We start from the raw sequence: 41,232 nt of genomic DNA on the forward strand, positions 1-41,232 counted from the left end.
TGCTCGGCAATCGAGTCCAGGCCCCGGCGGCCGTCGATCGCCTCGAGGACCAGGTAGAGCAGCCGGGTGAGCTGGATCGTCTGGCCGTCGGCGCGGCGCACCAGGGACGGGGCCTCTTTGTAGCCCGAGCCCTTCGTCTCGCCGAGGAGCTGGACGCCGTCCGCCCGGACAGGAACGGGTTCTTGGGCGAGGGCCACCGCCGACGCCGGATCGGCAGCCGGCGCCGGATGGGCCGTCGACGCCGGACCGGGAGCGTGCGCCGGATCGGCAGCCGGCGCCGCAGCTGCAGTAGGTGCGCCGGCAAAGATGTCGCCCGGTACTTCGCCGCCGGGCGCGGGAGAACCCGGAGGGCCGTCCTGCCGGGACGGCCCTCCGTGCAGAGTGCTCATCTAGGTGCTACTGCTTCAGGGTGGACTGCTGGTCCGCCGAGGACGTGGCGTTGCCGTGGATGTCCTGGTTGATGATGGCGTCCTGGTGGGCAACAGCGTATGCGTTGCTGTCAATCGATCCGATGTTCGCTCCGACGGCGGCGTCGATGGGTGCGGCGACGTTGGCGTTGGCAGCAACGGCCCCATTGATGGGTGCGGCGATGCCCGCGTTGGCGTCCAGGTTCACATTGACGTTGAGGAGGTTGCCGTTGAGGGCGCCAGCGGCACCCGCGCCCGCCACACCCAGATCCGGGGTGGTGCCCTGCGGCAGAACGCCGCCGGGGACGAGACCGCCGTCGGTGGTGCCGGCCGGAACAGTACCGGCCGGAACAGTGGCAGCCGGAGCCGCTGCCGCAGTGGTGGGATCCGTCGTTGCCGGGTCCGTCGTGGCGGGAGCGGCCGAGGCGTGGGTGCCCGTGCCCTGGTCGATGCCGCTGTCCTGCACGGAATGCGCCGTGGCGTCGCCCGTGATGCCCTGGTTGATGAGGGTTCCCTGATCGGCCAGCGCCTGGGATTCGGATCCGAACGAGAGGACGTTCGCGGACGCGCCGGCGTCAATCGGGGCGGCGACGTTTGCGTTGGCCGCGATGCCGAGGTCGATCGGTGCCGCAGCGCTGATGCCCAGGTTCAGGTCTGCGTTCAGGTCCAGTACGGACGCCACTTCCTTGTCCGGAAGGGCGGTTCCGCCCTGGGACATGAGTTCTTCGTCGGACAATGCGGCCATTTCCCGCTCAACGCTCATAAGAAACTCCATCTCCGGCACCTTGGTGCCCGGTCACAGTTCTACGACGCCCCGCCCTCAGCGGACGGGTACTACGTCGAAATGCCTATCATGCCAGTAAATAGTAAGCATGATGACCATTTATGCGATAGGGGGCTCCCGGACATCGGATGTCCCCGGTCCGGCCGGGTCCAGGCAAGAGTGGCGCCGAGCCGCCGGGCGTGCAGCCCCATCGATTGCTCCGCAACGGCCCTTATGGGCGTCCAAAAGGGCGCCTACGGAGCAATCGATGGGGTAACGGGTCTTACCGAAGTCCGGCGCCGGGCAGCAGCGAGGTGGCGCCGAGTGAATCCGCGACAAACGCGTAATCCCAGGCCCGTTCGCGCCACTGCACGTAACGGCCGGAGCCTCCGCCATGGCCGCCTTCCATCTCGATCTTCAAAACGATCGGCTCGCTGCCGGTGTTGACCTCGCGCAGCCGCTGCACCCATTTGGCGGGCTCCACGTAGAGCACCCGCGTGTCATTAAACGAGGTGACCGCGGCGATTTTGGGGTAGGCCACCGAGCGGACGTTTTCGTACGGCGTGTACGACTTCATGTAGGCGTACACGGAAGGGTCCGTGATGGGGTTTCCCCATTCCTCCCATTCGAGGGCGGAGAGCGGCAGTTCGGGGTCCAGGATGGTGGTCAGCGCGTCCACGAACGGAACGGCAGCAACAACCGCCGCATACTTTTCCGGGGCCAGGTTGGCGACGGCGCCCATCAGCAGGCCGCCGGCGGAGCCACCCATGGCCGCGATCCGGGCAGGATCCACCCAGCCCGAGGCCGCCAGCCAGTCCGTGGCGGCGATGAAGTCGGTGAACGTGTTCTTCTTGCGCAGCTTCTTGCCGTCGTCGTACCAGTGCCGGCCCAGTTCGCCGCCGCCGCGGATGTGCGCGATGACGAACACGATGCCCCGGTCCAGCAGGGAGAGCCGGGGGATCCCGAACCCCGGGTCCATGCTCATTTCGTAGGAGCCGTAGCCGTATACGAGGCCGGCCGCCGTCGAATCCTGTTTCACGGAGGCGTGGCGCAGGACGGAGAGCGGGATCCGGGTCCCGTCCTCGGCAGTGGCCCATTCGCGCGTGGCGACATAGTCGGAGGCGCGGTAGCCGCCGTGCACCGGGCTTTCCTTGCGCAGCAGGAGTTCGCCCGCCGGCTGCTCCGGGGTGGGCAGCACGAAGTCGTAGACCCTGGAAGGGGTGAAGTACGAGGTGTAGCCCATGCGGATCACGGGGGCTTCGTAGTCGGAGCCCGCGACTCCGGCCGTGTACAGCTCCTCCTCGAAGGACGGCTCCACCGGTGCGCCCTGCTCAGCGCTGCCCAGCCCTGCCAAAGCGATGACCTGCACGCGCTCGATCGTGTCCTTGCGGACGGAGACGATGAGGTGCGTCGAGGTTACCCCGGCCCCGTTGACGCGCACCTGGTCGGAATGCGCGACGACGGTGGTCCAGTGCTGCTCGACGAGCGGCTTGGCGAGTTCGGCCGGGTCCACGAGGGAGACCATGGAGTTGATGGCGTCTTTGTTGTGGGTCAGCAGGATCTGCTCTGTTTTCCCGCCCTGCGGGCCGGCCAGGAGGAACGGTTCGGCCTCGTACAGGATGCGCTCGTCCCGGGAGATCACGGTGCGGAGCCCGGCGTCGGGCGCGTCGAAGCGCAGCAGCCGCGTTTCGCTGAATTCAGAACAGCCGATGCTCAGCACGAGGTGGCGCCGGTCGGCGGAGAGTTCGAAGCCCAGCCACATGGCGACGTCGTCCTCCTGGTACACCACCTCGTCCTCGGCGACCGGCGTGCCAAGCACGTGCGACTTCACCTGGTAGGGCCGCCACGAGTCGTCCACGACTGTGTAGAAGATGCGCGTGCCGTCGGGGGAGAAGGAGATGCCGTAGAAGACGTTCTCGATGACGTCCGGGAGGAGCTCGCCGCTCCGCAGATCCTTGATGCGCAGCGTGAAGCGTTCATCGCCGGCGTTGTCCACCGCGTAGGCGTAGAGGTTCCCGTCGATGGTGGTGGCAGCGCCGCCGACGGCGAAGAACGGCTTGCCCTCCGCCTCGACGTTGCCGTCCAGCAGGATTTCTTCCCCGGGGATATCGACGCCGACCTCGACGGCGGGCGGAGTCCAGTCCGCGACGCGGTCCCCGGTGTCCTGGCCGCGCACACGGCAATGGATGCCGTACTCCTTGCCCTCGACCGAGCGGGTGTAGTACCACCAGCCGTCCTTGCGGTTGGGGACGGAGAGGTCAGTCTCCTGGGTGCGGCTCTTGATCTCCTGGAAGACGGCCTCACGCAGCGGCTCCTGGTGGGCGGTCACCGTCTCCTGGTAGGCGTTTTCTGCCTTGAGCAGTGCCACGACCTCAGCCGATTCCTTGTCCCGCAGCCACTCGTAGTTGTCCTCGAACTCGTCACCGTGGTGGGTGCGCACGGTACGGACCTTCTTGGCGACGGGAGGCTGCGGGGACGGCTGCACGGGAGTCTGGGTCATGGACCCAATATATAAACGTATTCCCGCGCGGGCGGTCCGCGTTCGCTACCGGGTGAGCAAACTATCCGGAACTTGGGTGAGCAATTCCAGCAAGTAACGCCCGTAGCCGCTCTTTGCCAACGGTTCGGCGCGATCCCGGAGCTCGTCGTTGGTGAGGAAGCCCATGCGCCAGGCGATCTCCTCGGGGCAGCCGATGGACAGACCCTGCCGCTTCTGAACTGTCCGCACGAAATTAGACGCGTCGTTGAGATCGTCAAACGTTCCGGTGTCCAACCAGGCGGATCCGCGGGGAAGAATTTCGACCTGGAGTTTTTCGCGTTCCAGATAAACGCGGTTTACGTCCGTGATTTCGAGCTCGCCGCGCGCGGAGGGTTTAAGGTTCCGCGCAATCTCCACCACTTCGTTGTCGTAGAAATAGAGTCCAGGCACTGCATAGTGGCTTTTGGGCTGCTCCGGCTTTTCCTCAAGCGAAATTGCCTTGCCGGAGTCGTCGAACTCGACGACTCCATAGGCCGCAGGGTTCTGGACCCAGTAGCCGAACACGGCTCCGCCATCGATGTCGGAGAACCGGCGCAACTGCGTTCCCATGCCGTGGCCGTAGAAGATGTTGTCGCCTAGCACCAAGGCCACAGGACCGTCCCCAATGTGTTCCGCTCCAAGGACGAAGGCCTGAGCAAGGCCGTCCGGCGAGGGCTGTTGCTTGTAGCTGATTGACACACCGAACTGCGAACCGTCGCCCAGGAGCCGTTCGAACTGCTCGGCGTCATGCGGTGTGGTGATGATCAGGATGTCTTGGATCCCGGCCAGCATCAGTGTGGAGAGCGGATAGTAGATCATCGGCTTGTCGTAAACGGGGACCAGTTGCTTGCTGATGCCCAAGGTAATTGGATGAAGTCGTGAACCGGTCCCCCCGGCGAGGATTATTCCGCGCATGACGCCCATCTTTCCTTGTCATTTCGGGTTGAACCAAATCAGTCGTGCTATGGAAGTATGGAAGTCATGCAAAAGCTTCTCGTCACCGGTGGTGCCGGCTTCATCGGTTCGAATTTTGTCCGCTACATGCTGGAGAGCACGGACGACCATGTCACTGTCCTGGACAAGCTCACGTACGCGGGCAATTTGGAGTCGCTTGGGGGACTTCCTGCAGAGCGTTTCCGGTTCGTTCAAGGGGACATCTGCGACGCCGGACTGGTCGGCGAGCTCGTGGCGGACTGTGACGTCGTGGTCCATTACGCAGCCGAATCGCACAACGACAACTCGCTGCACGATCCGCGCCCGTTCCTGGACACGAATATCATCGGCACGTACACCCTGATCGAGGCCGCCCGGAAGCACAACAGGCGCTTCCACCACATCTCCACGGACGAGGTCTACGGCGACCTCGAACTAGACGAGCCGGAGCGGTTCACGGAAGAGACGCCGTACAACCCGTCCAGCCCGTACTCATCCACTAAGGCCGGCTCCGACCTCCTTGTGCGCGCCTGGGTGCGGTCCTTCGGTCTGCAGGCGACCATCAGCAACTGCTCGAACAACTACGGGCCCTACCAGCACGTGGAAAAGTTCATCCCTCGCCAGATCACCAACGTGATCGACGGGATCCGGCCCAAGCTCTACGGCAAGGGCGAGAACGTCCGCGACTGGATCCACGCCAACGACCACTCGTCCGCCGTTCTGGCGATCATCGACAAGGGCCGGATAGGCGAGACGTACCTGATCGGTGCCGACGGCGAGAAGAACAACAAGGACGTCGTCGAACTGATCCTCAAGCACATGGGCCAGTCACCTGACGCGTACGACCAGGTCGTGGACCGCCCCGGCCACGACCTCCGCTACGCCATCGATTCCACGAAGCTCCGCAAGGAGCTCGGCTGGGAACCGCGGTTCTCCAACTTCGACGCCGGCATCGCGGACACCATTGCGTGGTACCAGGACAACGAGGACTGGTGGCGGCCGCAGAAGGCCCAGACCGAGCAAAAATACATGAAACAGGGGCAGTAGAGCATGTCGATCGAGTTCTCGAAGAAGCTCGCAGCGGACGAAACCCCGATTCCCGGCGTGGTCCTCTACGACCTCCCGGTCCACGGCGACAACCGGGGCTGGTTCAAGGAGAACTGGCAGCGAGAAAAGATGCTTGCGCTCGGCCTGCCAGACTTCCGGCCGGTGCAAAACAACATTTCTTTCAACGAGAAAGCCGGTACCACCCGGGGAATCCACGCGGAGCCCTGGGACAAGTTCATCTCGGTTGCCACGGGCCGGATCTTCGGCGCGTGGGTGGACCTGCGCGAGGGCCCGTCCTTTGGAGCGGTCTTCACTGCGGAGCTGGATCCCAGCCAGGCCATCTTCATCCCGCGAGGCGTCGGCAACGCTTTCCAGACCCTCGAGGACAACACGGCGTACACATACCTCGTCAACGACCACTGGTCCGCCGATGCCCAAGGCCAGTACCTCTTCCTGAACCTCGCGGACGAGACCGCCGCCATCGCCTGGCCCGTGCCGCTGGAGCAGGCCGAACTTTCGGATAAGGATATGGCCCACCCCCGCCTGGCCGAGGTCATCCCCATGCCACCCAAGAAGATCCTCGTCATGGGCGCCAACGGCCAACTAGGAAAGGCCCTTCGTGAGGAGTACACAGGCGATAGCTCGGTCGAGTTTGCCGACCGCGCCGAGTTTGATCTCGGCGACCCGGACGCTTTCGCATCGCGGAACTGGAAGAACTACTCCACGATCATCAACGCGGCTGCCTACACGGCTGTCGACGAAGCGGAGACGCCGGAAGGCCGCAAAACCGCCTGGGCCGTCAACGTCGCGGCGGTGGCGCGGCTGGCGAGGACCGCCGTCGACCACGGCCTGACCCTGGTCCATGTCTCCTCCGACTACGTTTTCGACGGGACCCAGGAAATCCACGCCGAAGACGAGCCGTTCTCCCCGTTGGGGGTGTACGGCCAGACTAAGGCGGCAGCGGACGCAGTGGTCAGTGTAGTACCGCGGCACTACACCCTGCGGACTAGTTGGGTGATCGGCGACGGGAACAACTTCGTGCGCACCATGGCGTCGTTGGCGCGGCGCGGAGTGGAACCCACCGTGGTCAATGACCAGATCGGCCGCCTCAGCTTCACCCACGACATTGCCGCCGGCATCCGGCACCTCCTGGAATCCGGCGCGGAATACGGCACCTACAACCTCAGCAACGGCGGCCCGGCGCAGTCATGGGCAGACATCGCCGCCGAGGCATATGAGTTCGTGGGCGCGTCGCGCGAATCAGTCACCGGGGTCAGCACGGAAGCCTATTTCAAGGACAAGCCGGCGGCTCCCCGGCCGCTGAACAGCGTGCTCGACCTGGGAAAAATCAGGGACTCGGGATTTGCACCCCGGCAAGCCACGGAAGCACTCCAGACGTACCTCCGGTAGCCGAACTCAGGCAGTTCGCCATCGGTTTGCGATTCCCGCGACTCCCTGCGCCCATTTGTCCGCGTAGTGCCGGCCGGAAGTGCCGCAGGGGGTCCGGAAAGACAGGTAATGGCTACTCGCGCGGAGGCTGTTACGGGTCAATAGTCTTGGCTTGTCGGCCGCTGGTCATCCTGTCCCCCGAAGGGGCCAGGCGGCAGGGCAGGGGCCCGGAAATCAGCCGGACCGCATTGAGCGGGGCCGGCGGTGACAAGCCTTCTGAGACCGAGGCTTCCCCAGGCACCGCCGGCCCTCAATGTGGCGCAACCGCCGTTGCGGCAGAGCGGTACAGCAGCGTGTGCCTCCAGGCAAGGTCTGCCGCCGTTCATAACGCGGGGTTTCCCGATATGACGGTAAATGTTGCGTACGTCACATTCGCTCCCTAGGCTGGGAACCGGCCGCAGCGTCGCGGCCGGCACCAAAATGCGTGACAGGGGAAGCATTTGAATGACAAGCTCAGGGTTCTTGTACGGCTCGACCTCGATTGCGGAGAAGCGGAAGTAGCAGCCCAAGGCCATGTGACGGCGAAAAGCCTCCAGGCCCTGTATGTGGTTGTGAAGCGGGCCAACAACCTCAGGGAAGGCCTCCACCTGGTTCTGGATGTAAGCCATGCCCGCGTGGAAGCGGCCGCCCTCGAGCAGCTGCACGCGTGTTCGGAATCCCACCATCTCCCCGCTTCCATCGATCCGCTGCAGTCGGAGTGCAGGCTCAGCATCCTGGCTCCTGCCGAGGACGCCGCCAGTTTCGGGTTTACCTCAGGGACAAGGGCCGCAGCCCTCCGCCTGGCGGCGTAGTCCGCCTCAGTTTCCGTGGCTCAGTTGCCGTGTTCCAAGCCGTTTGCGGCCACGTAGTCTGCCAGCTTTCCGCCAGCAAGTGCGGCGGAAATCGCGGCGATCGCGGCGTTGTACGGGAGCACTATGGACTGGCCGTCCGCTGAAAATCCGGTGCCGGCCGTGGGCAGCGTGAAGAACACGCCGTCCTCCGGCCGCAGGCCGCGGAGGCTTGACCCGAGTCTGACCAGGGTTTCAGCAGTGAAGCCCTGGTCCACGCTCATGAACGGAAGCACCGAGACCACCATGTTGCGGACCGTGTCGGGACTTCCCAGCGTGCCCGCGCTCATGGCCTTGGCAATGACGGAGCGCAGGAACTGCTGCTGGTCGCGCACCCGCTGGTAGTCGCCGTCGGGAAATGCGTAGCGTTCGCGGACGAAATCCAGCGCCGCGGCGCCGTCCAGCCTGTTGACCCCGGCAGGGAACGCGCGGCCGCCCGGGAGTGAGGACGTGAACGTCACTTGGACGTCCACATCGATCCCGCCAAGTGCGTCGGTCAGGCCCTCGAACCCCTCGAAGTCCACCATCACGGTGTGGTCGATGTGCAGCTTAAACATGAATTCCACGGTCCTGACCGCCAGCGGTATGCCGCCAAGCCCCAGTGCGGCGTTGATCTTGGACGGCCCGTGGCCGGGGATGTCCACCCACAAGTCACGCATGATGGAAATGCCGTAAATCTCCTGCCGGCCCGCAGGGACATGGACCAGCATGATGGCGTCAGAACGCTGGTCGGCCGGTGTGCCGGCGGCGGCCTGGGCTTCCTGCTGACGAGCGTCCGCGCGGCTGTCGCTGCCCAACAGCAGGATGTTCAGATCGGCGGCGGGAGGCTCCGGGGTGGGGGAGGGGGTCGGGCTTGCCGAGGGCTCCGCGGACGGGGTGGCCGCCGTCTGGGGTTGCTGCGACTCGTCGGCGCGCGGCCGGGTCAGGATGTATGCCCCGATGGCGAGCGCAATGGCCAGCACCGATGCCAGGGCCACCAGCGTTCGACGGCGGCGCGTCCCGCCGGGCTGCGGCGCGGACCGTGCCCGTGCGGGATCTGGCGGAGTGTCCATGGGCGGACGCTACCACCGCCGGATGGTGCGGCAAAGAGGTACGCTGCCCTGCAGCAGCTGCCCTTTCAGCTGTGGAGCCGGGTCAGCTGTGGAGCCGCGTCAGCTGTGGAGCCGGGCGAACCGCAGGATGGTGCGGATGGCCGGCGCGAGCTCGTCCTCCATCTGCCAGTAGATTTCCTGGCCGCGGCGGTAGGGGTCAACGACGTCGTTGTCCGAGGCGTCCGCGGCTAGCGCCAGATGCCGGACGGAGGCCGCACGGGCCGGAAGCCCGCGCCACACGGCAGGCAGATCGGCCGGGGCGGACGCTGTACCGTCGCGCTGCTCCAGGATTTCCAGCATCCGGGCAAACTCACGGATCGTCAGCGTCCGTTTCAGCAGGGAAGCGTCCATCTGCAACACTTCGCCGCGGTGCTTGGCGGCCATCGTCAGCACCAGATCGGTGTCGCGCAGGATAGCCGGGGTCAGCTGCCTGGCCGCAAAGCCGTCGGGCGTTCCGCCGTAGGTCCGGATCATGTCAGCCGAGAGCGGCTGGACCGGTTCTCCCACCATGGCCCTTGTCCCGGCGCTCCGCACGCGGAAGGCGCCCGGTTGCACCTGGTCCAGACCGGCCTGGAGCAGGCGCTCTGCGACGGGGGAGCGGCAAATGTTTCCGGTACAGACGGTGAGGATCCGGATGGGCAATGACGCTGCATCGCTCTTGGCTTCCGGCTCGGGGATTCGTGGCTGCCACATAGGGTCCGAGTCTATCCCCGCCGCTGCGATCGTGATTTCCTCGATCAGCGAGACATCAAGCTGGGCACCTTCGGCAGTCAGTGCGGGCGTCGCTCGCGACCCCCGCACCCTATTGCCTTCCATTCCGAATACATGATAATGAGTCATCGCCCAGTAGCGGTCTCCAGGAGGAAATCATGGAACCATACACGTCCGGCCAGGCGCTCCCGCGGCACATTGCGGTGTTTGGGGTCATAGCGCTGCTAGTCACAGGGTGTCAGCCACCTGGCACGCCGGGTCAACCACCCTCATCCCCGTCCTCAGCCGGCGCCTCTGCTGGGCCGCCTGCGGACATGCATCACATGGATGGCGGAGTCGCTACGGCTGACCCCCTGCCGTCAGGCGCGCAGAATCCGGCCGACTTAACCCCACAACAGTTGTACGCGATCGGCGAAAAGTCGGTGTTCTCGATCGAGGGACGCCGGCCCGATGACTTCATCGGATCTGGCACCGGCTTTCTCGTGGACAAAGAAGGCTCGATGGGTGTCACCAACGCGCACGTGGTAGCAGGTCTCTCGGCCATCTCGGGTCGCTTTAACACCGGGGAAAAGGCGGCCCTCCATGTGATCGCTTCAGACCCGTGCACGGATCTTGCAGTCGTTCACTTCTCGTCCGAATTGCCGCCGCAGGCTGAGGCTCTCATCTTCGGCAACTCGTCCGAGGTCATGCCGGGCGATTCAGTTGCCGTGCTCGGCTACCCGGCCACTCTTACCCAGAATCCTGCGGAGCAGAAACTGGTGATCACCTCGGGTCTGGTAAACGCGACAAAGGTGCCGGCGAGGCCGGCCGGGTTGCCTGAATACGCAGAAACCATCCAGCACGGGGCAACCGTTAACCCCGGAAACTCCGGTGGCCCCTTGCTGGATCACCATGGCCGTCTCGTCGGGATAAACACCTTGATCAACTTCGGCTCGCGGGATCAACCCGCGCAGGGCCAGTACTACTCCATATCGAGCGATTCGGCCAAGCGGGAGATCGTCGACAAGCTGCTGAAGGGTGATTCCCCGAACAACATGGGATGGGCGGTCGAGGAGTATTACCCCGGATACTTCGCGGGCCTGGACAGCACCCGGGGTCCTGCCCTTGACGCCCAGCTGGCGCAGGAGGGAGTCAAGGGAGGTCTCTACGTCAAGGCTGTTGATCCCGGCTCGGGAGCCAGCAAGGCCGGGATCAAGACGGGCATGCTGCTGACGAGATTGCAGAACACCTCCGTCGCTAGCCTCCAAGAGATGTGCGCCATCGCTGAGTCCATCCTCCCCGGTTCAGCCGCAGAGGTTGATGGACTCAATCTCCTCTCGGACCCGGCTCATTTCGGACAGCAGTTCCATGTGGAGTTCGCTGTGCCTGGGAAGCACTGAAATGCCAGCGTCGTGGCGGAGGGCCGTCCCGGCCAAGGGTCTACTTGTGCCACCAGTCGTAAAGCTTCGGGACATTCGCGTCCTTGGACTCTGCCGATACCATCATGAGTGATTCATCGTCAGTCCAGATCAGGTAGTTCATATCCGCCTCGGAACCACTGAGGACGCGTCCCTTGACCGTCTGCGTCTTGTCATCCGTCAAGTGCCACGTCTCCCATCCGGGAGGTTTCGTCGCGGACCGCGGTGTGGCGTTGAAGCGTTTGATGGCCTCGTCGAACGCCGTAGCCAGTGATTGGGCGGACGGGTAACCGTAGACGTTCACCGCCGGACGTTCGGACGAGCTGAAGTTGCTGTTGGCGTTCGGGTCACAGACGAGACCGTAGCTGGCTCCGGCCAGGTCCTTTTTGGCGACACAGCTATCCGGGGACACCCGGCCCATCCGGGCGACGCTGGTGAGCAGGCTACACTCACCAGCCCGCAAGTCCGGCCGTTCCTTGCCCGCGCACTCCCTTGCCGCGGTCCCGGTGGTTCCCCTGGATGCCGGCGGGGACGGCAGCGGTGTCCCTCCGGAACCCAGCGCGAACGCTGCAACAAGGATTGCCACCGAGGCGGCCACTCCGCCTCCAATGAGCACTTTCTGGGGAATCCTGGAACGGCTCCCTCGGCTGGCGGCTTGCTTTCCGGCCGGCCCGCGGGCGGGTGCCTTAGCCTTCAGCGCGGGCACATCGACCTGTTCGGTGCCGGTGGCGCGGCCTCGGGATCTGGGCGCCTCCAGCGCGCCGATGCTGGTGACTTGCTTCGGATCGCCCATCAACCCGAGCTTCATTGGCAAGATCTCACTGAGCTTGGCTTGGAGGGCCGGAATGTGGCTGGATCCGCCTGTGAGGTAGACCCTGTGCAGTAGTTCCGCCGATGGCAGCGCCTCCTGGATGACGCGTTGAACGAGGTCCGTCGCCCTGGCTAGCTCCTGTTCAATCAGCTGCTCAAACTCGGCGCGCGTGACCGTACAGACCCACTCGTGCTCCCCCGAACGTACGCCGATGGGGGCTGAACCGTGAAAGCTCAGGGCATGTTTGGCCTCTCGGATCTGGTCGCGAAGCACGGCTCGGTCTGCGCCGGAATGCTCCGATGCCAGGCCTTTCAGCAGTTCGTTCTTGCCTTCAGCGGCCAGCTGCGAGTAGACCCAGCGCTCCAGTTGGGCATCGAAGTCGTGGCCGCCCAGGGGGTCGATTCCGCCTGATGCGACGACGTGGAAGCCGGGCCCGTCCGGCGTCTGTGCAAGTTCTAGCACGGCAGCGTCACAGGTGCCGCCCCCGAAATCCAGCACGGTGACGTATGCTCCCGGGCCGACGTCGGAAGTATCTGCGTAATGCCAGCCGGCCGCCACGGGTTCGGGCATCAGGAGGATGCTCTCCTCGGGTATGCCCGCTTTGAGGGCGGCCGCTGCCAGGCGTCCCTTCAGGTATTCGTCCCAAGCTTCCGGATGGGTCAGAACCACCTGGACCGGCGGGCCGCCGCCCACGAACCGGGTGGCCTGGCCAACAATGAACTCCAACACCGCCGCGACAAGGTCCACGGGATCGCAGATGTCGCCCCCCAAGACCACTGCTTCCTCGCCCAGGCGCCGCTTAGGCGTTGGTTCGAAGGCAGCCGGATAGATACCCGAGATTCGGAGGGCTGCTTCTCCAGTGAGGATTTCGCCGTTATAGGCAGCCACGCAGGAAGGGATGGCGTCAGAGCGGGCTCCCAACCGCAGGGCATGCACGCCGCCATTGTCTTGCGCGACGGCGGCAGCCGAGTTTGATGTGCCAAAGTCGATGGCCAGGCGCCAGGGGAGTCTCTCCATAGCAGATCCGCCTTCCTTCGTTGTGGCTGGAGTTTCTGGTCCCTTGATGTTTCATCTGGTCTCATCCTTGTACACCTCAACCTCGGCCGGGCGCAGCACTCCGTCGTCCGAGCGCCAACCTGGCCTGAGGACCCGGGCAATCCGGAAGACCAGGCTTGGCGACGGTGCCGCGACCCCGGCGACCCCGTTATGCAGCCCGACGTCGAAAGGATCGCCCGGATCGGGGGTGATGGGCGTGATGCCAACAGCCCGAAGGGACTTTTGGACGTGGGCCCTCACCACGTCGCTGGAGGACAGGTCGTAGGTTCCCACGAGAGCCTGCAGCAGGATTTTGTAGTGTTGCACATCGGCGGCGTCTGGGGTTGCGTTCGTGAGTTTCTCCTAGGTTCGATGGCGGCTGCTGGGGCCGGGTTGTAGGCGAAGAATTCCGTCAGGGCCGGCGGAGGTTTGCCAGGCTGGCGTCAATGTCGGTCAGTAGTTTGTCGATCATGGCCACGTCGTGTTTCAGCGCGTCGATCCGCTGCATGGACGCTTGGGCAGAAAGTTGCTCCTGGGCCTGGCACTCTTGGATAAGTTGCTGCAGATGCGCCAGGGAATCCTGCAGTTTCGCGCGGTATGTCACGACGATTTCCGGTTTCAGATGACGGAGCCGTGAATCCAAGTAGTCCGAGATGACGGCACGCTCACTCTGTGCCACTCGCGGAATTTCCGTCAGGAGGCGCGTTTTTTCCTGCATGTTCGGGCGGTAGTACCGGTTGACGGCATACCATCCGCCTGCCCCCGCTACCGTAAGCGGGATGCCCACGGCGGCAATCGGGATGCCAAACAGAACGCCGCCCATGCCCAAGGCGGGAAGCAGGGCGGCGACCGACCTTCCCATGCTGGATCCCATGACCAGGGACATGGCAACTGCGGGGTCGAATCCGCCGTGGTGCTTTTCGCTGCCCATATGGGGACTGGCTGCCGGGCGCTCATCCGACGCCAGGAGGTCGTGCAGCACCGCCGGAAACGGAATTTCCTGGAACAACACATGCAACAGCTCGCCGAGCTGTTCCTCGGCATCATCGATGACGTCAGCGCGGAGCACCAGGAGATCGGCGAAGATGTCGTTCGTAAGTTGCTGCGTCAACTTCCCCATCCGAAAACTTGGCATCGACTGGACGCGGCTTCGCCACTGGGCAGCCCAGTCGTCAAGCTTTGCAACTACAGTGCGCATCACGCCGGCACGCAGGTCCCCGAGGTCCCGCTCCAGATCCAAAGTCCAGCGCTGCTGTTGTTCTTTCAGCTCGGACAGCCGCTGCCTTTGGGCCATGATGCCCGCCCGCGCTTCGGCGGGGGCCTCGGTTATGGCCAATTGGGTCAGCAGAGCCTGCCGGTCTACGTCGAGGAGGGTGCGCGCAAGCCGGAGGGCATTGGCTGTTGGGGCAGCGCCGGCGCGGGCGAGCTCCCGCTTCAGGGCCTGGACCAGACGCGAGAGTCCTGAGGCGATCAAGAGGCCCTCGCGCACGCTGGGGTCCGGCGCGGAGTTGGCTGCCTTGGCGATGACGGGCGAAACGCCGAGGACGAACGAGTCGGCCAGCCGTGGAATGCGGGCCCTGAGCAGTGCCGCATTTCCCGCCACGACGTCCTGCCAGGAGCCCGGGTAGAGATCCGTTTTGGTGACGACCACCCCAACTGATTCCACTTGGGCGGAGCATTGCTCCAGATAAGCAATCTCTGCACTCGAGAGCAGCGCACCGGCGTCCGTGACAAAGACCGCCACGGATGCCGCCTCAAGAATCTTCAGGTTCAAGAGCGATTGGGGCGCTGTCAGCCCTCCCGCGCTGGGGGCGTCGAGCAGAATCACTTCACCCAGCAACCCGTTGTGCGTTTCCAGTTCAACGCCAATGGGGTGGTCCGCCGCACGGTCCGCTGAACGGGAGCCATCCGGATAGACCCAGACGGTGCCGGCACCGTTGCCGCCTTCCGTGGCCGGATTGATCACCCGGTAGAGCGCCAGTCCACCTTCTTCGCCGCCGGTATCGTCCAGCTCTGGGACCAGCAGGTTGACCAAGGAGGATTTGCCTCTCCCGCTTTCCCCGAGAAATACGACGACGGGGGTGCTGCTGGTACCGGTGGCTTGCCGGATGATCCGGTCCGCGGCATCCGCGCGTCCCGCGGATCGCAGCACCCGCGTGGACGTACTGAGCACCGCCCTGGCCGAGTTCAAGGCAGACAGCTGCTGCGGTTCAGTATCCGGCGTCATCACCGGTACCCGTAAATCCGTCGCCACTGTCCGTAAGTCCGTGGCCGCTGTCGGGGATTCCGTCCCCGGCATCGTGGCCGCCGTCCGGGCCTCCGTTCCCGTCGTCCCAGGCGGTGCCCGCAGAACTGTCATCGTGCGTCGTCGGGTGGGAGTCGACGGCGTGGTCGTCGTCTGGCAGAAAGTCCACGGCCGGATCCAGCACCATGCCCGGCCCGGCGGATTCCGCGAAAGCGTCATCCGGGACGACGTCCTGGTCAGGATGGGCAAACGCAGCGTCCAGGGCGCGTTCCCAGACGGATTCCGGCGGTCCCTCGGGGACCAGCAGCATGTCCTTGAATGATATTTCAGGCATCTCAGCGCTCATTTCAGATTTCCATCGGGTAGGGGTAGTCGAACATTTCGGTCAGGTCTAGAGTGGCCCCTATATCGGCTAGTGCGGGGGGCACGGCGACCTGAATCCAAGCGGGGGACCTATGGACGCGACCGTGGCCCAGAAGCAACTCTTGGATGCCGCCATCCGGGGAGATGCGAAATCTTTTGAGGCTTTGGCAACTCAGTACCGGACCATGATCTGGTCTGTGTGCCTGCGGATTACCGGGAACACTTACGACGCCGAAGATGCCCTTCAGGACACCCTGCTGGCTGCCTGGCGCGGCATGGCGCGGTTTCGCCGTGAATCCGGTTTCGGGACCTGGGTGTACCGGATTGCGGCCAATGCGGCGTTGGGCATCGTCCGGTCGAGACGGAGCACGGAGATCGAGGTCAACGATGCTTTCGCCCCGGAACGTGACTTCGCGGAAAAGCTCGCGGAGGCTGACCTTGTCCAGCAGACGCTGAAGACCATGCCGGTGGACCTCCGCGTGGCCCTCGTGCTCCGGGAGCTGTGCGATTACACCTATGCGCAGATCGGAGAATACCAGGGCGTGGGTGTCCCTACGGTAAAGAGCAGGATCAGCCGGGCGCGCCAGGCTTTCGAGGCAGCGGTTGCCACGGGTCCCCGCTGATGCCGGGCCGGTCATGGCCGGGTCCCGGCAGTTCCGGAGCGGATGAGCAGGGAACGCGCTATTACCCTGGCAGCCCGCGCCTCTGCACCGGTTGACGCTGTGCCGACCATCGATTGGTAGTGCGCGGCCAGCCCCAGGTAGCCGCTGCCTTCGCGCGCCGTCGGCAGGACTGCCTCCAGGTCGGCATCTGGCTGTGTCAGGTGCTGCAGAACCGCTACGAATTCGTGCCCCGGCGCAGCGGCCCTCAGCAGGTCCAGCGCGGCTTCTTCCTGCAGGCGGTGAAACGCCGGTGCATGCCTTGCCGATTCGATCAGTCGCCGCGCTTCAGGCCGCCAGGACTGGGAGCGCGCCGCGGCGAGGAGGCCGGTGAGCAGTTCTTCCACCCGGGCAATCCCGGCCGGGCCTGTCACTGCGGTCTGCAGGGTCCGCTCCAGCTGGGCCAGCCCCGACCGTTCGTGCAGCCACTCGGTGAGTTGGCCGGCAGAACCGCAGTGTCCCCTCCCGTACCTGATCCCGTACGCTCCGATCAGCCCGGTGAGCCGCCGAAAATCCTCCATGGGCATGCCGGGGGGAGGGCCAAGATGTTCGGCAAACTGGAGGTGGGGATCGTCCGAGCCCTGAAGCAGGCGAAGGTTCCGCACATCCTGCTCCCGTAAGACCCCGGTCCTTACAGTTTCGGCGAGCAGACCGGAGACTGGAAGGACGGCGGTGAGCGCCGGCATCCTGCCGGCGAGTGCAGCCGCTGCCCTCGTTGCCTCGTCCACCGGCTCTGGGCTGTGCCACGGACCTCCGCCATAGTTATCGGCATGCGCCACGAGGCCAATGACAGGCGCTGGTCCGTGGCCCGGCCGGCTGGCGTGCCGGTCCCTGAAGCGGGCAATGAACTCCACATCGTCCGGGCGGAAAGAATCCCGGATGAGGTACAGCAGCGCGTCCGGGCCCCCCTGGGGATCCCGGCCCCCGAGGATCCGGGACTCGGTCCTTGCGGAGTTGTCCGTCACCGCGGAGCCCAGCCCGGGGGTATCCACGATCGTGACGGGCCGCAGGGCCGCAGCCTGCACGTAGACCCGCAGGTAATGGATGGTCTCGGGCCGGATGGTCCCGATCACGGGCCCGGAGTCGCCGAGCGGAATCGGCGTCAATTGCCCTGAGTCCAGCACGGCTTCCGCGCGGGCCGGTGCGCCGTACACATAGCAGCAAAGCAGGGCGGTAGTTTCCTGGGCCGAGGTGGGCGCCAGTTTGGCGCCGACCAGGCTGTTTACCAGCGTCGACTTGCCCGTGTTCACCCGGCCCGCCACAGCGATGACGGCCGGCCTTCGCAGGGCGCTTCGGAGGTCGTCAAGCACCGGCGCCCCGGACAGCCCGAGCATTGATTCGACGTCGTCCAACAACTGCTCTGCACTGGTGCGCAGATCCGTATTGGCGTTAAAAGCATCCATTGCAAACCTCCTTCCGGACGAATCTCCTTGTCAGTTTGATGCGCCAGCGGCCGGGAATGTTCCCGGAAAATTCAAGTCTTTTTCAGGGAACTTTCCGGGGGGCCAGGACCTCTAATCATCATCAGCAAATAAGGAAGACCCACTTCCGCTTCCGAAGGAGATCATCATGTCACTGGAAAACTACTCCTGGACCGACAACAACGGCGACGGTCAGGGCGACGTCGGCACGGCAGACCTCAATGGCGACGGCCGGATCGACTCGGTTGCCGTCGACTCGAATTACGACGGCCGGATTGACGGTTTCGCCGACGACTCAAACTACGACGGCGTTTTCGACACGTACCGCCTCGACGGCAACGGGGACGGGTACACGGAAACCATGGTCCAGGACGGTAACCAGGACGGAGTCGTCGACAGCCTCAGCGTTGATTCGAACGGCGACGGCGTCTTCGACGCCACGGTCCTCGACCACGACCAAAACGGAGTTGGCGAAACCGTGCTGATTGACCGGAACGGTGACGGCATCGCGGACGTAACCTTCACGGACGAAAACCAGGACGGACAGCTGGACTACTACACGACGCCGGAGTCCGGTGACGTCATGTTCATGCTGGATGGGCCTACTGCGGTGGTGGGAGGTTCCACGACCGGAGGGCCTTGGGACCAGTTGCTCAATAGCCCTGCCGTGAAGAACGACCCTGCGGGTTTTACCAAGTTCTCTGACCTCGTGAAAGCCCAAAGCGACATCGGCACGCTCTGGGCGCTGCCGGACAACTTCGAACTCGTGAAGCGCCTGCCATAGAGCCGGCATTATGGCCCGGGCGCTGCCCGGCCGAAGGGAGGGGTGCGCACAAGGTGCGCATCCCTCCCTTCGTGTGCGCCTTGTGCGCGGGGCGGCTTCCGACGCCGCCATCTGAACGCCGCTGCCAAGCAGTGAGGCCGGCATGACCCGGTGCTTGACGCATCTCCCGCCTTCCGCATATCCTGAACGAACGGTCGGTAATTATTTATCGGAAACGCATAGGAGCAACCATGGCATCGCAGACCCTGCAGTCAGTGCCCGCCGAGCCATCTCCGGCCCGGCACGAAACCCGGCATGAACAGAGCCTCGAGGACGTGGCCCGGCGGGACGCCGAGGGCCAGGCCTACTTCGACAAGGTCATGGCGGAGGATTCGCGGATCGAGCCGCGCGACTGGATGCCCGCGGCCTACCGCAAGACCCTGCTGCGCCAGATCTCGCAGCACGCGCACTCGGAGATCATCGGCATGCAGCCGGAGGCCAACTGGATCTCCCGCGCCCCGAGCCTGAAGCGCAAGGCCATCCTCATGGCCAAGGTCCAGGACGAGGCCGGCCACGGCCTCTATCTCTACTCCGCCGCCGAAACCCTCGGCCAGCCGCGGGACCAGATGATGCAGGACCTGATCGACGGCAAGGCCAAGTACTCCTCCATCTTCAACTACCCGGCCCGGACGTGGGCGGACATGGGCGCGATCGGCTGGATGGTCGACGGCGCCGCGATCGCCAACCAGGTGCCGCTGTGCCGTGCCTCCTTCGGTCCCTACGGGCGGGCCATGGTCCGTGTGTGCAAGGAAGAATCCTTCCACCAGCGCCAAGGCTTCGAGATCCTGCTGGAACTTTCCCACGGCACGCCTGAGCAGAAGCAGATGGCCCAGGAGGCCGTGAACCGCTGGTACGCCCCGGCGCTGATGATGTTCGGCCCGCCGGATGATGATTCACCCAACTCCAAGCAGTCGATGGCCTGGAACATCAAGCGTTTCAGCAACGACGAACTCCGGAACCGCTTCGTCGGCATGATGGTGGAGCAGGTCAGGGTCCTCGGGCTGACGCTGCCGGACAAGGACATCCGCTTCAACGAGGAAACGAAGAAATGGGAACACGGCCCGCTGGACTGGGATGAATTCCACGAAGTCCTCGCCGGCCGTGGACCCTGCAACGCCCAGCGCCTGGAACGGCGCCGCGAAGCACACCAGACCGGCGCCTGGGTGCGCGAAGCCGCAGCGGCCTACGCGGACAAGCAGGCAAAGAAGCAAGCAGAGAAGGTATCCGCATGATCCCCAACGACTCCCCAACCTCGCAAGCTCGGCCGGGGACCCCGGTCGCCGGGGCCCCAACTCCCGAACCCCACGCAGACAACGTCTGGCCGATCTGGGAAGTCTTCGTCCGCTCCAGCCGCGGCCTGTCGCACGTCCACGCCGGATCCCTCCACGCCCCTGACGCGGCGATGGCCCTGCGCAACGCCCGCGACCTCTACACCCGCCGCAACGAGGGCGTGTCCATCTGGGTTGTCCCGGCAGACGCGATCGCCTCGAGTGATCCGGACTCGAAGGGCGCGTTCTTTGAGTCACCCCAGGGCAAGGACTACCGCCACGCGACGTACTACACCAAGAGCGAGGGCGTGAAGCACCTGTGAGCACCCCCGAAGCAGCCACCCAGACAAACGACGCGCACGACGGCGGCCACGGGGACATCTCCGTCGGCGTCAAGGGAGCCAGCGGCGGCGAGGCCACGGCCAGCGCCACCCGCATCACGCCGGGCAACGCGCTGCGCCCGGAAGACATCGCCCTGGCCGTCAGCCGCGGCACCGCCAAGCCGAGCGGGGACGTCGCCGAGCTCGCCCTGCGCCTGGGCGACGACGCCCTGATCCTCGCCCAGCGCCTCGGCCACTGGATCTCCCGCGCACCCGAGCTTGAAGAAGACATCGCGCTGGGCAACATCGCGCTGGACCAGTTGGGCCACGCCCGGTCCTTCCTCAGCTACGCCGGCGGACTGGACGGCCGGAGCGAGGACGATCTCGCCTACTTCCGCCGCGAGCCGGAGTTCCGCTCGGTCCAGATCTTCGAACAGCCCAACGGCGACTTCGCACACACGATCGCTCGGCAGTTCGTCGTGAGCTACTACCAGTTCGAGCTCTACCGCCGGCTGGCCCAGTCCACGGACGCCACCCTGGCCGGGATCGCCGCCAAGGCCGTCAAGGAAGTGGACTACCACCGCGACCACAGTGCGCAGTGGGTCCTGCGCCTTGCCCTCGGCACGGACGAGTCCCGCCAGCGCATGATTCACGCGTTCATGACCATCTGGCCGTACGTGGACGAGCTCTTCCGCGATGACGAGCTCACCGGCCGCCTCAGCGCCTCCGGTGCCGGCGTCGAGCCTTCCAGCCTGCGGGCGGACTTTGACCGCCTGACCGGCGAGGTCCTCGCCGAAGCGGAACTTGAGGTCCCGCAGGTGCGGCCGGCCCCCGGGGGCGGCCGCCGCGGCCTGCACTCGGAGCACCTCGGCTACATCCTTGCGGAAATGCAGGTGCTCGCCCGCGAGTACCCCGGAGCGAGCTGGTAAGGAACATGGACATGTACGTCAGCCACCCGACGGCCGGCACCGGCACTTTGGCGGATCACCCCACTGCCGAGGAGAAGGCACGGGCCATCGCCGCAACCGTCTGTGATCCCGAGATCCCGGTCCTCACTATTGAGGACCTGGGCATCCTGCGCAGCGTCCGGCTGTACGACGACGGCGGCATGGTCCCCGCCGTGCAGGTCACCATCACGCCCACGTACTCCGGCTGCCCGGCGATGGACGCGATCCGGGATGACCTCACGGCGGCCTTCCGGCGGGAAGGCTACCCGAGCGTCAATGTGGAGCTCGTACTCTCCCCGGCGTGGACGACCGACTGGATGAGCGACTCCGGCAAGGCCAAGCTGGAGGAGTACGGCATCGCGCCGCCGTCCGGCCACTCGGCCGCCATGCGGCATTCCGGGCCGGTCCGCCTGTCCCTGGCCGTCAAATGCCCGCAGTGTTCCTCGCTGAACACCAAGGAACTCACCCGCTTCGGTTCCACCTCCTGCAAGGCCCTCTACGTGTGCCAGGACTGCAAGGAACCGTTCGACTACTTCAAAGTTTTGTAAGGAACAGGTGCCCCCATGACTGTTGTCCGCCAGACCGCCGCCGAGTCGGCCGCAGCCACCGGTCGCCGTCGCGCGTCCTTCCACTCGCTGACCGTGGACGAAGTCCGCCGGCTCACCGACGACGCCATCGAGGTCACGTTCGGGGTACCGGCCGCACTCGCAGGACAGTTCGACTACCTCCCGGGCCAGTACGTTGCCCTGCGGACCACGCTGCCGGATGAAGACGGCGAGCCGCACGAGATCCGCCGCAGCTACTCCATCTGCGCCGAACCCCGGAGCTTTGCGGACGGCAGCAGCGAAATCAGAGTCGCCATCAAGAAGGACCTCGGCGGGCTGTTCTCCACCTGGGCCAACGCCGAACTCAAGGCCGGGGACGCCCTGGACGTCATGAGCCCCATGGGCGCGTTCGTCTCCAAGCACGGCCGCGACGGCAAGGCGATCGAACAAAACGTGATGACCTCGATGAATGATCCGAAGGACCTCGCCGGGGAGCCGGGATCGTTCGTCGCCATCGCCGCCGGTTCCGGCATCACCCCCGTCATCGCCATCGCCAGGACACTGCTGGCGGCGCACCCGGACACGCGCTTTGACCTGATCTACGCCAACAAGGCGGCGATGGACGTCATGTTCCTTGAAGAACTGGCCGACCTCAAGGACAAGTACCCGGCCCGGCTGGCGCTGCACCACGTACTGTCCCGCGAACAGCGCATCGCGCCCCTGCTGAGCGGCCGGATCGACGCCGAGAAGCTCCAGGCGCTCCTTGGCACGGCCATCCACGCAGACGACATCGACGAGTGGTTCCTGTGCGGGCCCTTCGAGCTCGTGCAGCTGTGCCGCGACACCCTTGCCGCCCGCGGCGTGAAGCCCGAGCACATCCGCTTTGAGCTGTTCACCTCCGGCAAGCCCGACCGGCCCGAGGGCAATATCGGCCGCCCTGTCATTGCCGACGAGTCCAAGGACACGTACAAGATCACGTTCAAGCTGGACGGGCTGCAGGGCGAGGTTGCCAGCCCCACCCATGCCCGCGAATCCATCCTCAACGCGGCCTTGCGGGTCCGCCCGGACGTTCCCTTCGCGTGCGCCGGCGGCGTCTGCGGCACGTGCCGCGCCAAGGTGGTCACCGGTGCGGTCACGATGGACGAGAACTATGCGCTGGAGCAGGATGAACTGGACAAGGGCTATGTCCTGACCTGCCAGTCGCACCCCACCACCCCGGAAGTCACCGTCGACTTCGACGTCTAGGCCTTTTCCCATCCAAGGAGCTCCATGATTTCCCTCTCCATCGCCGGCGGCATCGCCGAGGTCGTCCTCAATGCGCCCCACAAACTGAATTCGCTCGACGAGCAGGCGCTGGCGGATTTGGCACAGGCGTACGACGACGCCGCTGCCGCCGCCGCACGCGGGGAGGTGCGGGCGCTGCTGCTCCGCGGCGAGGGGCGCGCCTTCTGCGCGGGCCGCGACATCGCGGGGGTTACGCCGGAAAGCGACGACGCGCAGGCCTACCTCGGCGGACTCGTCCAGCCCCTGCTGAAGAAGATGAGCGCCTTCCCCGCACCGACCTTCGCGGCGGCCCAGGGCGCCTGCCTCGGAGTGGGCTTAGGACTGCTGCTCGCCACGGACGTGGTGTACGTCGCGGAGAACGCGAAGTTCGGCTCGCCCTTCGCCAAGCTCGGCGCCACCCTCGATTCCGGCGGTCACTGGTACTTCACCGAGCGCCTCGGCATGCACCGGACCCTGGACCTGATCTACACGGCCGAGCTCATGAGCGGCGCGGAGGCCGTGGCGCAGGGAATGTTCAGCAGGGCCATGCCGTCGGCTGAACTGCTGGATGCCACTCGGGCCATCGTCGCCACCGTGGCGACCGGCGCCACGGGCGCGTTCAGCGCCAGCAAGGAACTCGTGGCCCATATCCGGGACCAGCGGCTGGGCCTCTGGGAAGCCATGGAGGAAGAGAACGCCGAGCAGGCGCGGCTGTGCAAGAGCGAGGACTATGCCGAGGGTTTCCGCGCGTTCCAGGAAAAGCGCAGTCCGGTCTTCAAGGGCTAGGAAAGTCCGCGGGGGCCGGTCCGGATACTTGTCTTTCGGTCTGGGCATTCTCATTTTGAATGCCCACTTGTAAGGTTCGGTTATGACTCTGGGGAACTCTATACGAAAAGCCGTCATTCCTGCCGCCGGATTGGGCACGCGCTTCCTGCCCGCCACAAAGGCGATGCCCAAGGAAATGCTGCCGGTCGTCGATCAGCCCGCCATCCAGTACGTGGTGCAGGAAGCGGTCAATGCCGGCCTCACTGATCTCCTCATGATCACAGGACGCAACAAGCGTTCCCTGGAGGACCATTTCGACCGTGAACCGACCCTGGAGCGCACGCTGGAGTTGAAGGGCGATACGGCCCGCCTGAACGCCGTGCAGGAGGCCTCCGGACTCGGGCCCCTCCACTACGTGCGGCAGGGCGAGGCGAAAGGCCTGGGACATGCGGTCTTGTGCGCGCGCCAGCATGTGGGCGACGAGCCCTTCGCCGTGTTGCTGGGCGACGACCTGATCGACGAGCGGGACGAGTTGCTCACCCTCATGATGGATGTCCAGGCGCGGACCGGCGGCTCGGTGGTCGCCTTGATCGAGGTGGATCCCTGCCAGATAAGTGCTTATGGCTGTGCAGACATCACGGCCGTGGCGGGCGAGAACTACGTCCGGGTCAACCGTCTGGTGGAGAAGCCGTCCGTAGCGGAGGCCCCGTCGAACCTGGCGGTGATCGGCCGGTACGTGCTCCACCCCGCAGTCTTTGACGTCCTGGAGCGGACGGAGCCCGGCCGCGGCGGCGAAATCCAGCTGACGGACGCGCTCCAGACTCTGGCGGTCGCTGATGGCGATGGGCCCGGGGTCTTCGGGGTTGTCTTCAAGGGCCGCCGCTATGACACCGGGGACAAACTCAGCTACCTGAAGGCCGTCATAACGCTCGCCTCCGAACGGGCTGAGTTCGGCGAGGAGCTCAGGATCTGGATGAAGGATTTCCTCGACTAGCAGGTCACTTTTTCGGGCAGGCTCAGCGCTGAGGGTGCTGGGCCTGTTTTCGTTGGCGGAGACGGAATGCTGCCGCCACCGCCACGGCTCCTATGACAGCTCCCGTTGAGTTAGTGACAACATCAACGAGGGTCGAAAAACGGTTGTGAAGAAACAGCAGCTGCCCCAGCTCCATGCAGCCGGAGACAGCTGTTCCGAGTGCGGCGTTCTGCCACCACTGTTTTTTCGGGAATGCCAATGAGGCTGCGATGCCGAAGGGGATGAAGAGCGCGACATTCGCGGACTTTTCGACGAACGGGTAATCAATCCAGCCTGGGATGCCGAGGGCGTGGAGGAAGGCCAATATTTCTGCAAGTCCGCCTTGGATGGGCTGATCCACCGGAGTGGGCCAGAAACCAATGAGCGCCAGGAAGGCGAAGGACCCGGCCAGGACTCCACGCCAAAACCTGGGTTTGTCCAAAAGCGTCACGTGGGCCTCTTGCCAAGATATTCGTGTGTTGTTGTCGGGAAATGCAAAAAATGGGTGGTTCTCCGGTTTCCCGGAGAACCACCCACCTTCTTTGGCGCTTGTTGCTTCAGCGCTTACGCAGCGACTTCAGCCTTGGCGCGGCGGCGAACCACAACTACCGACGTAACGCCGGCAGCCAGTGCGCCTGCGCCCACGAGGGACCAGAGAACCAGGCTGGCGTCCGCACCGGTGTTGGCGAGGGCAGTGCCGCCGCCGGTGTTGGCCAGACCCGTGCCCGTGCCGACTGCGGCACCGGCCACGGTAATGCTTGCGGTCGCGGTGTGGCCCGAGGTCTGGCCGGTTGCGGTCAGCGAGTACGTTCCGGCGTCGCTGATGTTCATCGGAAACGCGAAGTTTCCGTTGGCGTCGGCCGTGGTGCTGAACGTCTGCGGTGCCATCGGCAGGTTGATCTTGACCGGAGCGGCCATGCTGGCACCACCACCGGAGAAGCCGCCACCGATTGCCTGCGGAGCGCGGGTCAGCGTGACCGTGATGCTGATAGTTTCACCGGCCAGGAAGCCCGTGCCGGAGAACGTGAAGGTCGCGCCGGGTGCAACGGTTCCGTCAGAAACCGTGCCCTGCGACGGAGCGGCCGGGTAAGGAGTTTGTGCCATTGCCGGTACTGCGCCGGCGAGTGCGATGGATCCTGCAAGTGCTATTACTGCAAGTGACTTCTTCAAGTGTCCCCCTGAGACCGTAAATTCGAATTTTCACGTGATGTGGAGATTTCCGAGTCCCCCCGAGTGGCCTCAAGGCTGAAATCTCATTTGGTAAGCCCAAGCAGACGATAGCACCCTTAACGGGTGTTACCAAAGTGAGTGGAGTCGCCTTTACCTATTGTTAACATTGCGGCTATTTCGAAGGGCCGCAGTCGGCCGGTTTGAGGGCCAAGACCACGTCTTTAACGTCTTGGACTGTGGGCGTGACAACCACGTTAGGTTCCGTGTGCTGGACAATCTTCCCGAATGTCAGCTCCACTGTGCTGCTTTGGCCCGGCGCCAGGGTGAGTGTGACAGATCCCACCGGCCTGTTGGCATGTTGGTTAGCCGCAAAGCTCACCTTCTTGCCATCGATCATGGCCGTCATCACGTTGGCTTGCACGGGGCCGTAGGCAATGACGTTCGTCTGGACTGTTCCCGCCGGAACACCAAAGGCTCCGCCAGCAGTGACATACGCGGGAAGTGACGTCGCGGCATCCGCGGGGGCCGTATTGGTGCTGGTGATGCCGACTTTGACCTGGCCGTATTCGTCGCCCGTGCACTCTTGGATGAGCTGCACAGTGTTCTTGACGTAGTAGTCCATTTTTGCGCCGGTGCCATCATTGAAGTAGACGCCGAACTGTGCCGGCGAGACGCTGGGGCCCGCGATGGACCCGCTCACAGGATATTTCGCAATAGCCGACTCTTCGTCGCCCGTGCCGGACCACACGAGCACGCGGCCTTCTGCCGTTCCGCGTGAGAGGCCTTCGATGAGGCCCTTGGCTTCACCTTTTCCGTTTGAAAGCGCGGCGAAGATTTCCTTCGCCACCCCGGCGAAGTACACGTCCTGAAGTTGGGGCCGTGCGATCTTGGCGTAAACGTCAGAAAGCAGCGTCGGCACAACATTCTTGCCAGTCAATTCGGCCGGCAGTCCGGTCTTGGTCAACGCAAGCAATTCTGGGCTGGTGATCTTTACCGGCCCGGTCGCGTCGAGGACATAACCCAGCGCCACGGGATCCAACGAAATCACCCCGTCCACGTGCTGCCCGGTCTTCTTTTCCCACATGGCCTGCGCCGTGCTGGCCGCCGTGGGGAAGTCCGGGGTCAGGTTGACGTCCTGCATGTACATGCCCAGGCGTGCGGAGTAGATCTGCTGCTGTTCCGGATCGACCGGCAATGGCGGGGACATGGTCCCGACTTCGCCTGCACTGCTTTGTGCGCCCAAGGTCAGCTTGCCCTTGTCCAGCGTGAGCACGGCCAGTGCTCCGGGAATGCCGCCGGTGGCCCGGGATTCAGCGTTGTTCTGAATCATGAGCAGGTAGTTCCGTTGGCCGTCGGCTCCCAACATGGCGGGCGCGATATTTGCGAGGCTCGCCGAGGCATCCAGGGCTCCGGTCACGCTCTGCAGCTGCTCCCGCGCGCGCGTCAGAGGTTCAGCTACCTGAGGCCACAAACTGCCCGCGTCGATGTTGCCCAGCCGTTCGGCAGAGGCCCGGACGGCATGGGCCGCGGCTGAAACACTGGGCGAGGCGTTGCGGATGGGCCCCAGGTCAGTTCCTCCGCTGCTTGGCAGCAGGCTGTCCCAGTTGAGGGATTCAAAGACTCTTACCAGCGGGGCAACACCCAGCGTGGAGACGTCGTCGGCTGAACGCGCAACTTCGGCGACGGCGCTGAAGTTCGCACCGAGCCCGGGGGCGGCCGAGGCCAGGGTCCACAGCGGATCCCCTGCAGCCGCGCGGGCCGCGGCTGTGTGGGAACGCAGCTTATCGACGGTGGCGCTGGCCTCGCGCTGCTTGTTGCCAGCGATGTTCTCCTTGAGCACGGGGATGAGCTGGTTCGAGGCTTCAAGTTCGTTCTTGATAATGCTCGCCCTGGATCCGAGCCACGCCGCGGCCGCAACGGCCAGGATCAGGATGGCGGCGAGCGAGGCCAGGCCGACGATGAGACGGCGGCGGCGGATACGGCGGGGGGTGGTGCGCTTGCGGTCCCGTGGTGTGCGGCCCGAGTCGGCGGTTTCCGGGATCTTCTGGGTGTCTGTCATGGCCTAGGGACGTCCAAGTCCGCGGTAGGTCCATCCGGCTGCGCGCCATTTTGCGGCGTCAAGGACGTTGCGCCCGTCGAGGATCCGGGGAGAGCCCACCGTCCCGGCAAGCTCGTAGGGGTCGAGGTCGCGGTACTGCGACCATTCGGTGAGGAGCAGCAAAGCATCTGCTTGCTGTATCGCCTCCTCGGTATCGAATTCATAATGCAACTCCGGGAATCTCCTGGCGGCGTTTGGTAGCGCCTTGGGGTCGGTGACGGTCACGATTGCGCCCTGCCTGTGGAGCTGGGCTGCGATGCTGAGCGCGGGGGAATCGCGAACGTCGTCGCTTTCGGGTTTGAACGCGGCACCCAGCACAGCGACGCGCTTGTCGAGCAGCGTTCCGCCGCACAGTTCGCGGGTCAGTTCCACGACGAGCGTCCGGCGCCGCACGTTGATCGCGTCCACGTGATGCAGGAAGGTCAGTGCTTGGTCCGCGCCCAGCTCGCCGGCACGGGCCATGAACGCCCGAATGTCCTTGGGCAGGCATCCTCCGCCAAACCCGATTCCTGCGTTGAGGAATTTCCGGCCGATGCGGTCATCCAGGCCGATGGCATCCGCCAGTTGTATGACGTCCGCGCCGGCCGCTTCGCAGACGTCAGCCATGGCGTTGATAAATGAGATCTTGGTGGCGAGAAACGAATTCGCGGCTGCCTTGACCAGTTCGGCGGTTGCCGGGTCCGTCACCAGCCGGGGCGTGCCGGCGGCCAGCGGCACGGCGTAGACCTCGTCCAGGGCTGCCACAGCCGGATGGTCCTCGGACCCTCCTTCGACGCCGTACACGAAGCGGTCAGGCTGCAGGGTGTCGGAGACTGCGTGCCCTTCGCGCAGGAACTCGGGGTTCCACAGGAGATGCGCGTCCGGTTCCATGTCATGGAACAATCCCGCGAGCCGGGCGGCAGTGCCCACGGGCACAGTGGACTTCCCGACGACGACGTTCCCCGGGCGGAGGAAGGGCGCGAGGGACAGAGCCGCGGCGTCAACGTATCTCATGTCGGCGGCGTTTCCGCCTTTTAGCTGCGGGGTGCCCACACAGATGAAGTGGACGTCCCTTCCCGCGGCGGCGGCCATGTCCGTAGTGAACGCCAGCCGGCCGGTTGCGTGGACGTCGCGCAGCAGGTCGGCCAGTCCGGGCTCGTAGAACGGTGCCTCGGCCCCCGACAGCGCGGCAATTTTCCGCTCATCGACGTCGATGCCGACGACTTCGTGGCCAAGCTTTGCCATGCACGCCGCGTGGACGACGCCCAGATATCCGCAACCGATAACTGATAACCGCATCGTTATTACTTCCTTAACGGGTAGTTCTGGGACGCTGACAGTTTTTGTTTAGTAGGCACCGGTGCTGCGAAAGACGGCCCGGACGGTCCGGAGAATGATTAGTAGGTCGCCAGTCAGTGACCAGTTTTCCACGTAATAGAGATCGAGCCTGACCGAGTCCTGCCAGGACAGGTTGGAGCGTCCGCTCACCTGCCAAAGGCCTGTAAGTCCGGGTTTGACCATGAGCCGTCGCCGGACGTCTTGTTCGTATGCTTTGACCTCGCCCGGCAGAGGAGGCCGGGGACCGACGAGACTCATGGCCCCGGAAAATATGTTGAATAGCTGCGGGATCTCGTCAAGGCTGTATCTTCTTAGGAACCTCCCGACGCGGGTGATTCGCGGGTCGTTTTTGATCTTGAAGAGTACTCCGCTGCCTTCGTTGAGATCCCCGAGTTCCGCCAGACGATCTTGTGCATCGACGACCATGGAGCGGAATTTGAGCATCCCGAAGCTGGCCCCTTCGAAACCTACACGCTCCTGTCGGAAAAGGACCGGTCCACTACTGTCGAGTTTGACAATAATCGCCACGAGTGCCATAAGCGGGGCCGCAGCGACGAGGAGGAGGATGGAAAAGACCATGTCAAAAAGTCGCTTGGCCACTCGTTGTCCGCCCTCCAAAGTAGGAGTCGTGACGTGAATAAGTGGAAGCCCGGCGACTTGTTGAGTGTGGATTCGAGGGCCCGCGATGTCTGTAAGCGCAGGAGCCATAATCAGACCTACATTCCTCGATGCCAGTGCCCAGCCCAAATGCCTAAGCGTCTGCGGGTGTAACTGGACGCCCGCGGAGACCGCCACGGCATCGGCGTTGGAGAGATCGATGGCACTAAGGATTGCGTTTATCTCCGGGTCGGTTCCCAAGACCGGGAGCGCTGAAACATTCTCGGCCACTGACTTTTCGGATGCTCCCGGCATATAGGCGGCGATGGGAAGGTAACCTGCATGCTTTGCCACCGCCAGCGTACTGGCCAGGTGCGCGACGGCACTTGGTCCTCCAAGCAAGATTAGGCGCGACATGCTGTCGCCGGCCTGCCTGGCTACGTTCAGGTGCTGGCGCAGGAGCCAGCGGGCGAGGACAAGCCCAAATAAGCCCGCAGGCAGCGCAATTCCCACGAATCCTCGGGCCGTATCTACTCTAAGGACATAAGAGACGATGGCTACGAGGCCGAACAACCACAGCGACGCGGCTGCCACGCGCTTGTACTCATCAACGCCAGCTCCTAGAATTCGGCTCTGCCGAGAGTTCCACGCACCCAGCATGAACCACCAGACGGGTATCAGGACTGCCGAAAGCCACCCATAGGTGAACTCTTGCCCTTGAACGGCATAATGAGGTTCCAGACCGAACCTCATTATGTACGCGCCTGAGATAGCCCAAACGACCACGAACGCATCAACAACACGCAGTTTGCGTGAAATTCGTACTCGCCAGTCTGGCATCGTCCCCATGGCATCCCCATCGTGTAGTTACTTTTCAATTCGACGGGTGTAGCCCGTGGTCAGATTACCGCTCAGACCTGCTTCAACCGCAACGTTCACTGCGAAGAAGCGCCGATCGTGTCTTTAAAGAAGTGGTCACGCGCAGGGGAATTTAGGACCGATTCAGCTCGGCCGGAAGATTTTTTCTCAAGAATGACTGCGTGGGCGGTCTCCTCCAAAGCCGTGGCCATGTCGTCAGCGCTCTGGAGCAGCTTTAGGACGAGGATCGAGCCTTGAACCTGGCGCCACCGATGACAAAAGGGTTCCCCATTGCGAGCGACTTTACCAGCCTGTGGAGTGGTCGAGACGCAAGCGAATCCGACGCGGGCAAAGGATCACCTGGTACAACCTGGTTCATGCCACAATCAATGCCTCACGCCAGGGAGGGCGCGGTGTCTGATCTGCGAATCCTCACGACACATGCGATCAGGCCTTTGACACTGATCCTCTCTGTCCGATTTGCGAGGCATACCGTGCTCCGCTCCCGACGCCGACCGGCGGGAGCGACGTCAGTAGCGGGTGAATATGGTGGGCTTCGACCTTGGCGAAAGCGGTGTCCCGGGGACTCGCATATGTCGGCGAGCGTTCCGGTTGGCTGCCGCAGCAGGATCGCCGCCGCAGTCGTCCCCAAGACAGCCACTGCTGCTGCCCTAGATGATTAAGTCCTATTGGTTTTAGTGCTCGTAGGCGATGAGTGAGCGTTTGCGGGGTGCGTTGATGCGCCAGTTGTGCCAGATGCCGGCGGCAAGGGTGAGTAGTCCGGCGCCGACTCGGTCGTGGACACCTTCGAGGGTTCGTCCGCCGTGCTCTTCGAGGCCGAGCTGGCCCTTGCGGCTGTCAAAGACGGATTCGATCCATTGGCGGATGCCGCCGAGCCTGCCGAAGCGGGGTCTTTCGTCCTTGCGGTCCGGGCGGATCAGAGGGTTCCTAGAGCAAGGGAGGGTGAGGAACAGGCCTGCTGCGGGGGAAGGAATAGTTGGCGTCACGGTGCTCGGCCAATCATGCGGATCGAGTAACCTCAAACGTACTCCATGCCGCGAAGTCTTCTGCCGCCGCTCAGACTTGGTGTCAGCCGTGAAGTATCGAGAATCTAGGAGATGAGTGCGATTGGAACAACCACAGGGGACCGGAAGACGTCCATCAGTCTCGATCATCGGAACCCGGGGGTATCCGAGTTATTACGGTGGATTTGAAACGGCCGTGCGTAAGCTTGCGCCGTTCCTCGTGGAGGTCGGCTGGGATGTCACTGTTTACGGGCGGCCCGGGTCAACGAAAGCTGATGACAGCGCAAGAGATATGCGAGTGAAATCGGTCGTAACAGCGGGTCTCGAGAGTAAGTCGCTGAGCACACTGACTTACGGCTTAACTTCTGTGGTTCATGCGCTCGTTCGCAAGCCCGATGTTGCGCTCGTCATGAACGTCGCAAATGGGTTTTGGCTCCCGCTGCTGAGATTGAGGGGTATCCCCACGGTCGTAAATGTCGACGGAATCGAATGGGAGCGTGCCAAATGGGGCCGGGCTGCCAAGATGGTTTTCAAGCTCGGGGCTAAGTTTACGGCGGTCTTCGGGGACGTCCTTGTGAGCGACTCGCTCGAAATAAGACGCCGTTGGCAAAAGGAATTTTCCCGCAGTAGCGAGTTCATACCCTACGGTGGCGACCGACCACGGCCCCTACCGGTCCGCGAAGGACTGGAACACGGGAAATATATTCTAATGGTGGCTCGTTTCGTCCCTGAAAATACAATTAGTGAATTCTTCGATGCAGCCGCACAGCTTGCAGGTGAATATCCGATTGTGGTTGTAGGCTCAGCCGGATATGGCGGCGAACTAGACAATAGAGCGCAAGCCCTGGCCAAGGAATATCCCAACTTTGAATGGCTGGGCCATTTGAGTGACGATGAGCAGTTACTCTCCTTATGGCAGCATGCGGGCGTCTATTTTCACGGACACAGCGTCGGAGGGACAAATCCCGCCCTTGTGCAGGCCATGGCGTGTGGGGCGCCGGTTGTCGCTCGGCATACCGCCTACAATATGGAAGTACTCGGCTCAGATGAAAATATGGTCCCCCCTGAAGCCAATGACATTGCTGAGGCGCTCCGTGCGCTAATGATCGATGCACCCAAGCGACAGGATGCAGGGAGAAAAAATCAATCGCGTGCGGGAGAGAAGTATAACTGGGAAGACGTTTGTATAGCTTATGAGATTGCCATATCTTCATCGATTCTACCTTCAACTCGACGTTTGGATATCGATCTTTCAACCGCGGATAGGCAGACTGATGCGGCGTCAGCATAATTTTGAGTGCATTCGCATCCGTCCGGAACTTAGATCTAAGCAGGTACAGGAGGCGGCCGAAATGCGGCCGGCCTTAACGCTTTATCTGACCGAGAAATACGATCTCGGCTGCACGAGCGTTCCTGACAACTTTGTGAAAGTATCGTTTCGGAAATGCTTGCTCACAATTGCAATTTCTAATGCTACAGTGCTCGACGTCCCGGAACCACTTTGGATGCGATTCGCGTTGAAGAACATGCTGGTGATGATTATCTGGAAGTTCTTCGGATTCATCTTCCGCAAACATCGCAGAATTGTCACTTATGCAATTGAGAATAACACCATTGAAAATCTGCTATCTCCAAACCGCGAAATGCCACTAATCTGTGTTCGCTTATTCAGGTTCCTTTATGGTCTAATGCTTTATAAGCTGATTGACAAAATTGCGTTCGGAAGTTCCGCTGCACAGCGATCGTACGCGTCCATGGATTTCTTCACCAAAGTTGACAGTAGTCTCCTTGAAGAACTCCCCGCGGCATGTGCTGAATTGCCGCTTACATTGGATCGGCGAGATGTCAGAAAAGCCGCATTTGTTGGCACGCTGGATGACCGCAAGGGTGTCCTTGATCTGATGGCGGCGTGGAAGACGGTCGAGGTCACGGTTCCGGATGCCGTCCTTAAGATAGTCGGACACGGTCAATATGCAACTCTCGTTGCTGATTGGTGCCTTGAGAGCCCAGGAAGCCGGTCTTTCGTGGGGTTTGTAGAGAATTCCGAGGTTAGATCACATCTGACAGCGTGTAGTGTTCTGGTTGCTCCATCGAGGCGTGACGGGCGCTGGCGGGAACAGATAGGATTACCGATCAGTGAGGCGCTATCGGTAGGTCTTACCGTGGTCACGACCGATGAAACCGGGCTAGCGGAGTGGTTGGCTGATAACGGGCATCTTGTGATTACCGAAGGGAACGTGGACGCGGAATTGGCGAGCTCGATTGTGGAAGCGCTCAGACAACCGCTTCTGCGTTCTTCAGTGATTGGTTCGTTGCCCAAAATTGCGGGACGAATAGCCGCTGATCACTGGCTCCAGGCGGAGAACGGTAGTAAAAATTCTAGCTGCAAGGATTCACCGTAATGAATTTTTTCGATCTAGCCGTGATTGTAGTCCACCATAAGAGTCCTGAGAGCTTGGTTAGGACAATCACCTGCCTTCTGGACCAAGGCGTAGTTCCGTCACAAGTGGTGATCGTCGACAATAGCGGCGAAGGAGATGCCCACTCCACCCTAATAAATTCAGTACATCCGGATTTGAATATCATATATAGAAGTAATGACGGGTACGGAGCCGCTGTAAATTCGGGCGTGGAATGGCACTTGCAGAATACAAGCTCGACTTACACGCTTGTCTCAACTCATGAGTCGCTGCCGGAGGCCGGTGCGATCACGCTGCTAATCCGGACCATGGATACTGAGCCGAACGCCGCCGTTGCAGGACCGGCCCTAGTGACAGGCGAGAGATCTCAAACTGTCTGGTCCCTCGGAGGCTATCTCTCCAGCTTCCTGGGTATACCCCGGCATCAGGGACACGGCGTCGATCGCTCGGCGGTCGAGTTGACCGGGGTTCGGGCGGTCCAGTGGGTTGATGGTGCCTTTGTCTTGTTTCGCAGGGAGGTCTTGGAGCAATGTCCCATCGATGAGCGGTTCTTCTTATATATGGAAGAGGCCGATCATCACCTCGAGCTGGGTCGAAGGGGCTGGGCCGTCTTAGTAGTCGCGGATGCCGTCGTCTGGCAGTCTTCAGCGGGCACTCCGTCTTACTACCAAGCCAGAAACATCCAGTTGTTTCAGGCGAAGAACGGATCGCGCCTGCAACAACTCCTATCGACTCCGTTCATCGTCGGAAAGGCTCTGGCCCGAGAGACGATCAAGAAGCGAAGTTTGTTGGAAACCCGTGCCCTGCTAAAAGGATTGCGGGACGGGTCGCGGCATAAGCTGGGGGGTCCAGATTCAGCTTCTGGCTCCGGGAAAACTGTTTGTGTAGTGAATCCTTTGGGAGGTGCACTTGCCCACTACACAAATGCATTGTGTGAGCTGCTTGAGCAGGGAGGGTTGGAAGTTCAGCGATTTGATATTGGGGAACCATCCCTTTCCGGTAAAGGCCGTCTGAGTTGGACGATCAACTACCTACTCACTCTCCGGCAAGCGAGCGTCCCCGCCCCAGATGAGGGGAACCAGACTATAATTGTCACATGGCCTGTGTTCGGCTTTATCGACCTGCTTATTGTTAAATTGCTATCCAGTGAGAACGCCGCAATCGTTTACCACGATCCCAAACCTTTGGTGAGATCCGTAGGTAGTGGCAGAATGTCGTCCCAACTCATGCGGCTTATTCCGAATAGGCCGCGGATTATTGTCCATAGCCAACAGGCAAGAGTCTCTATGGAGTCCGTCGGACTAGGCCGTAACTTGGAGGTTGTCATGCATCCTATGTTTCGACCCGCAACACGACTTCCTCATCCTGCACGGGTCCCTGGTCCTAGGGTCATCCGCGTTCTCGGTCAATACAAACAAGACAGGGACGTTAACCTACTAATTTCTCTTGCAGCGGCTCTTGGATCTGGGTACGTTCTAGAGATTGTAGGAAGGGGATGGCCACAGGTGCCGGGTTGGGTTGTGGATGCACGTTTTGTATCCGAACAAGAACTTGCCGCCCTGGCCACGACGACAGATGTGATAGTGATTCCGTATAAGCGCTTCTATCAAAGCGGAATCGCTGTTCGTGCAGTGGAGGCCGGTACCCCGGTGGTAGGCCGTGCTGACACGAGTCTTGCCGATTTCTTCGGCAAATCATCACCTTTGCTTGTTGTGGACGAAGATGTCGAGAGTTCTGCTCAAATATTGCCTTGGGTCGAGTCCATCAAGTACGCAATTGAGCACGGCCGGGGTGACACACAGTTGGTGGGGGAAGAGATGTATGGCAGGACAGTTCGCGAGTGGAAACAATGGGTCCTCGCGAATCACAAGAGTAGCGTGAGGTATACAGGTTGAAGGAGAAGACTTACACATTGTTGGCATTGGGCCCTTCCGACGCATCGTCGGATGAAAAGTGGCTTCAAGGTCGTCTCGTCTCTCACGTGATACGCAACGAGTCGGCATCGGTGACTGGCAAACGCTTTGGGTCCAGGGCTCTCGGCATCGGCCTGGATTCATTGCTGCTCGCGATGAAGACGCTGCGTAGAGGAGATGGTGAACCTTACCTCGCGAACAATCCGTGGATTGGCGCAGCTCTCCGCGTGACCGGTCGTCGAAAATTCGTTGTCACGGGCGTGTATGCCGAGCCGAATAGCCGTAGTTGGAAGCTTCTTCGGTGTCTCGTTGGCGACGTTCCTGTCGTCACGCTTTCGAGATCCGAAGCGGTGCCATGGAACGAATCAGGGGGACATGCCCAAGCCGTTCTGTATGGAAACTCTTTCGGCTATCCGCGGAAGTCAATCCAGGGCAGTTCCTTGAGCATTTTTGTTGGCGGTACTTCAGATCGTGATTTGTCAATTGTGCGGAAGCTCGAGGAAGAGGTTCTCGAAAGTGAGGAGCCCGTGCTGCTCACACTGGCGACTGGTGAGCCGGCCGGTGAACGAGTTCGAGGATCTAATGCCGTGCGCCGCCCTGGCCCGCTCGACCAACGTGCATTCGGAGAGCTGATGAGCAGGGCATCGGTTCTGTTTCTCCCGCTCAAGGACGGGACGCGGGCGGCAGGACACATGGTTCTTGTGGGCGCCATGGAGATTGGTATTCCGACAGCAATTACGCCAAACCGCGGAATTAGCGAATATATTATCGGGCCAGGCATCAGCGAATGCGATACTTCTCTTCCGATTCTTCCGCAGCTTGCGGCAATTGCGGCGCTGGGTCGAGGAAATGATGATGCGATTCGGAAGTGCTGGAAAGAAATGTTCAGCTTGGAGGCCTATATCCTGCGAGTGGAGGATTCAATTATGCAGATGTGCCAGTCGCGCACTCTCTAGGTGAGCGTGCGCGGGCTGGAAATAGCGGCTTGTATCTCTTCAGTACCCCCTGTTGAGGTGGGTGGTCGTCGTTTACGGTGGCCTTGGGAGGGGGCGGGGTGGTTCCGGTTTTCGGCTGGGCGTCATGGCCCGTGAAAGAGATCGACGCCCCCGGCCTGTCTTCCAAGCAGACCCGATTGAGGGAATTGGTGGCCGGAGGAGAACGGTGCGCAGCACCGGTTTCGTCTCCGGGCTTGGCACCGGATGACTTACAAGCGCGGGAGCTGTATCCGACGCTTCCTCAGCAGTTGCGGGCGTGTGAGGGAGGTCGCCGCCGGCGCTCAGATTAACGCATGACGGTTCTCCCAAAGGTGGGATGCCCGGCCTGGTGACTCGGCTGGTGGACCGGCAACGACGGGTTGTCCCATGGCACGTATTCGATGCGGAAAGGGAGAACCATCATGCAGGATCAGGATAAGCCCGCAGGACTCGTGCGGGCAGTGGCCGGTATCGACGCGGCCATCACGGCCCGGCACCATATCGCCGTCCGGGAGTTTTTCGACAACGGAACGGAGCATCTGAGCCGTTTCACCGTTGACCCGACACTGGCCGGGATGGAGAGGCTCTCCCAGCGGTTGGCCGCCATTCATGCGCCCCTGACAGCGGTCGTGGAACCGACATCGATGACCTGGCTGGCGCTGGCACTGGCAGTCGAACGGGCCGGCGGGCAGATGGAAATGATCGGCGCCCGGCACTCTGCACGGCTGCGCGGAGCCATCATGGGCAAGAACAAGTCAGACGTCATCGACTCAGAAGTGCTCACCCACGCCGGGGAGATCTTCGACCCGCCACCGCTGGTCCTGGCATCTCCGGGACAGTTGGCGCTGCGACGTGCCGTGGTCCGCCGGGCCGGTGCCGTCATTGACGGCAACCGCTACTGGCGGCGGCTGCTGTCACTGGCACGGTGGGCCTTTCCCGATGTGTGGACCGCGTTCGCCGGATCCGAATCAACAGCCCTTGCCGTGCTGGGCCGATGGCCGGACCTCCGCTCCCTGGCATCGGCCCGCGCCGCCACACTGACAGCGGTGGTGGCAGCGCACACCCGGGATGTGGCCGACACGCCTGCCCGTGCCGCCGCGATCAAGGCCTCGGCCCGCGGATGGGCAGACTTCTGGGACGGACACCTGGACCTGGACGCGCTGGCCGTTGACGTCACCGAACACCTGACCGACCTGCGGGAGTCCCGGGCCAGGGTCGAGCGCTTCACATCCCATGCGCGCCAGTGGTGGGAGCAGCTCTACGGCGATGACCCGCTGATCCTCTCCCTGCCGGGTGTCGGCCCGGCAACAGGTCCGTGCATCCGCGCCTACTTCGGCGACGGATCCGGATTCGACAGCGCCAAGAAGGCCGCCAACTATGTCGGCATCACTCCCTCGAACTGGTCCTCCGGGATGATGAACCAGCCCCGCCGGGCCATAAGCAAGGAAGGACCGGCACCCCTGCGCCTGGCCTTCTACCAGGCCGGCAGCGTCGCCCGGACCATGGACCCGCAGCTGGCCGCGTTCTACCACCGGCTCATGACCGAACACGGCCATTGCCACACCCAGGCCACCATCGCCGTCGCCAGGAAACTGGCCGAAAGAACCTGGAAAACCCTCATCACCGGGCAGATGTATGAGCTGCGTGACCTCGAGGGGCAGCCGGTCACCAAACGGGCCGCGAAGGAACTCATCGCCTCCCGCTATACCGTCACTCCCAGACAGCGCACCCAGTCCCGATCCCACACCGTCGAAGCGAAACGGGCACGCCTGACACGGTAGCCAGCACCACCACCGATACCCTTCAGCAAGCGGCCTGAGGCCACAGGCGCTCTCCCGGCCACCACCAGCCCCGGGGGCGTCAACAGCCCTTGGCGTTCGTCTTTGCCGGATGGATAGCACCCACCGTCACCGGCAGAACACAGGTGACGGTGCACTCAACCCTGCCTGTCGTCCAGAGCCAAAAAAGGCTTGACAAGCGTTAGGGAATCTCTTCACGGTTCGTGGGGAAATGGATTCCCGGATGAGTGTCATGCCGCCGTCCGGACGGCACTTCTCATGAGAATAACCGATTTGTAATTGCCGCGGTTCCGGTAGCCGCGGGCGGTGCGTTTGATGTGTTTTGATGCCGGTGCTGTTGGCCTCGACCTTGCCGGTGGTGGCGCCGGTGATGATGAGGACTTCGATCTCGTTCCACCACCTGCAGACTGTGCGGTAGAGCTTGTTGGTCTCCGGCCGTCCTGCAGCATCCACGAGGACTTTGAGTTCGTCTTTGGCGTCGGCGGCGTCGGCGAGGGAGCTCGTGCGCAGCAGTATCCGCAATTGTTCCTTGACCTTCCATACGGCCTGCAGCTTGCCGGTCGGGTCGTCGGCGGCGAAGACCTCGGCCAGGCGGTGGGCTGCCTGGTCGGAGAGTGTGTCGCCGGCGCGCAGGAGCAGCATCCGGTGGGACCAGGCCTTGTCGACGCCGCGGCCGCGGCGTCCCTTGACCTGCTGTGAGAGGTTCTGCCGCGTCTCGGTCATGGCCTGGTTGCCGAGGGAGACCAGGTGGAAGTGGTCGACCGCGACGGCGGTGCGCGGGAGCCACATCCTCAGCGCTTTCCGGAACGCCGCCGACGGGTCGATCGCGACGACCCGCACGCCGAGGCGCCAGGCCAGGGGCCGGGCGAAGAGCCAGTCTCCGACGCCCCTGTGGTCCCGGCCGTCCACGATCCCCAGGACCTGACCGGTGTCCAGATCAACGATGGTGGTCATCCATGGCTCGTGCCGGATCCACGAACTGGACTCAGGGGCACGGAAGAACCGCACGGACCGGAACCGGTGCTCGTCGATGCCCAGCATCCGCGGACTGAGCTCATCCACCTCGGGCAGCGTGAGCAAACAAGCCTCGGTCAATGCGGCGCGGACCAACCACCAGGACACCGCGAACGCCGTGGCGGTCTCGGAGACGGCCCGGCCGGAATTGATGACCGCATCAACAACGTGATCCCGGAGCCGGGCCGTGGAACGGGCTCTTCGTGGTTCGTGGGGAATTGAGTTCGTGTCGTTGAAGACGAGGGGGCCCGTGGCCCTGCTGGGATGAGTGTGTCTAAGCATTCAACCGGGAACAGGACCACGAGCCTTGATCGAGCCTACCGGGGTCGCAGCCGACGCTGCCACCCTCCTTTTCAACCTGCCCGACTACCGTGTCATCTCTACCTCTGTCACTGCCGGCCGGCGGCAGGTCATTGTCGAGACTGACGAGCTCCCTGGCTGCCCGAGCTGCGGTGTCATCGCCTCCCGGCGGAAGGAACGCCGTTTCCAACGGCTCCGGGATATTCCTGTCGCCGGGCCGGTGGAAGTGCTGTGGTCCAAGTACCGCTGGTACTGCGAAGAGCCGGCTTGCGACCGGCTGTCGTTCTTTGAATCCACCCCACAGGTCCCACGCCGTGCCCGCTCCACCGGCCGGCTCCGGGACCAGCTCGTCGACGCCGTCATCCGCTCCGGCAGGGCGGTGTCAGAGACAGCTGCGGGGTTCGCGGTGTCCTGGTGGATGGTCCGTGCCGCTGTCACCGAAGCATGCCTGCTGAAGCTGCCCGACGTGGACAAACTCAGCCCGCGGATGCTCGGAATCGATGAACACCGGTTCCGGTCCGTGCGCTATTTCCAGGACGCGGGAACGAAGGCCTGGATCCGGTTCGAACCCTGGATGACCACCATCGTGGATCTGGACACCGGACAGGTCCTTGGCGTCGTCGACGGACGGGACCACAAAGGCGTCGGCGACTGGCTGTTCGCCCGGCCGCTGGAATGGCGGCTGGCCGTGCAGGTCGTCGCGATCGACCCCTCCGCGGCGTTCCGGAAGGCGCTGCGGATGTGGCTTCCCCGCACCGCAGTCGCCGTCGATCACTTCCACCTGATCTCGGGACTGCCCCGGCTTTTGTTGACTCGGGGTCTTAGGCCGCTGAGAGCGCGGTCCGGTTGATTGTTTCATATTCGATCGGGGTGAGTTTTCCCAACCGTCTTTGCCGTCGCCGGCGGTGGTATGTCCTTTCGATCCAGGTGGTGATCGCCAGGCGGAGCTCCTGGCGTGTGAGCCACCGCTGACGGTCCAGGACGTTTTTCTGCAGCAGCGAGAAGAACGATTCCATCGCGGCGTTGTCCGCGCACGCACCGACCCTGCCCATCGAGCCGGTGAGCCCGTGGTGCCTGAGCGATTCGACGAAGCGGCGGGACCGGAACTGGGACCCGCGATCCGAATG

General features: G+C 63.1%; 37 protein-coding genes and 1 pseudogene (1 of these 38 only partly in view). 19 read left to right on the top strand and 19 right to left on the bottom strand.

Annotated elements, in window-relative coordinates; all coding sequences use genetic code 11:
* The 4 genes from AC1DCZ_RS06930 to rfbA form a co-directional block, all read right to left on the bottom strand.
* Positions 1-389, bottom strand: the 5' portion of a protein-coding gene (locus tag AC1DCZ_RS06930) for a hypothetical protein (RefSeq protein WP_476973928.1). The gene continues 2,209 nt to the left of window position 1, outside the view; 389 of the gene's 2,598 nt are visible here — the first part of the coding sequence; it begins with the start codon at positions 387-389; its stop codon lies off the left edge, out of view.
* A gap of 7 nt (positions 390-396) precedes the next feature.
* The gene (locus AC1DCZ_RS06935; protein ID WP_476973929.1) at positions 397-1,170 is read right to left on the bottom strand and encodes a peptidoglycan-binding protein; all 774 of its coding nucleotides are present in this window, start codon (positions 1,168-1,170) and stop codon (positions 397-399) included.
* Positions 1,171-1,453: 283 nt separating this feature from the next.
* Positions 1,454-3,670, bottom strand: coding sequence for a S9 family peptidase (locus AC1DCZ_RS06940; protein ID WP_476973930.1), 2,217 nt, complete (start codon positions 3,668-3,670; stop codon positions 1,454-1,456).
* A 45-nt stretch (positions 3,671-3,715) separates the two neighbouring features.
* Positions 3,716-4,603: a glucose-1-phosphate thymidylyltransferase RfbA gene (rfbA, locus tag AC1DCZ_RS06945; RefSeq protein ID WP_476973965.1), complete on the bottom strand. Its 888-nt coding sequence runs from the start codon at positions 4,601-4,603 to the stop codon at positions 3,716-3,718.
* A gap of 66 nt (positions 4,604-4,669) precedes the next feature.
* On the opposite strand from rfbA, the gene rfbB reads away from it, so the two are divergent.
* The 3 genes from rfbB (at position 4,670) to AC1DCZ_RS06960 (ending at position 7,908) form a co-directional block, all read left to right on the top strand.
* The gene (rfbB, locus tag AC1DCZ_RS06950; RefSeq protein WP_476973931.1) at positions 4,670-5,668 is read left to right on the top strand and encodes a dTDP-glucose 4,6-dehydratase; all 999 of its coding nucleotides are present in this window, start codon (positions 4,670-4,672) and stop codon (positions 5,666-5,668) included.
* Between the two features lie 3 nt (positions 5,669-5,671).
* Positions 5,672-7,078 carry a sugar nucleotide-binding protein gene (locus AC1DCZ_RS06955; RefSeq protein WP_476973932.1) on the top strand — a complete coding sequence of 469 codons (1,407 nt, stop codon included), beginning with the start codon at positions 5,672-5,674 and terminating at the stop codon, positions 7,076-7,078.
* 479 nt (positions 7,079-7,557) lie between these two features.
* Entirely contained in the window at positions 7,558-7,908 is a 351-nt protein-coding gene (locus AC1DCZ_RS06960; protein ID WP_476973933.1) for a hypothetical protein, read from the top strand.
* A 20-nt stretch (positions 7,909-7,928) separates the two neighbouring features.
* On the opposite strand, the gene AC1DCZ_RS06965 is transcribed toward AC1DCZ_RS06960, so the two are convergent.
* A complete protein-coding gene (locus tag AC1DCZ_RS06965; RefSeq protein WP_476973934.1) occupies positions 7,929-8,996 on the bottom strand; it encodes an LCP family protein in 1,068 nt (355 codons plus the stop codon).
* A gap of 99 nt (positions 8,997-9,095) precedes the next feature.
* Complete coding sequence (locus AC1DCZ_RS06970; protein ID WP_476973966.1) at positions 9,096-9,728, bottom strand: arsenate reductase/protein-tyrosine-phosphatase family protein; 633 nt, start codon at positions 9,726-9,728, stop codon at positions 9,096-9,098.
* 332 nt (positions 9,729-10,060) lie between these two features.
* Here AC1DCZ_RS06970 and AC1DCZ_RS06975 point away from each other — a divergent pair, with 332 nt between their 5' ends.
* The gene (locus AC1DCZ_RS06975; RefSeq protein ID WP_476973935.1) at positions 10,061-11,125 is read left to right on the top strand and encodes a S1C family serine protease; all 1,065 of its coding nucleotides are present in this window, start codon (positions 10,061-10,063) and stop codon (positions 11,123-11,125) included.
* A 40-nt stretch (positions 11,126-11,165) separates the two neighbouring features.
* On the opposite strand, the gene AC1DCZ_RS06980 is transcribed toward AC1DCZ_RS06975, so the two are convergent.
* The 4 genes from AC1DCZ_RS06980 to AC1DCZ_RS06995 all read right to left on the bottom strand — a co-directional run bounded on the left by AC1DCZ_RS06980 (position 11,166) and on the right by AC1DCZ_RS06995 (position 15,568).
* Positions 11,166-12,971 (bottom strand): Hsp70 family protein, encoded by a 1,806-nt coding sequence (locus AC1DCZ_RS06980; protein ID WP_476973936.1) that lies wholly within the window; start codon positions 12,969-12,971, stop codon positions 11,166-11,168.
* A gap of 51 nt (positions 12,972-13,022) precedes the next feature.
* Complete coding sequence (grpE, locus tag AC1DCZ_RS06985) at positions 13,023-13,316, bottom strand: nucleotide exchange factor GrpE (protein WP_476893810.1); 294 nt, start codon at positions 13,314-13,316, stop codon at positions 13,023-13,025.
* An 85-nt stretch (positions 13,317-13,401) separates the two neighbouring features.
* On the bottom strand, positions 13,402-15,216 hold the full coding sequence (locus tag AC1DCZ_RS06990) for a hypothetical protein (protein ID WP_476973937.1): 1,815 nt from the start codon (positions 15,214-15,216) through the stop codon (positions 13,402-13,404).
* A complete protein-coding gene (locus AC1DCZ_RS06995; RefSeq protein ID WP_476973938.1) occupies positions 15,200-15,568 on the bottom strand; it encodes a hypothetical protein in 369 nt (122 codons plus the stop codon). The genes AC1DCZ_RS06990 and AC1DCZ_RS06995 overlap by 17 nt, the downstream gene beginning before the upstream one ends.
* 133 nt (positions 15,569-15,701) lie before the next feature.
* Between AC1DCZ_RS06995 and AC1DCZ_RS07000 the strand changes: the two genes are divergently transcribed.
* Positions 15,702-16,220, top strand: a complete 519-nt coding sequence (locus tag AC1DCZ_RS07000; protein ID WP_476893813.1) for an RNA polymerase sigma factor — start codon at positions 15,702-15,704, stop codon at positions 16,218-16,220.
* Between the two features lie 11 nt (positions 16,221-16,231).
* Here the strand turns inward: AC1DCZ_RS07000 and AC1DCZ_RS07005 are convergent, their stop codons facing one another.
* Positions 16,232-17,659 (bottom strand): dynamin family protein, encoded by a 1,428-nt coding sequence (locus tag AC1DCZ_RS07005; protein WP_476973939.1) that lies wholly within the window; start codon positions 17,657-17,659, stop codon positions 16,232-16,234.
* A 166-nt stretch (positions 17,660-17,825) separates the two neighbouring features.
* Here AC1DCZ_RS07005 and AC1DCZ_RS07010 point away from each other — a divergent pair, with 166 nt between their 5' ends.
* From AC1DCZ_RS07010 to galU, 8 genes are all read left to right on the top strand, one after another.
* Positions 17,826-18,461 carry a hypothetical protein gene (locus tag AC1DCZ_RS07010; RefSeq protein ID WP_476973940.1) on the top strand — a complete coding sequence of 212 codons (636 nt, stop codon included), beginning with the start codon at positions 17,826-17,828 and terminating at the stop codon, positions 18,459-18,461.
* 230 nt (positions 18,462-18,691) lie between these two features.
* On the top strand, positions 18,692-19,732 hold the full coding sequence (gene paaA, locus AC1DCZ_RS07015) for a 1,2-phenylacetyl-CoA epoxidase subunit PaaA (protein WP_476973941.1): 1,041 nt from the start codon (positions 18,692-18,694) through the stop codon (positions 19,730-19,732).
* Positions 19,729-20,091, top strand: a complete 363-nt coding sequence (gene paaB, locus AC1DCZ_RS07020; protein WP_476973942.1) for a 1,2-phenylacetyl-CoA epoxidase subunit PaaB — start codon at positions 19,729-19,731, stop codon at positions 20,089-20,091. Before paaA ends, paaB begins: the two co-directional genes overlap by 4 nt.
* A complete protein-coding gene (gene paaC / locus AC1DCZ_RS07025) occupies positions 20,088-21,017 on the top strand; it encodes a 1,2-phenylacetyl-CoA epoxidase subunit PaaC (protein WP_476973943.1) in 930 nt (309 codons plus the stop codon). Before paaB ends, paaC begins: the two co-directional genes overlap by 4 nt.
* A gap of 11 nt (positions 21,018-21,028) precedes the next feature.
* Entirely contained in the window at positions 21,029-21,583 is a 555-nt protein-coding gene (paaD, locus tag AC1DCZ_RS07030; RefSeq protein ID WP_476893818.1) for a 1,2-phenylacetyl-CoA epoxidase subunit PaaD, read from the top strand.
* A gap of 15 nt (positions 21,584-21,598) precedes the next feature.
* On the top strand, positions 21,599-22,825 hold the full coding sequence (gene paaE / locus AC1DCZ_RS07035; protein ID WP_476973944.1) for a 1,2-phenylacetyl-CoA epoxidase subunit PaaE: 1,227 nt from the start codon (positions 21,599-21,601) through the stop codon (positions 22,823-22,825).
* Between the two features lie 24 nt (positions 22,826-22,849).
* Complete coding sequence (locus AC1DCZ_RS07040; RefSeq protein ID WP_476973945.1) at positions 22,850-23,629, top strand: enoyl-CoA hydratase/isomerase family protein; 780 nt, start codon at positions 22,850-22,852, stop codon at positions 23,627-23,629.
* 82 nt (positions 23,630-23,711) lie between these two features.
* Positions 23,712-24,602, top strand: a complete 891-nt coding sequence (galU, locus tag AC1DCZ_RS07045) for a UTP--glucose-1-phosphate uridylyltransferase GalU (protein WP_476973946.1) — start codon at positions 23,712-23,714, stop codon at positions 24,600-24,602.
* Positions 24,603-24,624: 22 nt separating this feature from the next.
* Here the strand turns inward: galU and AC1DCZ_RS07050 are convergent, their stop codons facing one another.
* From AC1DCZ_RS07050 to AC1DCZ_RS07075, 6 genes and pseudogenes are all read right to left on the bottom strand, one after another.
* Entirely contained in the window at positions 24,625-24,981 is a 357-nt protein-coding gene (locus tag AC1DCZ_RS07050; RefSeq protein ID WP_476893822.1) for a VanZ family protein, read from the bottom strand.
* Positions 24,982-25,184: 203 nt separating this feature from the next.
* Entirely contained in the window at positions 25,185-25,790 is a 606-nt protein-coding gene (locus AC1DCZ_RS07055) for an LPXTG cell wall anchor domain-containing protein (RefSeq protein WP_476973947.1), read from the bottom strand.
* A gap of 172 nt (positions 25,791-25,962) precedes the next feature.
* On the bottom strand, positions 25,963-27,849 hold the full coding sequence (locus AC1DCZ_RS07060) for a DUF4012 domain-containing protein (RefSeq protein WP_476973948.1): 1,887 nt from the start codon (positions 27,847-27,849) through the stop codon (positions 25,963-25,965).
* Between the two features lie 3 nt (positions 27,850-27,852).
* Positions 27,853-29,166, bottom strand: coding sequence for a UDP-glucose dehydrogenase family protein (locus AC1DCZ_RS07065; RefSeq protein ID WP_476973949.1), 1,314 nt, complete (start codon positions 29,164-29,166; stop codon positions 27,853-27,855).
* Between the two features lie 48 nt (positions 29,167-29,214).
* Complete coding sequence (locus AC1DCZ_RS07070) at positions 29,215-30,651, bottom strand: sugar transferase (RefSeq protein WP_476973950.1); 1,437 nt, start codon at positions 30,649-30,651, stop codon at positions 29,215-29,217.
* Positions 30,652-31,355: 704 nt separating this feature from the next.
* A pseudogene (locus tag AC1DCZ_RS07075) lies at positions 31,356-31,601 on the bottom strand (IS982 family transposase); the annotation flags it as partial.
* 187 nt (positions 31,602-31,788) lie between these two features.
* On the opposite strand from AC1DCZ_RS07075, the gene AC1DCZ_RS07080 reads away from it, so the two are divergent.
* The 5 genes from AC1DCZ_RS07080 to AC1DCZ_RS07100 all read left to right on the top strand — a co-directional run bounded on the left by AC1DCZ_RS07080 (position 31,789) and on the right by AC1DCZ_RS07100 (position 38,773).
* Complete coding sequence (locus AC1DCZ_RS07080) at positions 31,789-32,976, top strand: glycosyltransferase (protein ID WP_476973951.1); 1,188 nt, start codon at positions 31,789-31,791, stop codon at positions 32,974-32,976.
* On the top strand, positions 32,960-34,087 hold the full coding sequence (locus tag AC1DCZ_RS07085) for a glycosyltransferase family 4 protein (RefSeq protein WP_476973952.1): 1,128 nt from the start codon (positions 32,960-32,962) through the stop codon (positions 34,085-34,087). The genes AC1DCZ_RS07080 and AC1DCZ_RS07085 overlap by 17 nt, the downstream gene beginning before the upstream one ends.
* Positions 34,087-36,000: a glycosyltransferase gene (locus AC1DCZ_RS07090; protein WP_476973953.1), complete on the top strand. Its 1,914-nt coding sequence runs from the start codon at positions 34,087-34,089 to the stop codon at positions 35,998-36,000. Before AC1DCZ_RS07085 ends, AC1DCZ_RS07090 begins: the two co-directional genes overlap by 1 nt.
* Complete coding sequence (locus AC1DCZ_RS07095) at positions 35,997-36,974, top strand: hypothetical protein (RefSeq protein ID WP_476973954.1); 978 nt, start codon at positions 35,997-35,999, stop codon at positions 36,972-36,974. Before AC1DCZ_RS07090 ends, AC1DCZ_RS07095 begins: the two co-directional genes overlap by 4 nt.
* 440 nt (positions 36,975-37,414) lie before the next feature.
* A complete protein-coding gene (locus AC1DCZ_RS07100) occupies positions 37,415-38,773 on the top strand; it encodes an IS110 family RNA-guided transposase (RefSeq protein WP_476973955.1) in 1,359 nt (452 codons plus the stop codon).
* A 126-nt stretch (positions 38,774-38,899) separates the two neighbouring features.
* Here AC1DCZ_RS07100 and AC1DCZ_RS07105 read toward each other — a convergent pair whose 3' ends face one another.
* Complete coding sequence (locus AC1DCZ_RS07105) at positions 38,900-40,087, bottom strand: ISL3 family transposase (RefSeq protein WP_476973956.1); 1,188 nt, start codon at positions 40,085-40,087, stop codon at positions 38,900-38,902.
* 25 nt (positions 40,088-40,112) lie between these two features.
* Between AC1DCZ_RS07105 and AC1DCZ_RS07110 the strand changes: the two genes are divergently transcribed.
* The gene (locus tag AC1DCZ_RS07110; RefSeq protein WP_476973957.1) at positions 40,113-40,955 is read left to right on the top strand and encodes a transposase; all 843 of its coding nucleotides are present in this window, start codon (positions 40,113-40,115) and stop codon (positions 40,953-40,955) included.
* Here the strand turns inward: AC1DCZ_RS07110 and AC1DCZ_RS07115 are convergent.
* Positions 40,927-41,232 (bottom strand): integrase core domain-containing protein (locus AC1DCZ_RS07115; RefSeq protein ID WP_476973958.1); only part of this gene is annotated, 306 nt, incomplete at its 5' end. The two genes, AC1DCZ_RS07110 and AC1DCZ_RS07115, sit on opposite strands and share 29 nt — an antisense overlap.

Source organism: Arthrobacter sp. 10N418 (assembly GCF_056394725.1).

Excerpts from the sequence above, each read along its gene's own strand:
- rfbA (WP_476973965.1), bottom strand. The coding sequence starts at position 4,603 with ATGCGCGGAATAATCCTCGCCGGGGGGACCGGTTCACGACTTCATCCA.
- AC1DCZ_RS07085 (WP_476973952.1), top strand. The coding sequence starts at position 32,960 with ATGCGGCGTCAGCATAATTTTGAGTGCATTCGCATCCGTCCGGAACTT.
- AC1DCZ_RS06995 (WP_476973938.1), bottom strand. The coding sequence starts at position 15,568 with ATGCCTGAAATATCATTCAAGGACATGCTGCTGGTCCCCGAGGGACCG.
- AC1DCZ_RS07010 (WP_476973940.1), top strand. The coding sequence starts at position 17,826 with ATGTCACTGGAAAACTACTCCTGGACCGACAACAACGGCGACGGTCAG.
- paaD (WP_476893818.1), top strand. The coding sequence starts at position 21,029 with ATGTACGTCAGCCACCCGACGGCCGGCACCGGCACTTTGGCGGATCAC.
- AC1DCZ_RS07040 (WP_476973945.1), top strand. The coding sequence starts at position 22,850 with ATGATTTCCCTCTCCATCGCCGGCGGCATCGCCGAGGTCGTCCTCAAT.
- AC1DCZ_RS07090 (WP_476973953.1), top strand. The coding sequence starts at position 34,087 with ATGAATTTTTTCGATCTAGCCGTGATTGTAGTCCACCATAAGAGTCCT.
- rfbB (WP_476973931.1), top strand. The coding sequence starts at position 4,670 with ATGCAAAAGCTTCTCGTCACCGGTGGTGCCGGCTTCATCGGTTCGAAT.
- AC1DCZ_RS07070 (WP_476973950.1), bottom strand. The coding sequence starts at position 30,651 with ATGGGGACGATGCCAGACTGGCGAGTACGAATTTCACGCAAACTGCGT.
- AC1DCZ_RS06975 (WP_476973935.1), top strand. The coding sequence starts at position 10,061 with ATGCATCACATGGATGGCGGAGTCGCTACGGCTGACCCCCTGCCGTCA.
- AC1DCZ_RS06970 (WP_476973966.1), bottom strand. The coding sequence starts at position 9,728 with ATGTGGCAGCCACGAATCCCCGAGCCGGAAGCCAAGAGCGATGCAGCG.
- AC1DCZ_RS07005 (WP_476973939.1), bottom strand. The coding sequence starts at position 17,659 with ATGGATGCTTTTAACGCCAATACGGATCTGCGCACCAGTGCAGAGCAG.
- AC1DCZ_RS06990 (WP_476973937.1), bottom strand. The coding sequence starts at position 15,216 with ATGACGCCGGATACTGAACCGCAGCAGCTGTCTGCCTTGAACTCGGCC.
- AC1DCZ_RS06935 (WP_476973929.1), bottom strand. The coding sequence starts at position 1,170 with ATGAGCGTTGAGCGGGAAATGGCCGCATTGTCCGACGAAGAACTCATG.
- paaA (WP_476973941.1), top strand. The coding sequence starts at position 18,692 with ATGGCATCGCAGACCCTGCAGTCAGTGCCCGCCGAGCCATCTCCGGCC.
- paaE (WP_476973944.1), top strand. The coding sequence starts at position 21,599 with ATGACTGTTGTCCGCCAGACCGCCGCCGAGTCGGCCGCAGCCACCGGT.
- AC1DCZ_RS06980 (WP_476973936.1), bottom strand. The coding sequence starts at position 12,971 with ATGGAGAGACTCCCCTGGCGCCTGGCCATCGACTTTGGCACATCAAAC.
- AC1DCZ_RS07065 (WP_476973949.1), bottom strand. The coding sequence starts at position 29,166 with ATGCGGTTATCAGTTATCGGTTGCGGATATCTGGGCGTCGTCCACGCG.
- paaB (WP_476973942.1), top strand. The coding sequence starts at position 19,729 with ATGATCCCCAACGACTCCCCAACCTCGCAAGCTCGGCCGGGGACCCCG.
- AC1DCZ_RS06940 (WP_476973930.1), bottom strand. The coding sequence starts at position 3,670 with ATGACCCAGACTCCCGTGCAGCCGTCCCCGCAGCCTCCCGTCGCCAAG.
- AC1DCZ_RS07105 (WP_476973956.1), bottom strand. The coding sequence starts at position 40,087 with ATGCTTAGACACACTCATCCCAGCAGGGCCACGGGCCCCCTCGTCTTC.
- galU (WP_476973946.1), top strand. The coding sequence starts at position 23,712 with ATGACTCTGGGGAACTCTATACGAAAAGCCGTCATTCCTGCCGCCGGA.
- AC1DCZ_RS06965 (WP_476973934.1), bottom strand. The coding sequence starts at position 8,996 with ATGGACACTCCGCCAGATCCCGCACGGGCACGGTCCGCGCCGCAGCCC.
- AC1DCZ_RS07060 (WP_476973948.1), bottom strand. The coding sequence starts at position 27,849 with ATGACAGACACCCAGAAGATCCCGGAAACCGCCGACTCGGGCCGCACA.
- AC1DCZ_RS07100 (WP_476973955.1), top strand. The coding sequence starts at position 37,415 with ATGCAGGATCAGGATAAGCCCGCAGGACTCGTGCGGGCAGTGGCCGGT.
- AC1DCZ_RS06955 (WP_476973932.1), top strand. The coding sequence starts at position 5,672 with ATGTCGATCGAGTTCTCGAAGAAGCTCGCAGCGGACGAAACCCCGATT.